Here is a 55,997-nt window from a genome sequence, read left to right as displayed (position 1 = left end):
GACGCGCTTTGGCGGGGCCGGCTCCTCGCTGACGTTTCACCTCCGAAGCCTTCGGTTACCCAGTTGACGGAGGGGTCGATTGTGGCCCCTCCGCGACCTGTTCGAGGCCAGCAGACCGAATGGAGTGGTCAGAGGTGAATCCGAGTCAGCTCAAACTCGTCGCGGCCGGTATCGGTGCCGGCGCCCTCGTTGCGTTGGGCGCGTCCTCCGTGGTGTTCAGCGGCGCACCGGGAAGCATCAGCGAAGGTCCGGAAATCACGCTCGGCGGAACCACTACGTCGACGACGGCGCCTACCACTGTGGAAACCAGCGTCGCGACACCGCCGGTGACCGCGACGCCGCCGTCCGGGTTCGCGACCCCGTAACGGGGCGTTAGTTGTGGCGTATCGGCGCCGAGCCAGTCCCGCCGAGGTCTGGTAAGGGATTGCCGATGTTGGTGACGGTCGCGGTCTGACCGTCGCGTATGGCGTGGATGGCCACCTGGTCGTCCACGGCGAACGGCGCGGCGGCGTTGCCAGCTGTGTTCGGAATGACGTAGGTCTGGCTGAAGCCGTCCTGGCTGCGCACCGTGATCGACGTCGGCGAAATGGCGGTGACCGCGCCAGTCTGGGTCAGTTCAGTTCGATATCCGCCGTTGCCGTCCGCTACAACGAATTCGCCGTGCAGTGACGGCGGTGCGATGTCGCCCTGCCCGGGCCTACCGCCCTGCCGACCGCTCCCGCCAGCTTGCATTCCGCCTGGGGGTCCTGGCGCCTGATGGGACGCGCCGAACGGATGCGACGTCCCCTGGGTCGCGGCGTAGATGGCGGCGCCGCCGAGTGCGGCGATGACGGCTGCAACCGCCGCCGCGGCCGCGCTTTCGCGCCAGCCCCAGCGGCGCGGTTCGGGCTGCGGCGCACCCCACACCTGGTGCTCGGGAACGATCTGATCGGTGCTCATGCCTCGACTCCCGCTCGCTCCGGTCCTCGCTCGCTCCTCGCTGCGATCCTCACTCGCGCTCGTCTTCGGGTGCTCATGCCTCGACTCCCGCTCGCTCCGGTCCTCGCTCGTTCCTCGCTGCGATCCTCACTCGCGCTCGTCTTCGGGTGCTCATGCGACCACAGTGCAAGCTGTTGATGTGAGTCCGCTGTGTGTCTTGTCAGAGCCACGTATGCCTGGACACCTTCACAGCTCACACATAGACAAGGCACAGTCGAGACCTATGGCCGCGACGAATAATGAGCGCGTGTCCAGTCCCAGCGCTTTTACCGCGAACGAGACCGAACCCGCGCGTGTGGTGATGCGGCGCGCGGACGGTAAGCCGATCCAAGTATTGGTGGTCGACGACGAGCCGGTGCTCGCCGAACTCGTGTCGATGGCCTTGCGGTACGAGGGGTGGGAGATCGCGACGGCCGGCGACGGCGCCTCGGCGATCGCGTCGGCCAAGGAGACTCCGCCCGACGTGGTGGTGCTCGACGTGATGCTGCCGGACATGAGCGGGCTGGACGTTCTGCACAAGTTGCGCGAGCAGATTCCCGGCCTGCCGCTGCTGCTGCTGACCGCGAAGGATTCCGTCGAAGACCGCATCGCGGGTCTGACCGCAGGCGGCGACGACTACGTCACCAAACCGTTCAGCCTCGAAGAGGTGGTCTTGCGGCTGCGCGCGCTGCTGCGCCGCACCGGCGTCACCAGCGAGACCGGCGGCGCCAAGGTCGTCGTCGGCGATCTGGTGCTCGACGAGGACAGTCACGAAGTCACCCGCGGCGGCGAGCTCATCTCGCTGACCGCGACGGAGTTCGAGCTGCTGCGATTCATGATGCGCAACGCCAAACGCGTGCTGAGCAAGGCCCAGATCCTGGACCGGGTGTGGAGTTATGACTTCGGAGGTCGGTCCAACATCGTCGAGCTGTACGTGTCGTATCTGCGAAAGAAGATCGACAACGGGCGCGAGCCGATGATTCACACCTTGCGCGGCGCGGGCTATGTCCTCAAGCCCCCGCGCTGACGTGCGGCGTGGTCGGTTCCGCTCGCCGCGGAGCTGGTCGCTGCGGGCCCGCCTGCTGGCTTCTCAGATCGTTCTGCTCGCGTTGGTGTGTGCGGCGATCGGGGTGGTGACCGAGCTTGCGCTGCAACGCTTTTTGATGAATCAGCTCGATGACCGGCTGGCCGAGACCGGCCACCGCTCTGTCGGGCTGTTCGAATTCGGGCCGCCTATGGGGGCGCCCGGGCGGCCGGCGCCGCCAGGGCCGCCCGGGCTGGACCAGATGATGCCTGGACCACCGAGCCTGGACCACATGCCTGGGCCGTCGGGCAGGGACGAGCTGCCTGCCTTCCCGCCGCCAGACTTCCCGCGGCGCATCTTCATTCGGAACGACTTCGGTCCGGGGCCTGCCTTTCTCAACGCCCCTGGGCAGGCCGCCCGCACGGTTGGGGCCATCGTGAAACGCGGCGCCCCGGTCGATGCGGGCATCATCAACGCAGACGGCACACAGTCCGGAATCAGCAGCACCGCAGCGCAACAGCTCGCGACCGTCGTGCCGAACGACAGACCGATCACGATGAGGCTCGACGGGCTGGGTCGCTACCGCGTCGTCGCGATGCACGCACGCGGCCCAGGCGAGACGATCGTGACAGGGTTGCCCACCTCAGAAGTCGACGACACGTTGCTGACGGTGATGGTCATCTTCGGCGTTGTCGGTGCTGTCGCACTTGTCGGCGGTACCACCGCAGGCATCATCATCATTCGCCGCCAACTTGCCCCTCTGTCAAGGGTTTCCGAAGCCGCGCGACAGGTGGCCGATCTCGAACTCGACCGTGGCGAGGTCCGGCTGCCGACGCCGATCGTCAAGGTCGATCCGGCGAGCGCTGACACCGAGATCGGACAGCTCGGCTCGGCGCTGAATCGGATGCTCGACCGTATCGCGGGCGCGCTGTCGGCCCGCCACGCCAGCGAGACGCGCGTCCGCCAGTTCGTCGCCGACGCCAGCCACGAACTGCGCACGCCGCTGGCCGCGATTCGCGGTTATACCGAGCTGGCGCAACGTAAACGGGATGACCTGCCCGACGACGTCGCGCACGCGATGAGTCGGGTCGAATCCGAGACCGAACGGATGACACAGCTCGTAGAGGACATGCTTCTGCTCGCGCGGCTGGATACCGGGCGGCCGTTGGAGCGCGAGCAGGTCGATCTGTCCCGGCTCGTCGTCGACGCGGTCAGCGACGCGCACATCGCCGGGCCCGACCATCAGTGGTCGCTGGACCTACCCGACGAGCCCGTCGTCGTCGTAGGCGATGAAGCCCGGCTTCATCAGGTGCTCGCGAATCTGCTCGCAAACGCCAGGACGCACACGCCTGCCGGCACTACGGTTACGACGTCGCTGTCGCTCGATGATTCCGACGGCGCCGTGCTGATGGTCACCGATGACGGCCCCGGTATTCCGCAATGGCTTCAGCCGGAGATCTTCGAGAGGTTCGCCCGCGGTGATTCGTCGCGCTCCCGGCGTGGCGGAAGCACCGGACTGGGCCTGGCCATCGTCGCCGCCGTCGTGCGGGCCCACGGTGGCATTATCGGCGTGCACAGCGTGCCCGGCAAAACCGAGTTCGTGGTGAAGTTTCCTGGCAATTCACAGGCGAATCACAGCGCGTCCAAAACCGGCGCCTAGCGCGCTCAAGGAAACTCGCCTTGATGACCGCACTCGTTCTTGACGCCGAGCAGACGCAAACTCGCACAAATTCCGCTGCCGGCGTGCGAGTTCGCGTCTGGTCGCGCATCCGGTTGGGTGTGCTGCTCGTCGCGACGGCGGTGCTGTACCTGTGGAACCTCTCCGTGAGCGGGTGGGCCAATGCGTTCTACTCCGCTGCTGCACAGGCCGGCGCCAGCGACTGGACAGCGATGCTGTTCGGATCCGGCGACGCCGCCAACGCCATCACCGTCGACAAGACGCCCGCCGCGCTGTGGATCATCGATGCCTCGGTGCGATTGTTCGGACTGAACCCGTGGAGCGTGCTGGTGCCGCAGGCACTCGAAGGCGTTGCGGCGGTTGCGGTTTTATACGCCGCGGTCCGTCGGGTCAGTGGCGAAGGCGCGGCACTTCTGGCGGGCGCGGTCTTTGCGGTGACGCCCGTCGCCGCATTGATGTTCCGCTTCAACAATCCCGATGCGCTGCTCGTGTTGCTTCTGGTCGCGGCCGCCTACTGCGTGCTGCGCGCATGCGACACGGACAGCAGCACGCAGGCGGGCGAAGCGGGGCGGGCGCAGACGTGGTGGTTGGTCGCGGCGGGTGTTCTCGTCGGCTTCGGATTCTTGGCGAAGATGCTGCAAGCGTTCCTGGTTTTGCCGGGGTTCGGAGCCGCATATCTGGTCGCAGGCGGCCATCGGATGCGAGGCCGCGTCGTCGACCTGCTCGCCGCACTCGCGGCCGTCGTGGTGTCGGGCGGCTGGTACCTGTTGCTTGTGGAGTTGTGGCCGGCGAACGCGCGGCCCTACATCGGCGGCTCGCAGCACAACAGCATCGTCGAATTAGCCTTGGGCTACAACGGTTTGGGCCGGTTGACCGGCGACGAGCCCGGTGGGTTGGGCAACCTCAACTTCGACGTCGGATGGGGTCGGCTGTTCGGCAATGGCATGGGACCGGAGATCGCGTGGCTGCTGCCTGCCGCGGTGATCTGCCTGGGCGCGGGTCTCATCATCACCAGACGCGCACCGCGGACGGACCTGACGCGCGCAGCGCTGATCCTGTGGGGAGGCTGGCTGGCCGTCACCGCGGCGGTGTTCAGCTTCGCCAATGGCATTGTGCATCCCTACTACACCGTGGCGCTCGCGCCGGCGATCGGCGCCGTGATCGGCATCGGGGCAACGCTTTTGTGGCGCAACCGCTCCGACCTTCGCGCCGCAACGGCATTGTCCGGCACGGTCCTGGTCACCACCATCCTGGCGGCGGTGCTGTTATCGCGCGACAGCGAATGGCTGCCGTGGCTGCGGGCCGCGGTCGCCGTCGCGGGCGTGGGCGCCGCAGTGCTGCTGCTGGTCGCGGGGCGCCTGGCCAGTTCAGTCGGCCGGTCGGCGGCGGCCCTCGCCGTGGTGGCGTGTCTCGCGGCGCCCGCCGTGTATTCGGTTGCCACGGCGGCCGCCCCGCACAGCGGCGCGATCCCGTCGGCAGGGCCCGCCAAGCATGGCGTTGGCGGCTTCACCGGTCCCGGCGGCCTGCTCGACTCGCCGACTCCCGGAAAGGAACTGTCGGCGACGCTGTCGGCGAATGCGCACGGCTTCACCTGGGCGGCGGCGACCGTTGGCTCGAACAACGCCGCGGGCTACCAACTAGCCACGGGCGCACCGATCATGGCGATCGGCGGCTTCAACGGCACCGATCCGTCGCCGACGCTGCAGGAGTTTCAACAGTATGTGGCGCACCGACAGATTCACTACTTCATCCGCGGCAGGATGACGATCGGGCACTGGGGCCGCGCGACGGGCAGCAGCGAATCCACCGATATCGCCGAATGGGTGGAGACCCACTACACCCCGGTGACCGTCGACCGCGTGATCCTTTACGACCTGACGCAGCCGTCCGCGATTCATAGCTAGCGCATAGCTACGGCCCACGAGGGACACACGCTGCTGCTCAACCATGGTTCTCATGACAGACATCGCCCTTGAACCGCTCACTGGTCTGGGTCACCACTTCGAATCGCGGCCGAACGCCGCCAGGGCCGCCCGCGCCGCCGGCGTGCCGGTGCTCGACGTCGTGGTCCCGGTGTACAACGAGCAAGCCGCCCTTGCCGACTCGGTGCACCGGCTGCACCGCTTTCTGCGTGAGAACCTTCCGTTCGAAACGCGCATCACGATCGCCGACAACGCCAGCATCGACGACACACCCCGCATCGCGGCCGAACTCGCCGACGAGCTGTCCGATGTCCGCGTCGTCCGGCTCGAACAGAAGGGACGCGGCCGGGCACTGCACGCGGTGTGGTCGACCTCCGACGCGCCGGTGCTGGCCTACATGGATGTCGACCTGTCCACGGACCTCGCCGCGCTGGCCCCGTTGGTCGCCCCGCTCATCTCCGGCCACTCGGACCTAGCGATCGGGACGCGGCTGGGCCGCGGTGCACGTGTCGTGCGCGGCCCGAAGCGCGAGATCATTTCACGCTGCTACAACCTGATCCTGAAATCGACACTGGCCGCGGGTTTTTCGGATGCGCAATGCGGTTTCAAAGCCATCCGCGCCGACGTCGCCGAGCGCCTTCTGCCTCACGTCTCCGACACCGGCTGGTTCTTCGACACCGAGCTCTTGGTGCTCGCGGAGCGCAGCGGTCTGCGGATCCATGAAGTACCCGTCGACTGGGTGGACGACCCAGATAGCCGCGTCGACATCGTCGCCACCGCGACCGCCGACCTCAAGGGCATCGGGCGAATGCTGCGAGGCTTCGCCGACGGTTCGATCCCGGTGAATACCATTGCCGCACAACTGGGATCATCGCGGAAATCGGCCGCACCAGGCTCCCTGTTTCGCCAGGTGGTTCGGTTCGGCGCCATCGGTGTCGCGTCGACCGCGGCCTACGTGCTGCTGTTCATGCTGATGCAGGGCTGGGCCGGCGCACAGGCGGCGAACCTGATTGCCTTGCTGCTCACGGCGATTGGCAACACCGCTGCCAACCGACGTTTCACGTTCGGGGTCGGCGGCGCCATCAACGCGACGCGTCACCACATCGAGGGTCTTGTCGTGTTCGGCATCGCGCTGATGATCACCAGCGGGTCGTTGGCCGCGCTGCATGCCGTCGTCGCACAACCGCATCACCTATTCGAACTCGCTGTGCTGGTGCTCGCTAACCTGGTCGCCACCGCGGTGCGCTTCGTTCTCCTGCGCGGGTGGGTCTTTCACCCACGCCGATCGAACTGACTCTTACCGACACACGAAGGAAATCGATTTCATGACGATCACCGAAGCGCTGGCCCAGACGGCGGTGGCATCAGAGGGCCCGCCGCGTCGCAACCCGCGCTGGGTCCGCCCCGCGGTGCTGGCACTGCTTGCGACGACCGCCGTGCTCTATCTCTGGGGGCTCGGGTCCTCCGGCTGGGCCAACAACTACTACGCCGCCGCGGCGCAGGCCGCAACGCAGGACTGGAAAGCCTGGCTGTTCGGCTCGCTGGATGCGGGCAACGCGATCACCGTCGACAAGCCACCGGCCGCGCTGTGGGTGATGGGCTTGTTCGGCAGGCTGTTCGCGTTCAGCGCGTTCACGATGCTGCTGCCCGAAACGCTGATGGGCGTCGGCGCGGTCGGACTGCTGTACCTGGCGGTGCGGCGCGCCAGCGGACCTGCCGCGGGCCTCATTGCAGGCGCTGGGCTCGCGTTGACTCCGGTCGCGGTGCTGATGTTTCGGTTCAACAACCCCGACGCGCTGCTCGTCCTGTTGCTGGTGGCCGCCGCATATTGCATGGTGCGCGCCATTGAGACGGCGAGCACCCGTTGGATTGCGTTGGTGGGCATCGTTATTGGGTTCGCGTTCCTGACCAAGATGCTGCAGGCTTTCCTGATCGTGCCCGGTCTCGCGCTGGCGTTCCTCGTCGCCGCGCCCGTCGGCACGTGGAAGCGCATCGGCAAGCTACTCGTCGGCGCTGCGACGATGGTGGTGTCCGGTGGCTGGTACGTCGCGTTGGTCAGCCTGTGGCCCGCAGACTCGCGGCCGTACATCGGCGGCTCAACCGACAACAGCCTGCTGCAGCTTGCACTGGGCTACAACGGGATCCAACGCATCGCGGGCGGCGAAGGCGGCCCGGGCGGTGGTCCTGGCGGTGGTGGCGGGCCAAAGGGCGCCAACCTCTTCTTCGGCGGCGAGCCGGGTATCGGCAGGTTGTTCGGGCCGTCGATGGGAGTCGAAGCGTCCTGGCTGTTGCCCGCCGCATTGATCGGGCTGGCTGCCGGTATCTGGTTCACTCGCCGCACGGCACGAACCGGATCGGTCCGCGCAGGCCTGCTGTTGTGGGGTGGCTGGCTGCTGGTGACGGGCGCCGTGTTCAGCTTCATGAACGGCACCGTGCACCCGTACTACACGGTGGCACTGGCGCCGGCGGTCGCGGCGCTCGTCGGGATCTCCGCGGTCGAGTTGTGGCGTGGCAGGGAATTCGTGATGCCGCGGGTCGTGCTTGCGGTCATGGTCGCGGCCACCGGAGTCTGGGCGTTCATCTTGTTGGACCGCACACCTGATTGGTCGCCTGCATTACGGTGGATCGTGGTGGCAGGGTCGGTGGTCGTCGCGGCCGTCCTCGCAGTGGGCGCGCACCGGCTCGGTCGTGCCGCGGTCGTACTGGTCACCGCCGCGGCGCTTCTCGGGCTCGCTGCGCCGACGGCGTTCTCCATCTACAACGTCACACACGCACACAGCGGCCCGGGCACGATGTCCGGACCCATCCGCGAGGCGGGATTCGGAGGTGGTGGCCCCGGCGGACGCGGCGGACTGTTCGGCGGACGTGGCCCCGGTGGCGGCAACGAGGACAACGCGGCGCTGGCGCAGCTCCTCGAGGGTGCCGATAATCGTTGGGCGGCAGCCAGTATCGGGTCGATGGGAGTGAGCGGCCTCGAACTCAAGACCGGCGCGTCGCTGATGGCGATCGGTGGGTTCACCGGTTCGGACAACTCGCCGACGCTGGCGCAGTTCCAGAGCTATGTCGCCGACCACGAGGTGCGGTACTTCATCGGCAGCGACAACCACGGCGGCCCCGGCCGTGGCCGCTCGGGCCCGGCGCAACAGATCACCACATGGGTGCAGCAGAACTTCACCCCGATCGACGTCGGCGGCGCCACCGTCTACGACCTGAGCCAGTCCAAGGCCTGACGGCTCCCGATCTGACGGCCGCCCTGCGACCCCCGGCAGGGCGGCCGTCGCCGTCGATACCGCGGTGATTTTTACCCGTGGCACCAGGCCGCCGCGGGGTTATGGTCGCGTCGAGATCATCGAGGAGGTCCCATGTCCGTGACCGACGAATATCTGAAGAACAACGAGGCGTACGCGAGCACGTTCACCGGCCCGCTGCCACTGCCGCCGAGCAAGCACGTCGCGGTGGTGGCATGCATGGACGCCCGGCTCGATGTCTACCGGATCCTCGGGCTCGGCGACGGCGAGGCGCATGTCATTCGTAATGCCGGCGGCGTCATCACCGACGACGAGATTCGCTCGCTGGCGATCAGCCAGCGGCTGCTCGGCACCAAAGAGATCATCCTGATCCACCACACCGATTGCGGCATGCTGACCTTCACCGACGACGGATTCAAGCAGCAGATCCAGGACGAGACGGGTATCAAGCCCGAATGGGCCGCGGAGGCGTTCGTCGACCTCGAAGAGGACGTGCGTCAGTCGTTGCGCCGCATCGAGGCCAGCCCGTTCGTGACCAAACACGAATCGCTGCGCGGATTCATCTTCGACGTCGCGACCGGTCGACTGAACGAAGTGACGCTCTAACAACCTGCTGGCAATGTTCGTGCTAGAGCCCAGATTGCACTGAGGGTTGCGGTAAAAGATCGACAATCCTCAGTGCAATCTCGGCCATGGGAAGCCAAGACGCGGGTCGGGTTGGCTAGCCGACTTTGTACGTCGCGATTGCCTTCGCGACCGCCTCGCCCTCCGGCGTGACGACGTCGACGTCGCAATTCACCAATGTCTTGCCGCGCCGCAGCACTCGCCCGACCGCGATCAGGTCGGTGGCGCGCGCGGGCGCCAGAAACTGCATCGACATCGCCACGGTCACGCCGCGCAGCGAGTCCGGCACCTCCGCACCGGCCCACGCCGCAGCCATCACCGCGACATCGGCCAGTGCCGCGATCGCGCCGCCGTGCACCATGTTCGCGACGGTGACGTTGGTCGGGTCCCACGGCAGGCGCAGCCGCACCTCGTCGGCGTCGAGTTTGTCGGCGACGATGCCGAGCTTGGCGACGAACGGCGACGACGGAATGAACTGCGCCATGACGTCCGCGCCGGTCTGGCGCTGGGTCGGAGTAGACATGAAACCAGTATGTGCGCCTGCTCAACTACCTCTGAAGTAAGCGAACCGAGGAGAGTCGATGACAGCGATCCGGTCGGCCGCCCTGACCGTGTTGATCGCCCTGCTGACAAGCTGCGGCTCGACGGCCACGCCGCCGACAACGATGCAACGGGCGGGCGGACTGCCCGGGATCGCACAGCGCGGCGCGGTCCGCGTCTGCAGTACCGGCGATTACCGCCCATTCACTTATCATGACCCGCAAGGCAATTGGAGTGGACTCGACATCGAGATGGCTCACGATATGGCTGATAGGCTTGCCGCCCGATTGGACGTGGTGCCGACCACATGGGCGAATCTGATCACCGACCTGAACAACAAGTGTGACGTCGCGATGGGCGGAATCTCGATCACGCTCAACCGCGCCAAGCAGGCCCTCTATAGCGCCCCCTACCTGCGCGATGGAAAAGCCGCCATCGTCCGGTGTGCGGATGCCGCGAACTATCAGACGTTGGACGACATCGATCGCCCCGGTGTTCGCGTCGTCGTCAACCCCGGCGGCACCAACGCCGACTTCGACAAGGATCATCTGCGCAATGCGCAGGTCGTGACGTATCCCGACAACAACACGATCTTCGAGCAACTGACCAACAACGCCGCGGACGTAATGATTACCGACGCAAGCGAAATCCGTTGGGAGGAAAATCAAGAACCGCAACTGTGTGGCGTGAGCCTTGATCACCCATTCACGTTCGAGCAGAAGGGTTATCTCGTCGCGCAGTCGGCGACCGACCTGCAGCAGTGGATCGACCAGTGGCTCAACATCGCGCAAAACGACGGAACCTACGCCGCGCTGAGCCGTAAGTATCTTGGCGCGGTCATCGGTCCGTGACGGCGAGCAGACGCAAAAGCGCACGACACGTCGGGCGGTTCAGCCGGCGACACGCACTTCTGCGTCTGCTCGCACTCTCTAGGTGGCGTTGACAGCGCAGGCCTGAGCTGGTTTCATATCGGGTTATGCAGATAATTCTGGTCATCTCTACCAACTTTACGAGGATGACATGACTGCCACCCAGGAACTCAACGCGGGCCGCTACGAGCTGAGTCACCTGCGCTCGCTCGAGGCCGAGGCCATCCACATCATTCGGGAGGTGGCCGCGGAGTTCGAGCGGCCGGTGCTGCTGTTCTCCGGCGGCAAGGACTCCATTGTCATGCTGCATCTGGCGATCAAGGCGTTCCGGCCGGGCCGGCTGCCGTTTCCGGTGATGCACGTCGACACCGGGCACAACTTCGATGAGGTGCTTCAGACCCGCGACGAACTCGTCGCCGAGTCCGGCGTACGCCTGGTCGTGGCCAAGGTGCAGGACGACATCGATGCCGGACGGGTGGTCGAGACGATCCCGTCGCGCAACCCGATGCAGACCTTCACGCTGCTGCGCGCCATCCGCGAGAACAAGTACGACGCGGCATTCGGCGGCGCTCGCCGCGACGAGGAGAAGGCCCGCGCCAAGGAGCGCGTGTTCTCCTTCCGCGACGAGTTCGGCCAGTGGGATCCCAAGGCGCAGCGGCCCGAGCTGTGGAACATCTACAACGGCCGCCATCACAAGGGTGAGCACATCCGCGTGTTCCCGTTGTCCAACTGGACCGAGTTCGACATCTGGTCCTACATCGGTGCCGAGAAGATCAAGCTGCCGTCGATCTACTACGCGCACGAGCGCCAGGTTTTCGAGCGCGACGGCATGCTGCTGGCCGTGCACAAGTACATGCAGCCCCGCAAGGACGAGGAGGTCATCACCAAGACCGTTCGCTTCCGCACCGTCGGTGACGTCACCTGCACCGGCTGCGTCGAGTCGTTGGCGGGCACGGTGTCCGAGGTGATCGCCGAGACCGCGGTGTCGCGGCTGACGGAGCGCGGTGCCACCCGCGCCGACGACCGGATCTCCGAAGCCGGCATGGAAGACCGCAAGCGAGAGGGCTACTTCTGATGACGACGCTGCTTCGCATCGCGACCGCCGGCTCGGTGGACGACGGAAAGTCGACACTGATTGGCAGGTTGCTGTTCGACTCCAAGGCCGTGATGGAGGACCAACTCGCCGCTGTCGAGCGCACCTCCAAGGAACGCGGACATGACTACACCGATCTGGCTCTGGTCACCGACGGCCTGCGCGCCGAGCGTGAGCAAGGCATCACGATCGACGTCGCGTACCGCTACTTCGCCACGGCCAAGCGGAAATTCATCATCGCCGACACCCCCGGTCACATCCAGTACACGCGCAACATGGTCACCGGCACGTCGACCGCGCAGCTGGCGATCGTGTTGGTCGACGCCCGGCACGGGCTGTTGGAGCAGTCGCGCAGGCATGCGTTCCTGGCGTCGCTGCTCGGCATCCGGCACATCGTGCTCGCGGTCAACAAGATGGACCTGATCGGTTGGGACCGTGAACAATTCGAGAAGATCCGCGACGACTTCCACGAGTTCGCTGCCCGCCTCGACATCCACGACGTGACGACCATTCCGTTGTCAGCATTGCAGGGCGACAACGTCGTCACCAAGTCCGACAACACGCCCTGGTACGACGGGCCGTCACTGCTGTCGCATCTTGAAGAGGTGTACATCGCCGGCGATCGCAACCTCGTCGACGTGCGGTTCCCGGTGCAGTACGTGATCCGGCCGCAATCGCTTGACCACCACGATCACCGCAGCTACGCGGGCACCGTCGCGAGCGGTGTCATGCGTCCCGGCGACGAGGTGGTCGTCCTGCCCAGCGGAAAGTCAAGCCGCATCACCGCGATCGAGGGTCCGAGCGGACCTGTGCAGGAAGCCTTTCCGCCGATGGCGGTGTCGATCAGCCTCGCCGACGACATCGACATCTCGCGGGGCGACCTGATCGCGCGGCCGAACAATCAGCCGCGGGTGGCGCAGGACTTTGACGCCACCGTGTGCTGGATGGCCGACGAAACCGCGCTGGAGCCCGGTCGCGACTACATCATCAAGCACACCACCCGCAGCACTCGGGTGAAGGTGACCGCGCTCGACTACCGGCTAGACGTCAACACGCTGCACCGCGACAAGTCGGCGACCGCACTGAAACTCAATGAGCTGGGTCGCATCTCGCTGCGCACGCAGGTGCCGCTGCTGCTTGACGAGTACAGCCGCAACGCGGCAACGGGTTCGTTCATCCTGATCGACCCGAACACCAACGGCACGGTTGCAGCGGGCATGATCCTGCCCTACGTCACCGCGCGCACCGCGAGCCCCAACACGGTGCGCCACCAATCGCTGTGCACCTCCGAGGACCGGTTGTCGAAGGGCCGCACGGTGTGGTTCACCGGTCTCTCCGGGTCGGGCAAGTCGTCGGTGGCGATGCTGGTCGAGCAGAAGCTGCTCGAAAAGGGCTGCCCCGCCTATGTTCTCGACGGAGACAACCTGCGGCACGGCCTGAACGCGGACCTGGGCTTCTCGATGGCCGACCGCGCCGAGAATCAGCGCAGGCTGGCCCACATCGCGGCCATCCTCGCCGACTCCGGTCAGGTCGTGCTCGTCCCTGCGATCAGCCCGCTGGAGGAGCACCGTGCGCTGGCGCGCAAGGTCACCACCGATGCGGGTCTCGACTTCTTCGAGGTGTTCTGCGACACCCCGCTCGAAGACTGTGAGCGCCGTGACCCGAAGGGGTTGTACGCCAAGGCGCGTGCTGGCGAGATCACCCATTTCACCGGCATCGACAGCCCCTATCAGCGGCCGAAGAATCCGGATATTCGGCTCACGCCGGACCGCTCGACCGAGGAACTCGCCGACATGGTGATCGAGCTGCTGGAAACCAGGCGGTGACCGACCACGACGTCGCCGCGCGACTGGCGACCGAGGCGGGCAAGCTGCTGCTCGATGTGCGATCCGAGCTGGCGGATGCCACCGAGGCAGAGCGGAAAGCCGCGGGGGACAAGCGATCCCATGACTTCTTGATGGAGGCGCTGACCGCGCAGCGCCCCGGCGATGCGGTGCTGTCCGAGGAGGGCGCCGACAATCCGGTACGCCTGAGCGCTGAGCGGGTGTGGATCGTCGACCCGCTCGACGGCACGCGGGAGTTCTCCGAACTGGGCCGCGACGACTGGGCCGTGCATGTGGCGTTGTGGCAAGCCGGCGAGCTGGTGGTCGGTGCGGTCGCCCTTCCGGCGCAAGGCATTACGCTCGCGACACCGACGGTCGTACCGCCGCCCGCCACCGTGGACAAGCCGCGGATTGTGGTGTCGCGTACCAGGCCGCCTGCGGTTGCGCTCGCCGTGCGTGATGCGCTGGACGGCACGCTGGTCGAAATGGGCTCGGCGGGCGCCAAGGTCGCGTCCGTCGTGCAGGGCATCTCCGACATCTACGTGCATGCGGGCGGCCAGTACGAGTGGGACTCCGCGGCGCCCGTCGCAGTGGCCCGCGCGGCCGGGCTGCACACTTCGCGCATCGACGGCTCGTCGCTGGCCTATAACCAGCCCGATCCGCGATTGCCCGACCTCATCGTGTGTCGGCCTGAATTCGCCGATGCGGTGCTGGCCGTCACCAGGTGAGTACGCCCAGTAATGTCTGGCGCGTGAGCAACCCGACCCTGCGCGTCCTCGCCGATCTGCCGCAACAGCCGGTCAGTCTGGCCGAATCGACCCTGATCCTGATCGACTGTCAGAACACCTACACGCGCGGAATCATGGAGCTCGAGGGTGTGCAAGCTGCGCTCGACGAGGCTGCCGCACTGCTCGACCGTGCGCGCTCGGCCGGCATCCCGGTCATCCACATCCAGCACGACGACGGCCCCGGCTCGCTATACGACATCGAAGCAGAGAGTGGCGCAATCGTCTCGCGGGTGGCCCCGCACAACGGCGAGCCCGTAGTGGTGAAGAACTATCCAAACTCGTTCGTGCAGACGGACCTCGATGAGGTGCTGAAGACCTCCAATGCCACCAACCTCGTGCTGGCGGGCTTCATGACGCACATGTGCGTGAACTCGACGGCCCGCGGGGCGTTCAACCTCGGCTACACGCCGACGGTCGTCGCATCGGCGACGGCCACCCGCGCCCTGCCCGGATTGGGTGACGAGACGGTGTCCGCGGAGGCCATGCAGGCCGCCAGCCTCGCCGCGATGGGGGACCTGTTCGCCGTCGTGGTTCCCAGCGCTCACGACATTCCCGACTAGCCTGACCAACATGCGGATGTCGGCCAAGGCGGAGTATGCCGTCCGGGCCATGGTGCAGCTGGCCACCATCGACGAGGGCGTCCTGGCCAAGACCGACGACCTGGCTAAAGCCCAGGGCATTCCGCCGCAGTTTCTGGTCGACATCCTGTCGGATCTGCGCACCGACCGGCTGGTGCGCAGCCATCGCGGCCGCGACGGCGGTTACGAGCTGGCCCGTCCCGCCGTCGAGATCAGCATCGCCGACGTTTTGCGCTGCATCGACGGCCCGCTGGCCAGCGTGCGCGACATCGGGCTCGGCGACCTGCCGTACTCGGGGCCGACGGCCGCATTGACCGACGTCTGGCGCGCGCTGCGGGCCAGCATGCGTTCGGTGCTCGAGAAGACCAGCCTCGCCGACGTCGCATCCGGTGCACTGCCCAAACACGTTGCGAAGATGGCCGACGACTACCGCGGTCAAGAGGAGCAGCGCGGCCACTCAGTGGGCTAGCTCAATACCCAACTGCGCGTGCCGAATCCGTTCGTGTCCGCCTACCGCAACAGTCGCGGGTTACGGCTAGTGGCCACCGCCGCAGGCTGGCGACATGGTCTAGGGCCGCTTGTCCGGGGCGGTGTGGCCGAGTTGGTATCTGTGCTGGGCAACCGCCCTGAGATGCTGACCCGTCTCGACGGCGATGGTCGACGTACTGGGGTCGCGGCTCTCGATGATGGATACACAGACGAAACACGAGTGATATGGATGGGAAATGACGGCTTCCTAGCTTGGCCGCAGACCTCCACAGGAGATCTGCGCCTAGGGTTCCGCTCGTTTCGAGGCCTGGACCGAGGGGCGCACCGGCAGCACTGGAATGTCGGCACACCAGGGGACAAAAGCCCGGTAGGACATCGGAGCAGCGTTATGTTCCGGGTATTTGGAGCGTCGCGATGCAGTGGGGATATTCGACCTCGACCGCGTTGGGCCAGGCGAATCTTGCCGCCTATGTCGGATTGGTGCCAGTCGGCGCAACCGAGCAGCACGGTCCGCACCTACCGACCGACACAGACACGCGTATCGCCGCAGCGCTCTGCGACGCCGTGGCGAGCACCGTCGAAAACACGATTGTGTTGCCCCCGATCGCCATCGGGTGCAGCCTCGGCCACGGGACGACATTCCCTGGAACCATTTCGCTGTTTCCCGAGGAGCTTGCCTGCCTTCTACAACGGTATGCGGAGTGGTCGGCCTACAGCGGGTTGACGAAGCTGATCTTCGTCAACGCGCACATGGGCAACGTGGGGTCGTTGTCCACCGCCACCGATCGGTTGAGGTTCCTGCGTCCAGACCTGCAATCCGCATGGGTGGACTGGTGGCACGCAAGCGATGCGGTCCATACAGCGGTCTGCGTAGATGGTGAGGACATTCACGCCAACTGCGCCGAAACGTCGATCATGCTGCATATCGCTCCGGAAGCGGTAGACGTCGAGGCGATGCTGCACGCCGACGATGTCGACCGCACCACCGGGTTGACCTTTCGGTACACAGCAAAGGTGTTGTCGCGCAACGGTGTTACCGGACGTCCGTCGGAAGCGACAGCCGAGCTCGGGCAAACGTTGTTTGACGCAGTCGTCGACGTCATTGCCGCCAAAGCGCGGGCCGGACACACGGAACGCCCACCCCTGTAAAAGGAGAACGACCATGGACACCATTCACTCGATTCAACAGACGCACCGCGAAACCGCCGAATCGCTTGCACGCGCAGGGGTCAAATATGCCCTCGGCTCATGGATCGACATACATGGCCGCCCGAAATCGAAAGTAGTTCCGATCGACCACCTTCCAAATCTGGTCGCCGGGTCGGAGCGCTACACACCGCGTGGCGTCACTGGATTCGGCGCGATGTTGCCGCACGAGGAGGAGTGCGTCGCGATGCCGGACATCACGACGCTGCGCCGCATGCCGTGGGATGACCGGTTCGTGTGGATGGCGGCAGATCTCCTTCTCGACGGCGCTGAGCCTTTCGACCAGTGCCCAAGAAGCATCCTGAAGGCTCAGCTGGAGCGCGCACGCGGTATGGGGTACTCGATGAACCTCGGCATCGAAACCGAACTTTTCGTCTTTGAACCCAACGACTCGGCCCGCCGCGGCGGCTACCTGACACCGATGGCCCCCAGCGGCGGTCTGCACCCCTGCCCGGCGTATGACGCGGAGGCTACGCTGGATGCGGCCCCATTTCTCGATGAAGTCGTTACTGCCATGCAGGACAGCGGATTCGGTGTCTACAGCTTCGATCACGAGGGTGGTGACGGGCAGTACGAGTTTGATTTCGCCTTCGACGAAGCGCTAGCGATGGCCGACAAGATGTCCTTTTTCCGGCTCATGGTCCGCCAGATCGCCAAGCGCCACGGCCTCGCGGCGACCTTCATGCCCAAGCCGTATACGGAGTCCTGGGGGTCCGGCCATCACTACAACATCAGCCTGGTTTCGGCCACCTCGGGTGAGAATCTGATGCGGGACAGTAACGATGTCCGCGGTATGGGGTGGAGCAGCCTGGCATATTCCTTCATCGCCGGCATCATGAAACATGCCGACGCGTTGGCGGCGATACTCACTCCGACTGTGAATTCGTACAAGCGGCTCAATCCGCGGTTGGCCGACGGTACGGCGTCGTGGGCGCCGGTGTGGTCGGCATACGGTCAGCAGAATCGGTCATGCATGCTGCGGCTGCCGAAGAACCGACCGGCCGTTGAGAACCGTGCGGTGGACTCTTCGGCGAACACCTATCTCGCGGCTGCCTTCCTACTCGCCGCAGGGCTCGACGGCATCGAAGGTGACCTCGATCCGGGTCACCCAGTCGACACCGAGTTGACCGACGTGCGGCCTGACCCGTCGGTCAACGCGGTGCGCCTGCCGCGCAACCTGCTCGAAGCCACCGATGCCTTCGCCGAAAGCAAGTTGGCAGCCCAGGTGTTCCCGTCTCAGTTCATCGAGGAGTACGTCGACATGAAATACACCGAATGGCACTCATATCACTGCGTCGTCACTGATTGGGAGCGCGATCGATACCTGACTAATCTATGACGACCGTTTCGGGGTCACGTCAGCCGTCGACGCGCGCAGCGCACCGACGTCGGGCGTCGATTCGTGCGTCGGCAGCCGTACTGCGCAGACGCGGATTCGATGCGGTGACGTATCGCTCCGTCGCGGACGAGGCCGGACTTCCGGAGGCGACGCTTCGCGCCTTCTTCGACACTCGCGACGAATTGCGGGCATTGGGACTGGAATTCATGCTCAACGGATGGGTACAGCAGGCGGAGGAATTCATCAGCCGACTACCGCAACAGCTCAGCCTGAACGAGACCGCGCGCCTGATCGTCGAGATCGCAACGGTTCATGACGCCGAGAATTGGACCTTCACCCGCGCCACCATCTCTGGTATCTACGAACGATACCTCCAGGCAGGCAAGCATCCCGAATTGCGCACTGTAATAACGAATTACAACAGCGTCTTAGCTGATCTCGTCGCACGTGTGCTGACGCTGAACGGCTGGGCAGCGACTGCGCAGGGCGTGAAGTCGGTCCTCGCAGTCGTGGACGGTGCGGTTGTGTATCAGTTGGCGGCTGGACAGCCCCCGGTGCCGCACGCGATTTCGCTACTCGAGTTCGCGATCCCGCGACTCTGCGACGCTACCGGCACCTGATCCGTAGGGCCGGGTGATGATTTCGAGGTAATGGCCGCCGGGATCCTGGAAGTACACGCCGCGGCCGCCGTCGTTGTGGTTGATTTCGCCGGGCCTGCTGCCGCGCGGATCAGCCCAGTGCGGCAGACCGCGTGCCTGGATGCGGCCATAGATCTCGGTGAACTCGTCCTCGGACACCAGGAACGCGTAGTGCTGCGGTCGGATGTCCTCGTCCTCGGCGACCTGCGCGTAGTCGAGGCTGGCGCCATGGTCGATCTCTACCGCCAGGAAGGGGCCGAATTCCTTGGCCGGTGGCAGGCCGAACAGATGGGTGAAGAAGTCGGCCGATTCCTGCCGGTCTTTCGCTGCGACGATGGTGTGGTTGAACGTGATTGCCATATCAACCCAGGATAGAACTCATGTCGGACATGGAGACGCTGACCGGGTCACGGGTCACGTTGCGCGCGCCAACCATCGACGACGCCGAGCTGCTGTTCGAGCGCATCGCATCCGATCCGGAGGTGGGGCAAGGGCATCATGTCCGAGGTGCTGGCACTGCTGCTCGGCAAGGCCGAGCATGACCCGTCCGTCTACCGCGTGACGGCGCATTGCCACGTCGACAACGCCGGCTCGGCTGCGGTGCTGGAGCGCAGCGGGCTGGCCTGTGAGGGTCGGATGGCTCGATATGCCGTATTGCCGAACATCTCCACCGAGCCGCAGGACTGCTTGCTGTTCGGCAAGGCTCTCAGATAGCGCTTGTGCACCGGGTGGTACTAAGGATCGATGGCGTTCGACTTCCGCGATCTTTCAGTGCCGATCATCGTCGCGCCCATGGCAGGTGGACCGTCGACGCCCGAACTCGCGGCCGCAGGCACTAACGCCGGCGGGCTCGGCTTCGTCGCCGCGGGTTACCTGACAGCCGAGGCGTTCGGGGAACGGCTTAGCGCCGCACGTGGGCTGACTGCGGGTCCGCTGGGCGCGAATCTGTTTGTGCCACAGCCAAGTGCGGGCACCCGCGAAGACATCGAGCTCTACGCCAAGTCGCTCGCGCCCGAGGCCGAGCGATACGGAGCCCAGTTGGGTGAGCCGCGGTTCGACGACGACCATTGGGCGGCCAAGATCGAAGTGCTGCTCGACGTGCGGCCCGAGGTGGCTTCGTTCACGTTCGGCGTGCCGAGTGCAGAGGAGTGCCGCCGGTTGCGAGAAGTCGGCGTCACCGTCGTCGGCACCGTGACGACCCTGGCCGAGGCGCACACGGCGGTTACGCGTGGCGTTGATGCGGTAGCGGTGCAGGGCCCGTCGGCCGGTGGTCACCGCGGCACGTTCGATCCCGCCGTGCAGCCTGCGCGTCAACCGCTCGATGAACTGCTGGCCGACGTCGCGTCCGCCGTCGACATGCCGGTCGTCGCCGCGGGCGGGTTGATGACAGCTGACGATGTCGGGCGGGTGTTGGCGGCCGGAGCGGTCGCGGCGCAGCTCGGCACGGCGTTCCTGCTGTCGGCCGAGTCGGGCAGCAGCCCAGTACACCGCGCCGCACTACAGGACCCGCAGTTCACGGAAACCGTTGTGACGCGGGCGTTCTCCGGCCGCTACGCGCGTGGCTTGCGCAATCGTTTCATCGACGAACATGAAGCCGAGGCGACGTTCGGTTATCCGGAGATCCACTGGCTGACCAGCCCGCTGCGGCAGGCGTCGGTGCGGGCCGGCGATCCGCACGCCGTCAACGTCTGGGCGGGTACCGGCTATCGGCTGGCAAGGTCGGCCACGGTCGCCGAAATCATGCGGTCACTGACTTAGCTCCCGGCGAACGTTCCCTACCGCTCGAAAAATCGTCGGAATTTCGAGCGGTACGGAACGTTCGGCAGATAACGCGATCAGGGACGCGCTTCGAGGACGAGATTGAACGGTGTCTCTGTGGCACGGCGGAACCTGGTGAAGCCGCCGGCGTCCACGACTACTTCGCGCAGCCGCTGCTCGCCCGCCTGAGCGCCCAGCGCCGGACCGTTGCGCGCCAAGGACACCGGCACACAGATCTGCGCCGACGCCCCGTACATCACGCGGCCAACCGGGTTGAGGTTGTCCTGAACGCGATCGTTGGCGTACGGCTCGACGATCATTGCTATCCCGTCACTCGCCAATGCGTCTCGTGCGTGTCGCGCGGCGCCGACCGGATCACCCATATCGTGCAGACAGTCGAAGAACGCGATCAGGTCGAGGTCCTTGCCGGAGTAGTTCACCGCATCCGCGACCTCGAACCTCGCGTTCTCCACGCCGGCCGCCTTGGCCCGCTCGTTCGCGACCAGAACCGAATCGGGGTGATAGTCGTAACCGATGAACGTCGAGTTCGGATAGGCCTGCGCCATCAGCACGGTGCTTGCGCCGTGACCGCAGCCCACGTCCGCGACCGTCGCCCCGGCCTGCAAGCGCTCCACCGCACCGTCGAGTGCGGGCAACCACGACTCGAGCAGGTTCGCGTTGTAGCCGGCGCGGAAGAAGCGTTCGGTGCCGACGAACAGGCAGGGGTGGTGCTCGCCCCATTCCATGCCTTCGCCACTCTTGAAGTGATCAACCGTGCGACCGAGCGCGTGGAACATCGCCTCGACGATGTTGTAGGCACCGGGCATGTCCACCGGACCGTTCGGATCGGCCAGGCAGGCCGCCTGTTCCGGCGACATCGACCACTTGCCTGTGTCCGGGTCGAATTGGACGTAGCCGGCAGCGCCCTGGTTGCCGAGCCATTCCCGGACATACCGCTCGTTGGTGCCGGTCTTGGCGGCCAACTCCTCCGACGTCAGCGACTCGGCGGCCAGCGCCCGGTACAGCCCTAGCCGATCGCCGACCAGGACCAGCGTGGCGCTGACTGCAGCGCCAAGGTCGCCGACAGCCTTGCCGACAAACTCATTCAGCTTTGCTTCGTTAATTGCCATTGCAATCACGCCCCCGCGTCCCGACAACACCACGAGTTTAGGCCGCCCAAAGGCTCACCGATTCTTTTTCGCGGTTCCATGGGTCTATACCGGCATGGACATAACGCTCAACCAGCTTGCGCGCGAGGTGCTCGACGGACCGCACATCGCGGCGATCGCCACCTCGAACGCCGATGGACGCCCGCAGTCGTCGGTGATATTCGTCAAACGCGACGGTGACACAGTGGTGTTCAGCACCATCAAGGGTCGGCTGAAGACGCGCAATATGGCTCGCGACCCGCGCGTCAGCTTGCTGGTCGCCGACAAGCGCCAGCCGCGCTATCTGGAGATCCGTGGCACGGTGGAGATCACTGAGGACCCGCAGAAGCGATTGCTCTACGAAATGTATGACCGATACATGGGCGGTGCGCAGCCGCCGCCCGAGCCGGAGGCCGAACGGCTGATCGTGCGCATTACACCGGACAAGCTCTACCAATTTCCGCCGGCGGCCACATGAGTGAATTCGTCCGCGACACCGAACCGTATCGCCGCGAGTTGATCGCGCACTGTTATCGCATGCTCGGGTCGGCGCACGACGCCGAGGACGTCGTGCAGGAGACCTATCTGCGGGCGTGGCGCGGATACCGGAATTTCGAGAACCGGTCGTCGGTGCGGACGTGGTTGTACCGCATCGCAACCAACACGTGCTTGTCGACGCTGGCGCACAGCGGTAGGCGGGTGTTGCCGTCGGGCCTGACGGGGCCCGCCGACGACCCGCACGCCGAAGCCGTGCCAGCGCCGAATGTGGCGTGGGTGGAGGCCATTCCGGATTCCCGGGTCGACGATCCGGCCGCGGTCGTGACGTCGCGCGAGAGTCTGCGGCTGGCGCTGATCGCGAGCCTTCAGCACCTCCCGGCGCAGCAGCGCGCGGTGCTTCTGCTCCGTGACGTGTTGGCCTTCCCGGCCGCGGATGTCGCCGCGATGCTCGACCTCAGCGTCACCGCCGTGAAGAGTGCGTTGCAGCGGGCCCGCGCCCGGATGCGGGACATCGCGCCGAACGCCGACGAGGTCATCGAGCCGACCGAACCGCAAGCGCGCGAGCTGCTCGAGAAGTACATGTCCGCGTTCGAGAACGCCGACACCACTTTGCTCGCCGACGCGCTGCGTCACGACGCCGCGCTGGAGATGGTCGGATCGCGGACGTGGTTCTCGGGGCGGGCGACGTGTCTGCCCTACCTCGCCGGAGTGGTTGGCGTGCAGGGCGATTGGCGCATGGTAGAGATCGGAGCCAACGGCCAGCCCGCGGTGGCCGCCTATCGTCGCGATGACGACGGCGTGCTGCGTGCATTCGGTATCGCGGTGCTCGACGTGACCGCGTCCGGGATCGCCCGCATCGTGGTGTTCGGGGATCCGCGGCTGGTCACGCTGTTCGGGCTGCCGCTGATACACGAAGCGTTCGAAGTCGGCGCGATATTGCACACAGGGTCGTGATTTCGCGAACTCCACAGCCCTGAGTGCAATCTCGGCGCTAGCGCCCCGCCCGTCATCGCAGGTCGTCGATGACGACGTCGCCGTTTTCCGAGCGCGCGGTAACCACGGCCGCGGCGTCCTCGCGGTTCGCGGTCTGCGGCACCCGTACCGCCGTCGAGCCGTTTTCGGTATTGGCGTTGACGACGTAGGGCCCGCGCACCGGCAGCGCCACGACGACGTCACCGTTCTGACTGGACACATCGACAGTACGCGGTGCGGTGTCAGCGAAATCGACCTTGATGTCACCGTTTTCGGTGGTGGCGCTGAACGATTCGGTCACCCGGATCGGATCGCGCGTCACCACCTCACCGTCGACGTTGTGGATCTCGACGCGCCGCGCCGCCCCGCTCAGCACCACCGCACCGGCGCCGGTTTGGGCGATCAGCTGGTCGAGATCGGCCTGCGCCAGCACCACGCCGGCGTCCTGCTTTGCAGTGACCGTCAGCTTGCGGCCGAGGTCGGGCGGCAGCACCAGGTTGATCTCGCCCGCGCGGCCGAAGTCCAGGAACGCTGAAGACTCACCGTTGATCGTGACCCGCGTACCCGCTGGATCGGTGTTGACCAGCAACGGATTTGCATCCGCACGAATGGAGTTGACCATCCGAAGATCGGCCCGCGGCTCACGTGCCTGCCGGTCGGTGGTGATGCGAATCGCGATGGGTACAGAGCCGGTGTCGACGATCACCGACCGCATGCCCGCGGGATTGTCAAGGGAATCCAGAACCACACCACCGCGATCGCGGCGCCAATCAGCAACGAGGCGGTCGGCACCACGCCGAGGTTGCGCGGGGCTGCGGCGACGGGCTCGTCGGCGGCAGCGGGTGCCGGTGCCGGGTTGCTGTCGGGGCTCGTTTCGGTGACTGCGACCATGCCTTCAACCTATGGACACCGGCCGACCTGCGACACGGCGTTTCCCCGAGAACCTGCCGGGGGAAATCCCCCGCAGGCGCGATGATGGCCGCATGACGATGACCGACCGGCAGCAGCGACTGGGCTTTTTGGGTCCGAATTGGTTCGCCTCGGTCATGGGCACCGGCATAGTCGCCACGGCGGGCGCGCCGCTGCCGCTGCATGTCCCCGGTCTGCGCGCGTTCGCCGAGGTCGTGTGGGTGGCGAGCACGGTATGGCTGGTGATGCTCATCGTCGCGGTGGCCGCGCACTGGGTACGCCACCCGACGGTGGCCCGCAGTCATGCCTACAACCCGCAGATGGGCCATTTCTACGGCGCGGCACCTATGGCTTTGCTCACCGTCGGCGCCGGGGCGACCCTCGTCGGCAGGGATCTGATCGGTGAACGGGCCGCCATCGATCTCGACTGGGTGCTGTGGAGCGCGGGCACGCTCGGGGGGCTGTTCACCGCGATCAGCATCCCGTATCTGATGTTCACGCAGTACCGCGTCGAACCCGACGCTGCATTCGGCGGTTGGCTGATGCCGGTGGTGCCGCCGATGGTGTCCGCGGCCACGGGCGCGCTGCTGATCCCGCACTTGGCGCCGGGCACCGGCAGGCAAACCATGCTCTACGGCTGCTACGCGATGTTCGGACTTTCGCTCGTCGCGTCGCTCATCATCATCACGATGGTGTGGAGTCGCCTTGCGCACTTCGGCACCTCGGGCACCGCGCGGGTTCCGACGCTGTGGATCGTGCTCGGTCCACTCGGCCAATCGATCACGGCCGCAGGGCTTCTCGGGACCAACGCGGCGCTGGCCGTTGAGCCGCGGCTAGCCGACGGCATGGGCGTCTTCGCGATTCTGTACGGCGTTCCAGTGTGGGGGTTCGCGGTGTTGTGGATCGCACTGGCGACGGCATTGACCATCCGCACGCTTCGGCGCGGGATGCCGTTCGCGCTGACGTGGTGGAGCCTGACCTTTCCTGTCGGCACGTTCGTCACGGGCACCACGCAGCTGGCCGTCCACAGCGGGCTACCGGCATTCCGCGTCGCCGCGGCCATCGCCTATGTGGGGCTGTTGAGTACCTGGTGCCTGGTGGCGGTGCGGACGTTCCGAGGGGGCGTGCGCGGCAACATCTTTGCGCCGCCATCGGCGGATCCGATCAAGGCCAAGAAGGATGCGCCTGCCTAGCGTGGAAGACTCGTAGCGTGGCGACAGAACCTCTGATTTCCCATGTTTCGGACACCGCACGCTGGGTCGCGACGTACCGGGCGGTCGAATCTGAGCGTCCCGATGCGTTGTTCCACGATCACCTCGCCGACCGGCTCGCTGGCGAGCGCGGCCGCGCCATCGTTGCCGCGGCACCCCGCGCGATTCGCAACGGCTGGTGGCTGGCGGCGCGCACCAAGGTCATCGACGACATCATCCTCGAGGCCATCGCCGACGGTTGCGACAAGGTGCTGAACCTGGCCGCGGGCCTTGATGCCCGGCCGTACCGGTTAGATCTGCCGCAGGACTTCACGTGGGTCGAGGCCGATCTGCCGGACCTGCTGACCGAGAAGGCGCACGCCCTCGCCGATCAGACGCCGCGGTGCCGGTTGACGCGGCATGTCGTCGACCTCGCCGATCCGCGGGCCCGCGACGAGTTCTTGACCGACGAGTTGGCAGGCGTCACCAAGGCACTCGTGCTGACCGAGGGCCTGCTGATGTACCTCCAAGAGCGCGACGTCCGAGGGTTGTCGACCGCATTCACCCGCCCAGAGATCGCCTGGTGGGTGCTCGACTTTTTCGGCCCGGGCCTGCAGAAGCGGATGAACAAGCGCACTCGCGGCCTGCTGGACAGTGCGCCGTTCATCTTCGCGCCCGAGAACGGCGTCGGCTATTTCGAGGACCTGGGCTGGCGTGTGGTTGAGATGGATTCGGTCTTCACCGCGGCGCACCGCTTCGGCCGGCTGCCACTGTGGATGCGTCCCCTGGCCTGGCTGCCGCAGCCAGATCCGCATAAACCCGGCAACAACACCTACAGCGGGATTGTCCGCCTTACCCGGTGACTACTTGGGAGCCGTCAGCTCCAGCGCGATGTTGTCCGGGTCGCGGAACTCCAGAATGTAGGACGGCCCGATGTCCTTGATGGGCTCGTATTCGACTCCGAGCTCGTCGAGATGCGCTGCGGCGTCATCCAATTCCGCCTTGGTGGCCACGCGGAAGGCCAGGTGGTCCAGGCCGCAGCGGTCCTCGTGGAACCTGTCGGACGCGACGGGCCGAAGGCCGACCAGCGTGCCGCCGAGGTCGTAGATGACCCCGCCGAACAGAAAGCTCAGCGCCTCTTGGGTGGCCGCGTCGGCGCTCTCGGGCGTCTCGATCAACACCGGCCAGCCGAACACGCTCTCGTAGAACTGCCGCGACCGCTCGATGTCGGTGACAGTGAGTCGCACGTGTGCGATGGAACTGGTGCTGATCGTCATGACCTCATGCTGCCAGTCGCGACACATGCCAGAATCACCGACGTGCAGATCGGGATGACCATGCCGGTGATGGAGCCGAATTTGGACGCGGCGACGCTGCGGGCGTGGGCCAGTCTCATCGACGCCGGCCCGTTCTCGTCGCTGTGCTGGGGTGAGCGCATCGCCTTCGACAATCCCGAATCCCTGACGTTGATGGGAGCGCTCGCCGCGTGGACAGACCGGGTGCAGTTGGTGACGACGGTCGTGGTGCCGCAGCTGCACGACCCCGTCATGCTGGCCAAACAGTTGTCCACCGGCGACGTGCTCAGCGGCGGCCGGCTGACGGTCGGCCTCGGCGTCGGCGGTCGCCACGAGGACTATCACGCCGTAGGCGCCGACCCCGCGACGCAGACGATCCGCGGGCTGGCCGAGACCGTCGACGTAATGAAGCGGATCTGGGCCGGTGAAAAGATCACGGACTCCGTTGTGCCTGTGGGACCCCCGCCGGCGCAGGCCGGCGGACCGAAGCTGCTGGTCGGCACGATGGGCCCGAAAACCGTTCGAAGCGCTGCAGTTTGGGCCGACGGGGTGGCCGGCACCACGCTTGATCTGAACGTCGACAACCAAAACGAGCTGTTCGATGTCGCGCGCCAGGCGTGGGCACAGGCCGGTAAGCCCAAGCCGCATTTGGCGACGTCCTTCTGGTTCGCCATCGGCGACGACCGGCGGGAGGCCAGGGCCCAGATTCACCGCCACCTGCTGCGCTACATGAACTGGATTCCGGCCGACGTAGTGGACGCGATCGCACCCACCACCGGATGGGCGGGCAACGAGGATGACTTGACCGCCGTGCTGCGTAAGTTCTCCGACATCGGCACCGATGAGGTTCACCTCATCCCGACGAATTCGAACGTCGACCAGGTGCGGCGCGTTGCCGAGGTGATAAACGACTTCGGTCAGCAGTTCGCTGCTACGAATTAGCTACAGCGTCAATATCCCAAGAATGGGCCATTAGTGTCCGACCTGAGATTGGCGCCTACTAACACGGCCGCGACGGATCCGGAGGTAATCGTGGCCATCGCCGCGCAATTCAAATGCCTTTGCCTCAAAGGGGCGCGCGATTAGCGGTCAAATCGGCCTTATCCGAATATTCCCGGTTACCATTCCTTCACCATGTCGCACAGCACTGAACCGGAAGCGGAGGAGCCATCTCGGTCGACAGGAAAGCGGCGGGCGGCCCATTCAGGCGGCAAGCCGGCGCATCAGCCGGTCCTTTCGAGGTGGGGCGCGGCCGCTGCCGCATTGATCGCGATCGTCGCGTTGGCGCTGGCGATATGGGCGCTGTTGCGACCTCAGGCCAGTAGCGTCCCGTCGCCGACCGCACAGCAGACCGCCGAGGCCAAGGGACGTGCATGTTCCGCGTACAGCACGGTGCGGACGGGGATATCGCTACAGACCCACGCGGACGTCGGTGCCGATCCGATAGCGAAGCAGGCGGTGGCGGCCAACGCTCGCCTGGCCATGTCTGCCGGCGGCCGCTACCTCACTGACCATGTGGATCCCGCTGTTCCGCACGAGCTAGCGGACGTGATGCGGTCGCTCGCCGGCGATCTGCAAGATCTCACAATCTATGCGCTGGCTGGGGTGCCCGATGACGACCCCGGCCAGGTCGGACGGCTCCACGAGGTGGAGGCCAAGAGCGCGAGGATCGTCGAGCTCTGCAAGTGAGATGCGCTTAGCCTCGGCTAGCCAGTCCCGCCTGTGCTACCGCCACTGCCGGTGTTTGCCCCGCCGGAGGGCGGGTTGTTGCCGGTCGTGCTAGGTGTCCCCGTGCTAGGTGTCCCGGTGGTGGTGCCGGTGAACGCGGCAAACCCCTGCTGGAACATGTCGGTGAACGGGCTGAACGGGTCGGTCGTACCGGTTGAGGTCCCCGGTTTCGGGGTGCGGGGCGCGAGCGGAGCGCCGTTGACACCAGGTATCACGGGCTTCGGGGTACTGGCCGTGCTGACCGTCCGGGATGTCTGCGTGTCCGGGGCGTCGCCGACCGGGCCCGCCGTCGGCGGGTCGCTGGCGATGGAAGCGGCCGCGGGCGCCGGAGCGCTGGCGGCGAAGGGGAACGGGGCACCCATCGGTGGCGTGTAGTTGGCGAACGGGGTGTTGGCGGTGGTCAGGTCGGGCGCTGTCGAGAAGGAGAAGCCTCCTGGGTTGCTGGCGCTGATGGCAGGTAGGAAGTTGAAGTCAAACACCATCGGACCGATTTGGGTGGTGGTGTGCAGGCCGCCGACCCAGCCCGTGGTGGTGGGGCCGGGATCCCCCTGGCACTGGCAACTCGCCGCCCCGCCGAAATCGGCGGTGTTGACAAAGCCCGTAGTGCCGGTGTTGTAGATGAGTCCTGGTATTCCGGCTTGCCAGCGGCCGATGTCCACGGCGCTGAAGTTGTCCGGCTGTCGCCCGGTCAGGGTCGTGCCGTTTGTTGCCTGGCTGAAGCTGATGGCCTTGAGGACGTTGAGGTTGAAGACGGCCGGGCCGACTTGATTGGCGGTTTGCAGGGTGCCGGCATAATTCGCGAAGCCGCCGGTGTTGCCGAAGGCGCTGTTGGCCTCCCAACCCAGTAGGCCGGTACTGCTGGCCAAACCCGCCGCTCCGACCATCCACCGGTCGAAATCGGCGACTGCGAGATTGATCGGCTGGCCCCCCGGCGGCGTGGCGCCGGGGGCTGCCTGACTGGCGCTGAACGACCTGACCGAATCGAGGTTGAAGGCGAACGGACCCAATAGATTGGCCGTCTGCAGCGCGCCGTCAGCACCGACGGCATTCCCGCCAGCGCCTGACGCGTTGAGAACGTTCCAGCTCACGTTGCCGGCGCTGCCATTGCCGCCACCCAGCCCGATCAGCCATGGATAGATGTCGCCGAAGTTCGTGACCGCGGCTGGGCGCACCTCCGGGACTGTGAACGGCTGGTTGGTAGCAGTGCGTTCCCCCGGAAAGGCAAGCAGCAACAACGTGGCGCCCAAGGACGCGACCCCCGCACTGACAGATAGATATCCGGTCTTGAACATGAATCCCCTCGCAAAACCGTGACGTGGCGTCGAATGTATGGGACCAATTTACCTCGTGGCATCTAGAAATCAACTATTTCAGCAAATAACGGCACCGATGATTCTCTGTTTGCTGCTTGAATCGACGGCCCGCGGAAGAGCGCAGTCTTATCGCCGAGTTTTGGATTAGCCACATCGATCGACTCGAAGTCGGCTGCAATTGGCGGGACACGTTCGGCGAAGTTCGAGCGCATGCAGAGCCCAGCTCCCGACGTGACCTCGATCGTCGAACGTGGGCATCGATGTCGGTAGGTGCGGGAACCAAAAGCCAAGCGGCACAAGCGGTCACAGTGTTAATGCGGGACGCGACGAGGGTCCCCGGTGCCCGGCTGATAAGGAAGTTCTGCTATGAGGCCAAAGAGGTTTATGTGGGAACAGAGGCCACCGGGATCAACCATTCGCTCGACGGGTCCCTCTCGTCTTTGCGACGTAGCGAGACACCGATCACCGGGTGATTCAGCCGAGCTTGGTGTGACGCCGGGCCCTGCGAGGAAGATGGGGGCCTGGCCTCACAGGCGCCGGGGCGGATTCGGCACCGAACCCGCGGCGATCAGCGGTCGGCGCGTGCCCTAGTGGCCATCGTCAGTCGCGCGGGTCGCGCGTTCATCCCCGATGTCGAGTTTGGCGACGCCCTGCGGCATCAGTTTCAAGGCGGTCGTAGCGTCACCGCGAGCAGCCCCTCACGCTGTTGGAGGTCTGCTCCCAGTCGCCGTGTACGGCGCTACCGTCGATTCGCGGTGAGGCCGTCAGAGTCATGTAGCCGTCAGACGCCAGCCCGCCAGCGACGTGCGCTACTGGATGCGTGTCGAATGTTGGCTGAGAACAAGTCTTTTCGGGGCCGGTACACCAATTTTAGTCAGAAGGGGGGCGGCGGCAACGGAATTGACGGCGGGGACGGCAAAGGCACCTGCGGAGGGGGCGGCAGCTGTGGGGGCGGCAGTTGCGGACCGGGCAGCCCGAGCGGAATCGCGGGCAGGCCCAACGACACCCCGACTGGGACTGTCACCTGTATGGGTGGCGGAATGTCCAACGGCGGGGGAGGCGGAACGTCGAACGGTGCCGGCGGAAGATCGAGCGAATTCAATGGCCACGGCAACCCGTTGTCATGCACAGGCTGGGCCTGCTGCTCGTCCCGTTGACTGTCGCGGTCAGGAGTGGCCGGTTCGGACGCCGACGCCTGTTCCGCGACCTGTTCAGGAACCGCGGGATCGGCGCACGCACTACCGGTGCCGACGAACAGCACGCCCAGGCTCACCGCGCCTCCGACAACTGTTCCGGACACGACAAGCTTCAAATTCAAGATCGCTCCTAGGGTCGACTGCCCACAATAAGTGCTCACCAGCCGAACGTCGCTGCGAGCTGAGCGATTCGGCTTCTCCAGCCCGGGCAATTGGGCCACCAAGGTTCCGCGAGCAACGCCAGGTCGGCCGCCACCGACGACGCCGACCATACCTCTGCGGCCGCTCCGCGCAGATTGGCAAATTGGCCAAGGCTTACTGAAATGTCGCGGCCTGTACAAGAAGATCGGATGGAAATCATGATCAAGTTCGACGGTGAACATCACCTAGCATGTACGTTGCCCAAAGATCAATGGCTGGCGACGGACCGACCGCATTCGTGATCAAGAGTGCGACCGGAATTGCTTCCATTCGCAAGTACGCGAAGCTTCAAAGCGATGAGCTCCCCCACGGCGCGCTCGAACGATTCACCGGCAGACCTGCGGGCCTCCGCGAAAGTCACTGGTAGAAGGCCGTGGGGAGAGAGCCCGGAGGCCGGCCGGGATCCCGAGGCTTCCCATCGCCGCGGTGTCGGGCTCGTACCAGGCGCTGTCGATAGCTGCAAAATGAATCAGATTGTTCGCAAAGCAATCGCTTGCTTTCCCTACCGAAATGGAATAAGAGAAGGTGAGCAAAGTTTGCCGTAGCGTCAACCAAGGTTGGCTGCTCACGTATCGTAACGAGAACCCCGCATTTATTGACGATGACGACAGTCGAGGTGAGCTTGTGGATAAGAACAAATGTCTGCCGCGGGTGGGGGGATTGGCGTTCGGGTTGGGGTTAGGCATTGCGGTTGCCGCAAACGGCGGAGTGGCGACGGCCGATACGACGGACACCGCGTCACCGACCAATTCGACCTCCTCGACGGGCTCGACACCTGGATCACCATCGACCCCGTCTGAAGGCGGTCCGACGGGTGCATCCCCAGCAGTGCCGCCCGCCGGCGGCTCGCAAGACGCCGGGGAACGCAATCCGCGCCGTCCGTACCGCGGTTCTTCGTCGGACAAGAACGAGCCTGATTCCCGTCCCGGGGGCTCACCGCGTGAACCTGCAGCTGAAAAGGGCGCTGAACCGGCACCCGGGACCGACCCGGTCACTGCAGATCCGGATGTCGAGAATCCGCAAAACAAACTGGATCCCGCCGCGACGCCGGTCGAGGTGAAGCCGCGCGGTTCGGTCAACAAGCCCGACTCGAAAGGGCCGTCGTCGCGGCGGACCCCGCTGGGCGAGACACCCAAGACTGCGAGTGCTGAGCAGGACGAAGGCAAGACCGCGTCGCGGGATGACAGTCACGTCGTGACGGACGTCAAGGTTGTGGAACCTGTTGCGGCCAAACCAGAGACCAACACCGACAAGCCAGCGGTGCGTTCCTCTGTCCTGACCTCCTCAGGGACGGAACAACCGAAGGCCGCATCGCTGGGCATCGACGCCGCTGTGCTCTCCCCGCCACCAACCTCGACCAACTTCGTGACAACGGCGTTCTCAACAATTTTGCAGATGGTCGGCTTTAACCCGGCGCTGTCCAACACGCCCAGTAATCCACTCAATTCGGCGATGTCGTTGGCGGCGCTGGCGTGGGCCAGTCGCCGGGAATTCCAGAATTCGGTGGACAGCAGCACGCCAACCGTCGCACTACAGACCACGAGCAGTGCACCGCTGACCGCTGCCCCAACAGCCGCGGTCAGCAATTCACCACTGACCGCGGCCGCGACAGCCGCGGCGACGACCACTACGACTATCCCTGTCGGAGTCACCCCGTACGGCATCGCGATCAGTCGCGATGGCACTCGTATCTACGTTTCCAATCTCAACAATGCTTCCGTGTCGGTCATCAACACCGCCACGAACGCCGTCATTGCCACGACTCCGGTCGGTGACGGCCCCTCGGGCGTCGTCGTGAGCCCCGACGGCAGCCGTGCCTACACGTCCAACTACACCGCGAGCACGGTGTCGGTGATCAACACCGCTACGAACACCGTCATAGCCACCGTTCCCGTCGGGGCGAATCCATACTCGGTGGCGATCAGCCCCGACGGCGCCAAGGTGTACGCGATGAGCGTCTCGACCAACACGGTGACCGTCATCAATACGGCCACCAACACCGCGGCAGCCACCATCCCCGTCGGGACCGTCCCAGTTTCGGCGGCGTTCAGCCCCAATGGAACTCGCGCCTATGTCACCAACGCTTACGATGACACGGTCACCGTGATCAACACCGCCACCAGCACCGTGGTCGGTTCCCCGATCCCGGTCGGTGATTACCCGGTCGGGGCGGCGGTTACCCCGGACGGAACCCGCCTCTACGTCACCAACACGCGCGGAAACTCGGTCACGATCATCAACACGTCGACCAACACAGTCGTGGGAACCATCGCCGGCGTCGGCGATCATCCGATCATGGTGGCCGTCAGTCCGAACGGCCAGTTTGCCTATGTGCCAAGCGAATTCGATGACACGCTCAATGTGATCTCCACCTCGACCAACACTGTTGTCAACCGGATCGCTGTCGGCGACGCTCCGTTCGGAGTGGCGGTGAGCCCGGACGGCAACCGCATCTATGTCACCAACCGCGGAACCAACAACGTCACGGTGATCACCCTGGGCAGCAGCGGAAACTCCGGCCCGGTCGTCAACGGTCCGCCAACGGTCGGCGCGCCGAACGCCGCCGGTGTGGTCACCGGCACCCTGAATGTCACCGATCCCAACGGCGACCCGCTGACGTACACGGTCACGAGCGGCCCGACCAGCGGCCAGGTCACGATCACCGCGGCGACCGGCGCCTTCACGTATACCCCAACACAGGCCGGCCAGCTGCGGGCGGGGTTGACCTCCAGCGTCGATCAAGACACCTTCACTGTCTCGGTAAGCGACGGAATCAATGCACCGGTAGCGGTGCCGGTCACCGTGACCGTGTCTCCGACGAAGACCACCGTCGGCCCTAACATGATCGCCGGCGGCGGCCCGATCGACGTCGCATTCAGCCCCGACGGCACTCGCGCGTATGTGCTCAGCGCCAACAACGGCGGAATACTCGCGGCGTACAACACCGCGAACAATTCGTTCATCGGCATGGTCCAGTTCGGTTCGGCTTACCCGACACGACTCGCCCTGAGCCCAGATGGCACTCGGGCCTACATCAGCGATGCCGCCCGCGGCATCGTTTCGGTGGTCAACACCACCAACGGGGCAATCACGGCCAACATACCGGTGGGCAGCGGTCCGCTGGGTATTACGTTGAGCCCCAACGGGACCCGCGCGTACGTAGTGAATCAGACCGGGAACACGGTGCAGGTCATCAACACCTCAACCAACACCGTCATCGGCACGATCACTGTGGGCAACCAGCCGATCGGCGTCGCGTTCAGTCCCGATGGCACCCGTGCGTACGCGATTTCACGTGGATTCCCCGTCAACGGTGTTTACGCCCCGGGCACGGTGTCGGTGATCAACACCTCTACCAACACCGTCATCGGCACGATCACCGTCGGCCGCGGTCCGGAAGACGTCGCGGTGAGTCGCGACGGCGCTCGACTGTACGTGGTCAATGCCGAAGAGAACACGGTGTCAGTGGTCAATACCGCGACAGGTGCGGTGACGAACACCATCACCGTGGGCTCCTTCCCCGCCTCGATCGCGTTGAGCCCCGACAGCAGCCTCGCCTACGTCACCGACTCGGGAGACGGCACGGTCACGGTGATTGACACCAGGACCAATACTGTGTTGACGAAGATCAACGCCACACCGTCCGGCCCGGCCGGAGGATTCATTTACGGCATCGCCGTGAGTCCGGACGGTAGCCGCATCTATGTCACCAACTTCAACAGCAACACGGTTACACCGATCACGATCGGGCCGGGATCCGCTGCGGTCAGCACACTGGCGTGAGGTGATGAATTCGGGCTGGGCGGCGCCGCTGGCCCGCTCGCACACTTGACGCTGTTTTGCGCCCACCGATGACGGCCGACAGAAAGTTGCGAACACTGTCCAGGAAGTCCGGGGCTGCTGGGACCATCGCCGGTGCGCTGGCTTTGGCCGTCGCCGCATACGCACTGATCGTGCGCTATGTACCGCTCACGCTCCAAGTCCTCGCGGTGACCGCAGCACTGTATCCGTTCTTTATCTGCGGCGCGGTTCTGGCGATGGTTCTATTTGCAGTCCAGCGACGATGGCTTGTCACGATCGTGGCTGCGGTGCTGGCCGCCGCGATGGTCCTCGTGGAGTTGCCGTGGTACATCGGCTCGACCATCCCGGCGGCCGAAACCGTTCACGTGCGGGTGATGTCGTCGAATCTCCGTCTGGGGACGGCGATTCCGGCGTCGCTGGCGTCCACCGCGCAGCAATACGCCGATGTGCTGGCAGTCCAGGAGCTCACGCCCGAGCTTGCGAACAAGCTTCACGGGCTTGACGCCACGTTTCCGTACCACACGCTCGCCCCGCGCAAGCTCTCAGCCGGCGTCGGTATCTGGAGTCGGTATCCGCTCGAGCACCCCCAGCAGTTTGTTGACGGTGAAATGGCCGTCGTCAGCGCTGGGTTGCGAGTTCCGGGGATGAGGGTTGCCCCGTTAATCGTGACGGTGCACTTGCCGGGGCCTTTCCCAAAGCCGGTCGCGGACTGGCGCCGCAGCATCGGTCAGCTATCGGAACGATTGCGCGACTTCGCGGGTGGACCGCAAGAGCGAGCGGTCATTGTCGCCGGTGATCTGAATGCGACGAACGACATGAGAGAGTTCCGTGGGCTACTGCGCGGCGGCTATCGCGACGCGGCCGAACAGTCTGGCGCGGGTGTCCAGTTCACGTTCCCATCGGATTCTGCGGTGCCGCCGATCGTCGCGATCGACCACATCCTGACTTTCAAGGCGACCGCGGCATCGGTACATACGGCGCGGGTGCCGATCTCCGACCACCTCGCACTGATCGCCGACATCGCACTTACTCCCGGCTAGCTACCGAAATGTGGCGGTGTCACCACCATCCCAAAATGCGGCCGAGCACAAAGACGAAGTTCTGTTGGGGCGACGGCGCGGGCGGGGGAGTGGTGGTGGTTGGCGGTGGAGCGGTCGTAGGTGTAGTGGTCGTAGGCGTGGTGGTTGTCGGCGGAGTCTGTCCGCCGCCCGAGGCGTACTGCTGAATTGCATACGCGGCCTGCTTGGGATTGCCGTCGGACTTGAAGACGCCGTAGTTGGCGTCGGGATTACTCGTGTCCGTATTCAAATCCCGCACGGTGAACACGAATAGCGGCGCGAGGTAGGGCGTCGCGGCTGCGGTCTGCAGCGCCTCAACCAATCTCGATGCTTGCTTGGCTTCCGTGGAGGCGTATGCGGACGTGCCCGTAGGCAGTCCCCATTCCGTCACCCAGATCTTCTTCGCAGCATCGCCGTTGTTTGTCATCGTGGTGCGTGCGATGGCGAGGTTGTTCCAGACATGTTTCGGGTCGTCGCTGATGCCGTACGGGATGGTGTACGGATGCATGCCGATCCCGTCTAGGAACGGCTTGGCGCCGTTGCTGTAGAGCTGATCGACGAAACTGGTGTCCGAAATCGTCGCCGCGGGAGTGGATGTCACACCGCCCGTCACGACGACGGCATTGGGCTGGACGGCGTGAATCGACTGATACGCAGCCTTGAGAAGCTGGACGTACCGCGGAACATTCGGCGACTGGAAGAATGTGGGGTCGTTCGGCTCGTTCCAGATCTCCCATGTACTCGCGTAATCCTTGTAGCGGTTGGCCGCGGCCGCGGCGAAGGCCCCGAATGTCGCGGGGTCGGCCGGTGTCCCCGCGCCGCTTAGCGGATTTCCGAGCAGAGCCTGCGCCCAGTAGGGCGCAGGCCCGGTGAGCAACAGCAGAATCTTGGTGCCGTTCGCCCGCGCAGCCAACACCGCGGGATCGACGGTGGCCCAGTTGTATGTTCCTCGGTTCGCCTCGACGTTGTTCCAAGGCACAACAAGTCGAACCCAGCTCGCCCCGACATTCTTGACCTGCGCCGCATAGGCGTTGTGGTCGCTGGCGGACGTGCTGGCGAGGGTGGCCAAGGAGGCGAATCCGAATTCGGGGACGGGCTGCGCGCTGGCGGTACTGGGATCGGACGCGACGATATAAGTGCCGCAGAGCAGTGCCGCGAATGCAGCAACGACGCCCTTACGCAACCTCATCCTGGTGTGTCCTTTGCTCGGGTGCGCCGTGTAGTCCCTCGACTACCGCATACATCGTTAGCCACATCCGTCTCATTGTCATCAGCAGTCACTCAGCCTTTATCGGGCCTTTATCTGACGGTGTGTGGAATCGAGACCTTGTGGGCGCGGCATGTGGAACCGAAACCGCTGCATATTTGCGTTTTTTTCGCGAGAGGGAGCCAATCGTGCGTATCCGTGGTCGCGCAGCGGTACATCACGCACCGGTGTCAGGTTGCTGGGTTCGCATCGCGGTGACGAGTGTCCGCCGGGCGCCCTTTTGCCGAGACATCCGATCCCGCGCGCCGGGCCCGGACTCGGCCAGCCGCACTCGTCGCACGTTGAGCCCCTCGTCGAGATACCCGCCGACATCGTCGATTACGACCCGCGTCGGCAGTACGGGGTGGCCGAGCAGCGCGATACTTTGGCGATCGTTTTGCGCGAGCGCTCCTTCGCGGCAGGCGTGAAGGTGGCACCGGCGAAGTCGGTGGTGCGAGTCTTTGCGAGGTCTGGTGTTGGCAGCGTTGGGCTTTCGGTTGTGGTGGCGCGAACGGGCCTGGCTGACGATGAGGTCCCAGATTTTCCGGTCATGCCGCGACCCAGGACGAAGACGAAGTTCGGTCGGGCCTGCCGCGTCACTCTAATCCGACTTCACGCACATGGGATCGGCTAAAGCCTTGAGCCGCAAAGCGATCTCTAGCGCAGCGTCGTCGTCAACCGGACCGGCCGCGACTGGCGCACAGCAGACCGCGCGGAGATGTCGACCATCGGCAAGCACCGCGTCACCACCGGACACCTCGTCGGTGAAGTAATGGCGACGGCATCACTGCTCGCATCGATTTTCGCACTGGCCCGGGCCGAGCAACTTTGTCGGCGTCTGCCAAAAAGTCATTGCTGAGCTGCTATTGGATGGATGCCCCGATAATGGTGTCGCACAACTGATTTAGCTGTTCCAGCATTTACTCAACGTCTGCAGTTTGTCGAGTGGCTCGCATCGCCAGATCAACGTCGAGAGCTAGTAGACCGGTGAGCGAAAGAACTATGCCAAAGCGAACTCAGCAATACGGCTCGGGGTGTTCAACTGGAGGGCGTGGTAGGTGCAGTGATTGTCGGCGTGCCACCACCGGTAGCGTAGCCGTGAATGGCTAGAGCGGACTCTTTTGGTGAGCCGTCATACCTGAACACACCGAAGTTGTGGTCCACATTGCCCGCGTCGGGACTCAGATCCCGCACAGTGAAGAGGAACAGCGGGGCCAAGTACGGGGTTGCGGCAGCGGTCCGTAAGCCATCGAGCAACCTGGCGGCTTGTTGAGTTTCGGTGGAAGCAGCCGCGGATGTGCCTGTGGGAATGCCCCATTCGGTGATCCAGATCTTCTTGGCCGAATCACCGTTGTTCACCATCGTGGTACGAGCGGCCGCGACATCGTTCCACACATGGTTGGGATCGTCGCTGATTCCGTACGGGATCGAGTATGGGTGCATGCCGATGCCATCCAGATAGGGCTGTGCACCACTGAGGTAAAGCTGGTCGATGAAACTGGTCATCGATATCGACGCTGACGGGTTCGAAGTCACCCCCCCGGTAACGACGACAGCACCGGGCCGGACACTATGGATCGATTCGTGGGCGGCCCTGAGAAGCTGGACGTAGCGGGGAACATCTGGTGCCTGGAAGTACGTGGGATCATTGGGCTCGTTCCAGATTTCCCAGGTGCTCACGTAATCTCCGTATCTGGTGGCGGCTGCCGCGGCGAACTGCCCGAATGTCGCAGGATCAGCCGGCGTCGCCGATCGACTGAGATCTGGAACCGGACCCTGCGCCCACACGGGCGCCGGCCCGACCAGCGCCAGCAGAACCTTCGTGCCGCTCGCACGAGCCGCCGAGACTGCGAGGTCGACATTGCCCCAGTTGAAAGCCCCGGGCTCTGGCTCGACAAGGTTCCATGCGACGAATTCGCGCACCCAGCTCGCGCCGGTATTTTTCACTTGCGCCGCATACGCGTCATGGTCCGCAATCGACGTGGCGGCGAGGCTGCTCAGAGACGCAAAACCGAATTCGGCCACAGCCTGCGCCTTCGCGGTTCCGGTTTCCGGTCCGACGACGGATGAGCCAACGAGCAGAGCCGCTACCGCCGCGATGACGCATTTACGCAACCTCATCCGGTCTGCCCTCCGTTGTGATGCCGTTAGTCGATTAACAAGATCCACATCGTTAGCCACATTCGCCTCTTTGTCACCGTCTGCCGCTTACGTTCAGCCCTTGAGGAGTTGTGGCATCGATACCCTTCTTAGAGGTCTGCCACACCCAGACCATCGCTTTGAAGCGTTCGCCAATCACCAAGCAAGGCGGAATATCACCAATTTCTGGCACCAACTCCGGTGATTTTTTGCGTCTGCGCGCCCTGTGAGTCACTTGGTGCCCCCGGCAGGATTCGAACCTGCGGCCTTCTGCTCCGGAGGCAGACGCTCTATCCCCTGAGCTACGGGGGCGCATATAGAAGAGGCATGCGCCATTGGGCAATGACAAGCAGGGCACAGCCTAACGCATCGCCGCGAGCGGAAACGGATTCGGGGCCTGACCACCTCAGACCATAGGATGGACCCTCGTGACCCCCGCCGACCTTGCCGAACTGCTCAAGGCCACCGCCGCCGCGGTGCTCGCCGAGCATGGCCTCGACACCTCAGCACTGCCGGCGACCGTCACCGTCGAACGTCCGCGTAACCCCGGACACGGCGATTACGCCACCAATATTGCCCTTCAGCTGGGCAAAAAGGTCGGTGCCAACCCCCGTGAACTGGCCGGCTGGCTCGCGACGGCTCTCGCCGAACAAGGTGGCATCTCGGCCGCAGACGTCGCCGGTCCCGGCTTCGTCAACCTGCGCCTCAACGCCTCCGCCCAGAACGTCATCGTCCAGAACGTCATCGACGCGGGCCCCAACTACGGCAACTCCGACGCGCTCAAGGGCGAACACATCAACCTCGAGTTCGTCTCCGCCAACCCGACCGGGCCCATCCACATCGGGGGCACCCGCTGGGCCGCCGTCGGCGACGCCCTCGGCCGGCTGCTATCCACCCAGGGCGCCCAGGTCGTGCGCGAGTACTACTTCAACGACCACGGCGCCCAGATCGACCGCTTCACCAACTCCCTGATCGCCGCCGCCAAGGGCGAGCCGACCCCGGACGACGGCTACGCGGGCGACTACATCAAAGACATCGCAGCCCAGGTGCTCGCCAAGGACGCTGACGCACTGAGCCTGCCCGACGCCGAGATGCGCGAGACCTTCCGCGCCATCGGCGTAGACCTGATGTTCACCCACATCAAGCAGTCGCTGCACGACTTCGGCACCGACTTCGACGTCTACACCCACGAAGACTCGATGCACACCTCCGGCCGGGTCGGCGAGGCGATCGCCAAGCTCAAAGAGGCCGGCAGCATCTACGAGAAGGACGGCGCAGTTTGGCTGCGCACCACCGACTTTGGCGACGACAAGGACCGCGTCGTCATCAAGAGCGACGGCAATCCGGCGTACGTGGCCGCCGACATCGCCTATTACCTCGACAAGCGTCAGCGCGGATTCGACCTGTGCATCTACATGCTCGGCGCCGACCACCACGGATACATCGCGCGGCTCAAGGCCGTCGCCGCCTCGCTCGGTGAAGACCCTGCCACCGTCGAGGTGCTCATTGGCCAGATGGTCAACCTGGTCCGCGACGGCCAGCCCGTCAGGATGAGCAAGCGCGCAGGCACCGTCATCACCCTCGACGACCTCGTCGAGGCCATCGGCGTCGACGCCGCCCGGTACTCATTGATCCGCTCCTCGGTCGACAGTCCGATCGACATCGATCTTGCGCTGTGGTCGTCGGCGTCCAACGAAAACCCGGTTTACTACGTGCAATACGCGCACGCCCGGCTCTCGGCGCTGGCCCGCAACGCCGCCGAACTCGGCCTGAGCCCCGGCACTGAGCACCTCGACCTCCTCACGCACGATAAGGAAGGCACGCTGATTCGCAACCTCGGCGAGTTTCCTCGTGTGCTGAAAACCGCTGCGGCCCTTCGGGAACCGCACCGCGTGTCGCGCTATCTCGAGGATCTGGCCGGTGACTACCACCGGTTCTACGACTCCTGCCGCGTGCTGCCGCAAGGCGACGAGGCGCCCAACGATCTGCATGCCGCACGGTTGGCGCTTTGCCAGGCCACCCGCCAGGTCATCGCCAACGGCCTTGGCATCCTCGGCGTTAGCGCTCCGGAGCGGATGTGATCGCTCACCCCGCCGGGCCCCGGCACGCTGACGAAATGCAGCATGGCGGCGCGCCGCCCCGCCCGCAGTCCGCAGCCGATGTCCTGACGCTCGCCCCGAATGTGTGGCCGCGCAGCACCGTTCGCGGCGACGACGGTGTCGTGTCAATCGCCGGCGTTCCCGTCACCGACATCGCCGCCGAGTTCGGCACTCCCGCCTTCGTGATCGACGAAGACGACTTCCGATCACGCTGCCGCGAGATCGCCGCGGCGTTCGGCGGTGGCGACAACGTCCACTACGCCGCCAAGGCCTTCCTGTGCACCGAGGTGGCACGCTGGGTCGAGCAGGAGGGTCTGTCCCTCGACGTGGCGACCGGCGGCGAGCTCGCCGTTGCACTGCATGCCACCTTTCCTCCCGATCGAATCACGTTGCACGGCAACAACAAATCCGTCGACGAGCTGACGACGGCCGTCAAGGCCGGCATCGGTCACGTCGTGCTCGACTCGATGACCGAGATCGAACGCCTCGACGAGATCGCCGGTGCGGCCGGCGCCGTGCAGGACGTCCTGGTCCGCGTTACCGTCGGTGTGGAGGCCCACACCCACGAATTCATCTCCACCGCCCACGAGGACCAGAAGTTCGGCCTGTCACTGGCCAGCGGTGCGGCGATGGACGCAATCAGGCGCGTCTTCGCCACCGACAACCTGCGTCTCGTCGGCCTGCACAGCCACATCGGCTCGCAGATCTTCGACGTCGACGGATTCGAGTTGGCCGCCCACCGGGTGATCGGACTGCTGCGCGACGTCGTCGCCGAGTTCGGTGTGGATAAGACCAGCCAACTCGAGACCGTCGACCTCGGCGGCGGACTGGGTATTTCCTATCTGCCGCAGGATGATCCGCCACCGATCACAGACCTGGCCGCCAAGCTCAGCGCCATCGTCCGCAACGAATCCGCCGCCGTTGGCCTGCCCGCGCCGCGACTCGTCGTGGAGCCCGGCCGCGCCATCGCGGGGCCCGGCACCATCACGCTGTACCAGGTCGGCACCGTCAAAGACGTCGACATCGCGACCGATAAGAATCGCCGCTACATCAGCGTCGACGGTGGCATGAGCGACAACATCCGCACGTCGCTCTACGGTGCCGAATACGATGTACGTCTGGTTTCGCGCGTCAGTGAAATGCCGGCGATGCTGTCGCGTGTTGTCGGAAAGCATTGCGAGAGCGGCGATATCGTCGTCAAAGACGCGTGGCTGTCCGACGACGTCGCGCCCGGGGACCTGCTGGGCGTCGCCGCCACGGGCGCCTACTGTTATTCCATGTCGAGCCGTTACAACCTGATCGGCCGCCCCGCGGTGGTGGCCGTGCGCAACGGGCAAGCCCGCCTGGTTCTGCGCCGGGAGACGGTCGACGATCTGCTGAGTTTGGAGGTAACGAAATGACCAACCACGAAAAGTCCATCGGCGTAGCCGTATTGGGGCTCGGCAACGTCGGCAGTGAGGTCGTCCGCATCATCGAGGAGGACGCGAAGGACCTGACCGCCCGCATCGGCGCCCCGCTCGAGCTGCGCGGCATCGGGGTGCGTCGGGTCGCCGACGACCGCGGTGTGCCCATCGACCTGCTCACCGACAACATCGAAGAGCTGGTGTCCCGCGACGATGTCGACATCGTCGTCGAACTGATGGGCCCCGTCGAACCCGCCCGCAAGGCCATTCTCAGCGCGCTGGAACAGCGTAAGTCCGTCGTGACCGCCAACAAGGCGCTGATGTCGGTGTCCACCGGCGAGCTCGCCCAGGCCGCCGAGCACGCCCACGTCGACCTTTACTTCGAAGCCGCCGTCGCCGGCGCCATCCCTGTTATCCGCCCGCTGACCCAATCTCTGGCGGGCGACCGGGTGCTGCGCGTCGCTGGAATCGTCAACGGCACCACCAACTACATCCTTTCGGAGATGGACAGCACCGGCGCCGACTACACCAGCGCGCTCGCCGATGCCAGCGCGCTCGGCTACGCGGAAGCGGATCCGACCGCCGACGTCGAGGGCTACGACGCCGCGGCCAAGGCCGCGATCCTCGCCTCGATCGCGTTCCACACCCGGGTCACGGCCGACGACGTCTACCGCGAGGGCATCACCAAAGTGACGGCCGCCGACTTCGAGTCGGCGCGCGCATTGGGCTGCACCATCAAGTTGCTGGCTATCTGCGAGCGGCTCACCAACGATGAAGGGCAGGAGCGGGTTTCGGCGCGCGTCTACCCGGCGCTGGTGCCGCTCGACCACCCGCTGGCTGCGGTCAACGGTGCGTTCAACGCGGTCGTGGTGGAAGCCGAGGCCGCAGGCCGGCTGATGTTCTATGGCCAGGGCGCAGGCGGCGCACCAACCGCCTCCGCGGTGATGGGCGATGTCGTCATGGCCGCCCGCAACCGCGTTCAGGGTGGCCGCGGGCCGCGCGAGTCGAAGTACGCCAAGCTGCCGATCGCGCCGATCGGATTCATCCCCACCCGCTACTACGTGAGCATGAACGTCGCCGACCGGCCCGGCGTGTTGTCTGCCGTCGCAGCGGAATTCAGCAAGCGTGAGGTCAGCATCGCCGAGGTGCGGCAAGAGGGCATGGTCGACGAGGGCGGTCAGCGGTGCGGTGCGCGCATCGTGGTCGTCACGCACCGGGCCACCGATGCAGCGCAGTCGGAAACCGTTGCGGCGCTGGCAGACCTCGACGTTGTGCAGAGCATCAACAGCGTGCTGCGCATGGAAGGAACCACGGAATGACCGCACCCAGGACCGCGGTGCACCAGCCCTGGCCGGGTCTGATCGCCGCCTACCGCGACCGGCTGCCCGTCGAGGACAGCTGGACCGCGATCACGCTTCTCGAGGGCGGCACCCCGTTGGTGTCCGCGCCGCGGCTATCCGAATATACCGGCTGCACAGTGCATCTCAAGGTGGAGGGGCTCAACCCGACCGGCTCGTTCAAGGACCGCGGCATGACCATGGCCGTCACCGAGGCCGTGGCCCGTGGGCAGAAGGCCGTGCTGTGCGCGTCGACGGGCAACACGTCGGCCTCGGCGGCCGCCTACGCCGCACGGGCTGGCATCACGTGTGCGGTGCTGATTCCGCAGGGCAAGATCGCGATGGGCAAGCTCGCGCAGGCGGTCATGCACGGCGCGAAGATCATTCAGGTCGACGGCAACTTCGACGACTGCCTCGAGCTGGCCCGCAAGCTCACCGCCGACTATCCGACGGTCTCGCTGGTCAACTCCGTCAACCCGTACCGCATCGAGGGACAGAAGACCGCTGCGTTCGAGATCGTCGACGCGCTTGGCACCGCGCCTGATGTGCACTCACTGCCCGTCGGCAACGCGGGCAACATCACCGCGTATTGGAAGGGCTACACGGAATACCACCGCGACGGGGTGTCCGACCGGCTGCCCCGCATGCTGGGCACGCAGGCAGCGGGAGCGGCGCCGCTGGTGCTGGGGGAGCCGGTGAGCCACCCCGAGACCATCGCCACCGCGATCCGGATCGGCTCGCCCGCGTCGTGGGCCACCGCGGTCGAGGCGCAGCAGCAGTCCAACGGCCGATTCCTGGCCGCCACCGACGAGGAGATCCTCGCCGCGTATCACCTGGTGGCGCGCACCGAAGGCGTGTTCGTCGAGCCGGCATCGGCGGCCAGCATCGCGGGCCTGCTCAAGTCGATCGAGGACGGCTGGGTGACGAAGGGGTCGACCGTGGTGTGCACGGTGACCGGCAACGGGCTCAAGGATCCCGACACCGCGCTCAAGGGCATGCCGTCCGTCACGCCGGTGCCGGTCGATCCCACGGCTGTCGTCGAGAAACTGGGTTTGGTCTAAAGGTGCCAACCACTCTGCCGGCCGGGTTGACGGCCAGCTCCGTCGTGGCGGCCTCGAGCGCCAATCTGGGTCCCGGCTTCGACAGCCTGGGCCTTGCGCTGAGCCTTTACGACGAAATCATCGTCGAGACAACCGAATCCGGCCTCACGATCGAGGTCGAAGGTGAAGGCGCTGGCCAGGTGCCCCTCGATGCGACACACTTGGTGGTGCGCGCCATCGAACATGGGCTCCAGGCGGCCGGTGTCACCGCCAAAGGCCTTAAAGTGTTTTGCCGCAACGAGATCCCGCACTCCCGCGGCTTGGGCTCGTCGGCCGCAGCCGTTGTCGGTGGCCTCGCCGTGGTCAACGGCCTTGTGACGCAAGCGGACTCGACGTCGCTGACCGAAACCGAGTTGATCCAGCTGTCGTCGGAGTTCGAGGGGCATCCCGACAACGCGTCGGCAGCGGTCCTCGGTGGCGCGGTGGTGTCGTGGACTGAGCACGAGGGCGTGCTGCCGCGATACGCGGCCGCGCCGCTGCGGCTGCACCCCGACATCCACCTGTTTCCCGCGATCCCCGAGGTGCGCTCGTCGACGGCAGAGACGCGCGTGCTGCTGCCCGACCACGTCAGCCACACCGACGCCCGCTTCAACCTCAGTCGGGCGGCGCTGCTCGTGTTGGCGCTGACCGAGCGGCCCGACCTGCTGATGGAAGCGACAGAAGACGTCCTGCATCAGCCGCAGCGCGCGGCCGCCATGCCGGCATCGGCGGAATACCTGCAGATACTGCGGCGTTGTGGAGTTGCAGCGGTGTTATCCGGCGCTGGTCCTGCGGTTATCGCGTTGAGTTCCCAGCCAGAATTGCCAGCAGAGGCCTTGGAGTACGGCACCGCCAACGGGTTCACCGTCAGCAAGATGGCGGTGGGCGACGGCGTCCGATGGACGTCCGGCGCAGCCGGTCGGAACTGACTTTGCGGACCACATGAGTCACATGCGAATCAAGGTGTTTCTTGCTTCCGGCTCCGATGCGGGTTATTCTCGCAGCTGTCCAGCAATCGCAGCGTCTCTGCCTGCGCCAACACTAGGACGACCACTTCCCTTTTAGGTGTTCAATCTTGTGGACTGACGGTTCGCCGCACACCGGCGAATCCCGGCGATCACCGTTGCAGAGGCAATGGTGGGACCTCCGCATTCAGCGCATCAGCTGAATGCCCGGACCCCCGCGTCGGCTTGACCAGCGGGGGATCAGAAAGGAAATCCGTGACAGAAACGGACCTCTTCACGGCTGGTGGCAGCAGCGAAAACGCCGAGCTGCCGCAAAACCAAACCGTGACTTCAGACATTTCAACCGCCCCGGACACCTCCGGTGCGGACGCGACGAACGGCACCGCGGAAACCGCGCCGACGGCCGACGTCGCGTCGGGCGATCGCCGTGCGGCGCTGTCGACCATGGTGCTGCCCGAACTGCGTGCGCTCGCCAAGGAGATCGGCGTCGAGGGCGCGTCCGGCATGCGTAAGAGCGAGCTCGTTGCCGCCATCAAGGAGCGTCGTGGCGACTCCAATGGCCGGTCGAAGGCGGAAGACGCGGGCGACGCCCATGGCACCGCGCCGGCCGACACCGCGACCGAGGCTGAACCGTCCGAGCAGCCCGCCGAGCAGCAGGCCCCACCGCGCCGCGAGCGTCGCGGTGCCTCACGCGGCACCGGCTCGCCGAGCGGCTCCGACGACAAGGGCGAGAAGAACGACAAGCAGCAGTCCGCGCAGCCGGACAAGGCCGACGCCGAAGGTCAGCGTGGCCCCAAGCAGGACTCCAAGCCCGACAAGTCCGATAAGTCCTCCGACAACGATCAGCAAGGCGATCAGGGCGGCCAGAACCGCGGCGGCAACGCCGACGACGACGGCGAAGGCCGTGGGGGCCGTCGCGGCCGTCGGTTCCGTGACCGCAGGCGCCGCGAGCGCGGCGAAGGCGGCGGCGGTGGTGACCGCGATACCGAGCTTCGCGAGGACGACGTCGTTCAGCCCGTCGCAGGCATCCTCGACGTGCTCGACAACTACGCGTTCGTCCGCACCTCCGGCTACCTGGCCGGCCCCAACGACGTTTACGTGTCCATGAACATGGTGCGCAAGAACGGCCTGCGCCGCGGCGATGCCATCACCGGAGCGGTCCGGGTGCCCAAGGACGGCGAGCAGCCCAACCAGCGACAGAAGTTCAACCCGCTTGTGCGTCTCGACAGCGTCAACGGCAGGCCCGTCGAAGAGGCCAAGAACCGGCCGGACTTCACCAAGCTCACGCCGCTGTACCCCAACCAGCGGCTGCGGCTGGAGACCACGACCGAGAAGCTGACCACCCGCGTGATCGACCTGATCATGCCGATCGGCAAGGGGCAGCGCGCGCTGATCGTGTCGCCGCCGAAGGCCGGCAAGACCACGATCCTGCAGGACATCGCGAACGGTGTCACCAAGAACAACCCCGAATGCCACCTGATGGTGGTGCTCGTCGACGAACGGCCTGAAGAGGTCACCGACATGCAGCGCTCGGTCAAGGGCGAGGTCATCGCCTCGACCTTCGACCGGCCGCCGTCAGACCACACCCAGGCCGCAGAACTCGCCATCGAGCGGGCCAAGCGCCTCGTCGAGCAGGGCAAGGATGTCGTCGTGCTGCTCGACTCGATCACCCGCCTGGGCCGTGCGTACAACAACGCATCGCCTGCGTCTGGCCGCATCCTGTCCGGTGGTGTCGACTCCACCGCGCTGTATCCGCCCAAGCGGTTCCTCGGAGCTGCCCGCAACATCGAAGACGGCGGCTCGCTGACGATCGTCGCCACCGCCATGGTGGAGACCGGTTCGACCGGTGACACGGTGATCTTCGAGGAGTTCAAGGGCACCGGCAACGCGGAGCTCAAGCTCGACCGCAAGATCTCCGAGCGCCGGGTGTTCCCGGCCGTGGACGTCAACCCGTCGGGCACCCGCAAGGACGAGCTGCTGCTCTCGCCGGATGAGTTCGCGATCGTGCACAAGCTGCGTCGCGTGCTCAGCGGTCTTGACCCGCATCAGGCCATCGACTTGCTGATGAGCCAGTTGCGCAAGACCAAGAACAACTACGAGTTCCTGGTGCAGGTTTCCAAGACCGCACCGGGCCAGGCCGAGGTCGACTAACCCGCGGTTTCGGCGCGCTCACGCCCGCTGAGCGTCCGTTGACGCGCCCAAATCAGACCGCGGGCTCGGCCCGCAGCCCGGGCATGACGTACCGGCGCATGTGCGCCGCCACCGCGTCGGCATCGCTGGGGTCGAGCTTGTCGCCGGGCACAGTCGCGAGCGAAAGCACTACGCGTGCAATCCATTCCGACGCTTCGGCGATGTCGGTGCGCTCGTGGATCTCCCCGCGGTCGCGCGCAGCGATCAGGTAACGCGACCAGAAGTCGGCCAGATCAGGCACCAGACCCTGCACGCCCGCACCGGCGCACGCCGCGAACTCCTCGGGCTCTTCCATGCGCAGCTTCATCAGCAGCGTGCCGGGATCATCGTAGGCACCGCGGGCACGGGCGATGCCAATGCCCATCTGGCGATCCAGGCCCTCGACCTGTTCGAGCACCGCGTGTGCCTCGGACCAGTACGCGTCGTTGAGTCGCACGATCGCGGCGCCCAGCAGCGTCACCTTGTCGGGGAAATGCCGGTACAGCCAGCCGCGCGACACCCCGGCGACGTCGGCCACTTCGGACACCGTCGTCGACCGAATGCCCTTGGCGCGCAGACAGACCTCCGCGGCGTCGATCAGCCGATCGCGGACGTTCTTGGTGGCGGAAGCGCTCGTCACCTCAGCATTGTGTCACCGTGGACACATTTCGGGATGTGGCCACCTCGCAATACCCCCATGCGACGCGAACGTGGTTACCCGCACGCATCACACACTCAAAGTCAAGTGATCAGTGCAACGTCGGGGTTCATGCTGCTGCTTGGGTGATGACTGTGTTGAGGCGGTCGGCGCGAAAGCGTGCGGGTAACCCACGTTCGCGCGAAATAAAGGGTGCCAGCTACGCGTTTAGGCTGCTGGCGGTTGAGCTGGCATAATGGACCGCTGACCCCTCGGTTCCCGGTTCACGCCGAATACCTCCATCACAGGAGGGGCGACCCGGGGCCCACGATTGCAGAGGAAAACCATGAAGACGGGTATTCACCCTGACTACGTCGAGACGACGGTGCACTGCGGCTGCGGCGCGACATTCACCACGCGCAGCACGAAGAAGAGCGGACAGATCCATGTCGAGGTCTGCTCGCAGTGCCACCCGTTCTACACCGGCAAGCAGAAGATCCTCGACAGCGGCGGCCGCGTGGCCCGCTTCGAGAAGCGCTACGGCAAGCGCAAGGCCGGCGCCGACAAGAGCGCTACCGACAACTAGCTGCCTTCCCGACGCCCGATCTGACGCGCATGCGCAGGCCGGGCGTCGGTTTGCGTTTCAGGCCAAATGTTTCAGGCCAAATTCGGAAGGAGGGTCGACATGACGGACACCGCGCCAGCGATCGAGGCGCTGCTGACCGAGCATGCCGACTTGGAGAGGCAGCTCTCGGACCCCAGCCTGCACGCCGACCCCGCAGCCGCCCGCAAGGTGGGACGACGATTCGCGCAGGTTTCGCCGATCGTCGCGACCTACCGCAAGCTGGAAGCCGCCCGCGGCGATCTCGAGGCCGCGAAAGAACTCGCCGCCGACGACGAATCCTTCGCCGCCGAGATCCCCGCCCTCGAGTCCACCGTCGAACAACTCGACACCCACCTCACCGACCTGCTTGCCCCGCGCGACCCGCACGACGCCGACGACATCGTGCTCGAGGTCAAGTCGGGGGAGGGCGGCGAGGAGTCCGCGTTGTTCGCCGCCGATCTGGCCCGCATGTACATCCGCTACGCCGAGCGGCACGGCTGGACCGTCAACATGCTCGACGAGACAACATCGGACCTCGGCGGCTACAAGGACGCGACGCTGTCGATCCGAAGCAAGGGCGACTCCGCCGACGGCGTGTGGTCGCGGCTGAAGTTCGAAGGCGGCGTGCACCGCGTGCAGCGGGTCCCGGTGACCGAGTCGCAGGGCCGCGTGCACACGTCGGCCGCGGGCGTGCTCGTCTACCCCGAACCCGAAGAGGTCGAGGAAGTCCAAATCGACGAGTCCGATCTGCGCATCGATGTTTACCGGTCGTCGGGCAAGGGCGGTCAGGGCGTCAACACCACCGACTCCGCGGTGCGCATCACGCACCTGCCCACGGGCATCGTCGTCACCTGCCAGAACGAGCGCAGCCAGCTGCAGAACAAGGCCCGCGCGCTGCAGGTGCTCGCGGCGCGACTGCAGGCACTGGCCGAGGAGCAGGCGCAGGCCGACGCTTCCGCCGATCGGGCCAGCCAGATCCGCACCGTCGACCGCAGCGAGCGCATCCGCACGTACAACTTCCCGGAGAACCGGATCGCCGATCACCGGATCAACTTCAAGGCGCACAACCTCGATCAGGTTCTCGACGGTGATCTCGACGCGTTGTTCGACGCGCTGGCCGCTGCCGACAAGCAATCCAGGCTGCAGCAGGCATGACCAGGCTCCGCCAGGTGATCGACGCCGCCGAGGTGGCGCTGACCGAGGCGGGAGTCGGGTCGCCGCGCACCGACGCCGAGCTGTTGGCAGCGCACGTCGCGGGCATCGACCGCGGTCGCCTGGCCTTCGCGGAGACCGGACCTGAGTTTCGAGACCGCTACGACGGCCTAATCGCGCAGCGCGCCAAGCGAATTCCGCTGCAACACCTCACCGGCACCGCGGCGTTCGGACCCGTCACGCTAAGCGTCGGCCCCGGGGTGTTCATCCCGCGGCCCGAGACGGAGTTGCTGCTGGAATGGGCTACAACACAACAGCTTTCGGCGACACCGACGATCGTTGACCTCTGCACCGGCTCGGGTGCGCTTGCTCTCGCACTGTCCAACAAATGGCCCGACGCCCGTGTCATCGCCGTCGATGACTCCGACGCAGCGCTGAAATACGCCCGACGCAACTTCGCCGGAACCCCCGTCGAGCTCATCAAGGCCGACGTCACCGCGCCGGGCCTGCTCGCCGAACTCGACGGCCAGGTCGACCTGATAGTGGCCAACCCGCCGTACATTCCCGACGGTGCAGAGCTGGAACCCGAAGTGGCCGAACACGATCCAGCACACGCGCTGTTCGGCGGCCCGGACGGCATGGCGGTCATCGACAGCATCGTCGCCCACGCCGCACTCCTGTTGCGTGACAACGGCCGCTGCGCCGTCGAGCACGACGACACCACCTCCGCGCGTACCGTCGAAGCGTTCACCCGCACAGGCCAATTCGTCGACGTCATCCCGCGACACGATCTGACCGGCCGGCCGCGGTTCGTCACCGCGACACGTGAGAGGCTGACACCGTGACCGACCGACGGCGACCGCGAGTGAGGATCGCAGCGAGGTACGAGCGAGGACCGGAGCGAGCGGGGAGCCGAGCATGACCGAGCAGTTCGACTGCACCGACCCGGCCCAGCGCGAGACCGGCATCGCCTCGGCGATCAGTGCGCTCAAGGGTGGTCGGCTTGTCGTCATGCCCACCGACACCGTCTACGGCATCGGCGCGGACGCTTTCGACAGTGACGCCGTCGCCGCTCTGCTGTCGGCGAAGGGACGCGGCCGCGATATGCCGGTCCCAGTGCTGGTCGGTTCGTGGCATACCATCGACGGCCTGGTGTACTCGGTACCCAACACTGCACGCGAACTCATTGAGGCGTTCTGGCCTGGCGCGCTGAGTCTGGTGGTGCGCCAGGCGCCGTCGCTGCAGTGGGACCTCGGCGAAGCGCACGGCACGGTGATGCTGCGCATGCCGCTGCACCCGGTCGCGATCGAACTGTTGCGCGAGGTCGGCCCGATGGCGGTGTCGAGCGCCAACATCTCCGGCCGTCCGCCGGCCGTCACGGCCAAGCAGGCGCGCGATCAACTCGGCGACCTCGTCGAGGTGTACCTCGACGGCGGACCTTCAGAACAACAGGCGGCGTCGACGATCGTCGACCTCACCGGCGCGCACCCACGAGTATTGCGACAGGGCCCTATCACCATCGAGGCCATCGCGAAGGTGCTCGGCGTCGAGCCCGGGTCGCTCGCGGATTGAACTCAGCGTGCAGCAGTACGGTGCGACGGTGATCTCTGCAGCGGACGGCTTGCTTGCGCTCAACGATCGCGGCGCAGGTGTGCCGCTGCGTGAGCTCGCGCTCGTCGGGCTGACCGCCGCAATCATCACTTACTTCGCGACCGGTTGGGTGCGGGTGCTGGCTCGACGACTCGGCGCCGTCGCCTACCCCCGCGAGCGCGACGTGCACCTGCAGCCGATCCCACGCATGGGCGGGCTGGCGATGTACACCGGCGTGGTCGCAGCGGTCCTGTTGGCATCGCAACTTCCCGCGCTGACGCGTGGCTTCGTGTATTCGTCGGGCATGCCCGCGGTCGTCGTCGCCGGGGGCCTGATCATGTTCGTCGGCCTGATCGACGACCGTTGGGGTCTGGACGCGTTGACGAAGTTCGCCGGCCAGATCACCGCGGCCAGCGTGCTCGTCACGATGGGCGTCGCGTGGAGCGTGCTCTACATCCCGATCGGCGGCGTCGGCACCATCGTCTTGGACCAGGTGTCGTCGATCCTGCTGACGCTGGCGTTGACGGTCGCGATCGTCAATGCGATGAACTTCGTCGACGGCCTCGACGGGTTGGCCGCAGGCCTCGGGCTGATCACCGCGTCGGCCATCTGCATCTTCTCGGTGGGCCTGCTGCGCGACCACGGCGGCGATGTTCTCTTCTATCCGCCGGCGGTGATCTCGGTCGTGCTGGCCGGCGCGTGCCTCGGCTTCCTGCCGCACAACTTTCACCCGGCAAAGATTTTCATGGGCGACTCCGGGTCGATGTTGATCGGGCTGATGCTCGCTGCGGCGTCGACCACCGCGGCCGGCCCCATCTCGCAGACGGCGTACGGGGCGCGAGACGTGTTCGCTCTGCTGTCGCCGTTCCTGTTGGTGGTCGCGGTGATGTTCGTGCCCGCGCTCGACATGCTGCTGGCCGTCATTCGCCGGACCCGTGCCGGTGTGCACTTCTCGACGCCGGACAAGATGCACCTGCATCACCGGTTGCTACAGATCGGTCACTCGCACCGGCGGGTGGTGCTGCTCGTCTATCTATGGGTCGGCATCATCGCGCTCGGCGCGGCGAGCACGATCTTCTTCGATCCCCGCTACACCGGAGCCGTCATGCTGGCCGCGATTCTGGTCGCGATTGTGGTGACCCTGATTCCGCTTCTGCGCCGCCGCGAAGACCCCGTCGGGGAAATGTACGACGAAAAGTAGTAGGCCCTCCTATCTGCCCTTAACCATGTGTTAGGGTTCGATTAGAACCCGAAAAAACCTCGCGGGTTGCCGGCCTCCGGACCGATGGTTTGCCGCCGATCGGAACGGAACAACGACCGACAAAGGGAGCTGCCCCGTGGGTGATTCCAGCGAGTCCGTCGCCCTCCGATACGCTCGGGGCGCCACGCACAGGATTCATCGGGACAGCAACAGTGACCGCGGGATTGAGGTGAAGCAGTGACGACGCCAGCGCAAGACGCGCCGTTGGTGTTTCCGTCGGTCGCTTTCAGGCCGTTGCGCCTGTTTGCAGTGTGCGTCGCGCTGACCGGCCTGGCGATGCTTGCCGCCGGACTGCTCGGCCACATCATGGTCGGCGTCTTCTTTGGCATCGGCCTCGGACTGGGTTTGCTCAATGCGGTGCTCGTGCAGCGGTCGGTGGAATCGATCACCGCCGAGGCGCACCCGCTCAAACGCAAGATGGCGTTGAACTCCGCTACCCGCCTGTTGGTGATGACGGTGATCGGGTTGACGATCGCTTTCATCTTCCGGCCGCAGGGGCTCGGCGTCGTATTCGGAATGGCCCTCTTCCAGGTGGTGCTGGTGCTCGCGACCGCACTGCCGGTGATGAAGAAGATCAAGGCCGGTGCCGCTGATGAAGGACTCGAAGGGGAGGCCACACAGCAATGACCCAATTCAACGTCGCCGACCAAGCGGCTCCGGTGACCTACCAGGCCGCAGGCGCGATCGAGGTCGGCCACCACACGGAGGCCCACTGGTTCGGGCTGACGGTCAACACGGACACCGTGTTGGCGACGGCCATCGCCGCGGTGATCGTGCTCGCGCTGGCTTTCTTCTTGCGCGCCAAGGTCACATCGACGGGCGTCCCCGGTGGCGTGCAGTTGTTCTGGGAAGCCATCACGGTTCAGGTGCGCGACCAGATCGAGGGGGCGATCGGCATGAAGATCGCGCCGTTCGTGCTACCGCTTGCTGTGACGCTGTTCGTGTTCATCCTGGTCGCCAACTGGCTCTCGGTGATCCCGGTGCAATACACCGACGAGCATGGCGCCATTCACGAGCTGCTCAAGCCGCCGGCATCGGACATCAACTTCGTGCTGGCGCTCGCGCTGTTCGTCTTCATCTGCTACCACGCGGCGGGCATTTGGCGTCGCGGCATCATCGGACACCCGGTCAAGCTGCTCAAGGGACACGTCACGCTTCTCGCACCGATCAACCTCGTCGAGGAGCTGGCCAAGCCGATCTCGTTGTCGCTGCGACTCTTTGGCAACATCTTCGCCGGCGGCATCCTGGTCGCGCTGATCGCGCTGTTCCCGCCGTACATCCTGTGGCTGCCGAACGCGATCTGGAAGAGCTTCGACCTGTTCGTCGGCGCGATCCAGGCGTTCATCTTCGCGCTGCTGACGATCTTGTACTTCAGCCAATCGATGGAGCTCGAAGAGGACCATCACTAGCCGACCCGAACAAGCAGGACCCACAACCTGGTAGGACCACTGCCAGTTATCAAGGAGGATAACGGAATGAATCCCACAATCGCTGCCGGCGCACTCATCGGCGGTGGACTGATCATGGCCGGCGGTGCAATCGGCGCCGGTATCGGTGACGGTATTGCGGGTAACGCGCTGATCGCCGGCATCGCCCGTCAGCCGGAGGCGCAGGGCCGACTGTTCACGCCGTTCTTCATCACGGTCGGTCTGGTCGAGGCCGCGTACTTCATCAACCTGGCGTTCATGGCCCTGTTCGTGTTCGCCACGCCGGTTAAGTAGCCCGCCGGCATGGCTGACCCGAACGTCGTCCTTTTGGCGGCCGAGGAAGGCGGGGGAGGTACCAGCAACTTCCTCATCCCCAACGGCACCTTCTTCGTCGTGCTGATCATCTTCTTGATCGTGCTCGGCGTCATCGGCAAGTGGGTCGTCCCGCCTGTCTCCAAGGTGCTGAACGAACGCGACGCCATGGTCAAGAAGACCGTCGAGGACAGCCGCAAGGCAGCAGACCAGTTCACCGCCGCCGACGAGGACTATCAGGCGGAAATGGCGAAGGCGCGCGGCGAGGCCTCGAAGCTTCGTGACGAGGCACGAGCCGAAGGCCGAAAGGTCTTGGAGGACATGCGCGGTCGGGCCTCGGGTGAGGTGTCGTCGACGCTGCAGCAGGCCGACTCGGAATTGAAGGATCAAGCGCTTTCAATTCAGACGGACCTGCATGCGTCGGTCGAGACGTTGTCCACGACCTTGGCCAGCCGGGTGCTCGGCGTCGAAATCAACGCGGCCACATCGGCCTCGGGACGGTAAAGACAATGTCGACATTCATCGGTCAGCTCGTCGGGTTCGCGGTCATCGTGTTCCTGGTGGTGCGCTACGTCGTACCGCCGGTGCGCACGATGATGGCCAACCAGCAGGAAACCGTGCGCAAGCAGTTGGAGGACAGCGCCGACGCCAAAAAGCGGTTGGGCGATGCCGAGAAGGCGCACGAGAAGGCCGT

At 65.4% G+C, this 55,997-nt stretch carries 56 protein-coding genes, 1 tRNA gene and 1 pseudogene (2 of these 58 running past the window's edge); 43 read left to right on the top strand and 15 right to left on the bottom strand.

Annotated elements, in window-relative coordinates; all coding sequences use genetic code 11:
• On the top strand, window positions 1–67 hold the 3' end of the coding sequence (locus MYCSM_RS23020) for a hypothetical protein (RefSeq protein ID WP_041312568.1). 215 nt of this gene lie to the left of the window's left edge; 67 of the gene's 282 nt are visible here — the last part of the coding sequence; its start codon lies beyond the left edge, outside the window; it ends in the stop codon at window positions 65–67.
• 52 nt (window positions 68–119) lie between these two features.
• Window positions 120–365 carry a hypothetical protein gene (locus MYCSM_RS23015; protein WP_015308570.1) on the top strand — a complete coding sequence of 82 codons (246 nt, stop codon included), beginning with the start codon at window positions 120–122 and terminating at the stop codon, window positions 363–365.
• A gap of 7 nt (window positions 366–372) precedes the next feature.
• Here the strand turns inward: MYCSM_RS23015 and MYCSM_RS23010 are convergent, their stop codons facing one another.
• Entirely contained in the window at window positions 373–939 is a 567-nt protein-coding gene (locus tag MYCSM_RS23010; protein WP_015308569.1) for a hypothetical protein, read from the bottom strand.
• Between the two features lie 340 nt (window positions 940–1,279).
• Here MYCSM_RS23010 and MYCSM_RS23005 point away from each other — a divergent pair, with 340 nt between their 5' ends.
• The 6 genes from MYCSM_RS23005 to MYCSM_RS22980 all read left to right on the top strand — a co-directional run bounded on the left by MYCSM_RS23005 (window position 1,280) and on the right by MYCSM_RS22980 (window position 9,435).
• Window positions 1,280–1,984, top strand: a complete 705-nt coding sequence (locus MYCSM_RS23005) for a response regulator transcription factor (protein WP_041314743.1) — start codon at window positions 1,280–1,282, stop codon at window positions 1,982–1,984.
• Complete coding sequence (locus MYCSM_RS23000) at window positions 1,962–3,641, top strand: sensor histidine kinase (protein WP_015308567.1); 1,680 nt, start codon at window positions 1,962–1,964, stop codon at window positions 3,639–3,641. Before MYCSM_RS23005 ends, MYCSM_RS23000 begins: the two co-directional genes overlap by 23 nt.
• Window positions 3,642–3,664: 23 nt before the next feature.
• Window positions 3,665–5,563 (top strand): ArnT family glycosyltransferase, encoded by a 1,899-nt coding sequence (locus MYCSM_RS22995; protein WP_015308566.1) that lies wholly within the window; start codon window positions 3,665–3,667, stop codon window positions 5,561–5,563.
• A 43-nt stretch (window positions 5,564–5,606) separates the two neighbouring features.
• Window positions 5,607–6,875: a bifunctional glycosyltransferase family 2/GtrA family protein gene (locus MYCSM_RS22990; RefSeq protein ID WP_015308565.1), complete on the top strand. Its 1,269-nt coding sequence runs from the start codon at window positions 5,607–5,609 to the stop codon at window positions 6,873–6,875.
• Window positions 6,876–6,906: 31 nt separating this feature from the next.
• Window positions 6,907–8,811 carry an ArnT family glycosyltransferase gene (locus MYCSM_RS22985; RefSeq protein WP_015308564.1) on the top strand — a complete coding sequence of 635 codons (1,905 nt, stop codon included), beginning with the start codon at window positions 6,907–6,909 and terminating at the stop codon, window positions 8,809–8,811.
• 132 nt (window positions 8,812–8,943) lie between these two features.
• Complete coding sequence (locus MYCSM_RS22980) at window positions 8,944–9,435, top strand: beta-class carbonic anhydrase (RefSeq protein WP_015308563.1); 492 nt, start codon at window positions 8,944–8,946, stop codon at window positions 9,433–9,435.
• A 115-nt stretch (window positions 9,436–9,550) separates the two neighbouring features.
• Here MYCSM_RS22980 and MYCSM_RS22975 read toward each other — a convergent pair whose 3' ends face one another.
• Window positions 9,551–9,976, bottom strand: coding sequence for a PaaI family thioesterase (locus tag MYCSM_RS22975; protein ID WP_015308562.1), 426 nt, complete (start codon window positions 9,974–9,976; stop codon window positions 9,551–9,553).
• 58 nt (window positions 9,977–10,034) lie between these two features.
• On the opposite strand from MYCSM_RS22975, the gene MYCSM_RS22970 reads away from it, so the two are divergent.
• From MYCSM_RS22970 to MYCSM_RS22930, 9 genes are all read left to right on the top strand, one after another.
• Entirely contained in the window at window positions 10,035–10,844 is an 810-nt protein-coding gene (locus MYCSM_RS22970; RefSeq protein WP_015308561.1) for a transporter substrate-binding domain-containing protein, read from the top strand.
• 169 nt (window positions 10,845–11,013) lie between these two features.
• Window positions 11,014–11,937 carry a sulfate adenylyltransferase subunit CysD gene (gene cysD, locus MYCSM_RS22965; protein WP_015308560.1) on the top strand — a complete coding sequence of 308 codons (924 nt, stop codon included), beginning with the start codon at window positions 11,014–11,016 and terminating at the stop codon, window positions 11,935–11,937.
• On the top strand, window positions 11,937–13,781 hold the full coding sequence (gene cysN, locus MYCSM_RS22960; protein ID WP_015308559.1) for a sulfate adenylyltransferase subunit CysN: 1,845 nt from the start codon (window positions 11,937–11,939) through the stop codon (window positions 13,779–13,781). Before cysD ends, cysN begins: the two co-directional genes overlap by 1 nt.
• Window positions 13,778–14,506, top strand: a complete 729-nt coding sequence (locus tag MYCSM_RS22955) for a 3'(2'),5'-bisphosphate nucleotidase CysQ (RefSeq protein ID WP_015308558.1) — start codon at window positions 13,778–13,780, stop codon at window positions 14,504–14,506. The genes cysN and MYCSM_RS22955 overlap by 4 nt, the downstream gene beginning before the upstream one ends.
• 23 nt (window positions 14,507–14,529) lie before the next feature.
• Window positions 14,530–15,126 carry a cysteine hydrolase family protein gene (locus MYCSM_RS22950; RefSeq protein ID WP_041312566.1) on the top strand — a complete coding sequence of 199 codons (597 nt, stop codon included), beginning with the start codon at window positions 14,530–14,532 and terminating at the stop codon, window positions 15,124–15,126.
• 10 nt (window positions 15,127–15,136) lie between these two features.
• Window positions 15,137–15,613, top strand: a complete 477-nt coding sequence (locus tag MYCSM_RS22945; protein WP_015308556.1) for an Rrf2 family transcriptional regulator — start codon at window positions 15,137–15,139, stop codon at window positions 15,611–15,613.
• 434 nt (window positions 15,614–16,047) lie between these two features.
• Window positions 16,048–16,782, top strand: coding sequence for a creatininase family protein (locus MYCSM_RS22940; protein ID WP_015308555.1), 735 nt, complete (start codon window positions 16,048–16,050; stop codon window positions 16,780–16,782).
• A gap of 13 nt (window positions 16,783–16,795) precedes the next feature.
• Window positions 16,796–18,178 carry a glutamine synthetase gene (locus MYCSM_RS22935; RefSeq protein WP_015308554.1) on the top strand — a complete coding sequence of 461 codons (1,383 nt, stop codon included), beginning with the start codon at window positions 16,796–16,798 and terminating at the stop codon, window positions 18,176–18,178.
• Window positions 18,175–18,798: a TetR/AcrR family transcriptional regulator gene (locus tag MYCSM_RS22930; RefSeq protein WP_015308553.1), complete on the top strand. Its 624-nt coding sequence runs from the start codon at window positions 18,175–18,177 to the stop codon at window positions 18,796–18,798. The genes MYCSM_RS22935 and MYCSM_RS22930 overlap by 4 nt, the downstream gene beginning before the upstream one ends.
• Here MYCSM_RS22930 and MYCSM_RS22925 read toward each other — a convergent pair.
• The gene (locus MYCSM_RS22925; protein WP_015308552.1) at window positions 18,751–19,176 is read right to left on the bottom strand and encodes a VOC family protein; all 426 of its coding nucleotides are present in this window, start codon (window positions 19,174–19,176) and stop codon (window positions 18,751–18,753) included. The two genes, MYCSM_RS22930 and MYCSM_RS22925, sit on opposite strands and share 48 nt — an antisense overlap.
• Before the next feature lie 138 nt (window positions 19,177–19,314).
• Here MYCSM_RS22925 and MYCSM_RS39125 point away from each other — a divergent pair, with 138 nt between their 5' ends.
• Both MYCSM_RS39125 and MYCSM_RS22915 read left to right on the top strand, forming a co-directional pair.
• Window positions 19,315–19,530 carry a GNAT family N-acetyltransferase gene (locus MYCSM_RS39125; protein WP_051073803.1) on the top strand — a complete coding sequence of 72 codons (216 nt, stop codon included), beginning with the start codon at window positions 19,315–19,317 and terminating at the stop codon, window positions 19,528–19,530.
• Between the two features lie 30 nt (window positions 19,531–19,560).
• On the top strand, window positions 19,561–20,574 hold the full coding sequence (locus tag MYCSM_RS22915) for a nitronate monooxygenase (protein WP_015308551.1): 1,014 nt from the start codon (window positions 19,561–19,563) through the stop codon (window positions 20,572–20,574).
• A 77-nt stretch (window positions 20,575–20,651) separates the two neighbouring features.
• Here MYCSM_RS22915 and MYCSM_RS22910 read toward each other — a convergent pair whose 3' ends face one another.
• Complete coding sequence (locus tag MYCSM_RS22910; RefSeq protein WP_015308550.1) at window positions 20,652–21,704, bottom strand: class I SAM-dependent methyltransferase; 1,053 nt, start codon at window positions 21,702–21,704, stop codon at window positions 20,652–20,654.
• A 94-nt stretch (window positions 21,705–21,798) separates the two neighbouring features.
• Here MYCSM_RS22910 and MYCSM_RS22905 point away from each other — a divergent pair, with 94 nt between their 5' ends.
• The gene (locus tag MYCSM_RS22905; protein WP_015308549.1) at window positions 21,799–22,200 is read left to right on the top strand and encodes a PPOX class F420-dependent oxidoreductase; all 402 of its coding nucleotides are present in this window, start codon (window positions 21,799–21,801) and stop codon (window positions 22,198–22,200) included.
• Complete coding sequence (locus MYCSM_RS22900) at window positions 22,197–23,174, top strand: sigma-70 family RNA polymerase sigma factor (RefSeq protein WP_015308548.1); 978 nt, start codon at window positions 22,197–22,199, stop codon at window positions 23,172–23,174. Before MYCSM_RS22905 ends, MYCSM_RS22900 begins: the two co-directional genes overlap by 4 nt.
• A 52-nt stretch (window positions 23,175–23,226) precedes the next feature.
• On the opposite strand, the gene MYCSM_RS22895 is transcribed toward MYCSM_RS22900, so the two are convergent.
• Entirely contained in the window at window positions 23,227–23,907 is a 681-nt protein-coding gene (locus MYCSM_RS22895; protein ID WP_015308547.1) for a DUF4097 family beta strand repeat-containing protein, read from the bottom strand.
• A complete protein-coding gene (locus MYCSM_RS36165) occupies window positions 23,895–24,083 on the bottom strand; it encodes a hypothetical protein (RefSeq protein ID WP_015308546.1) in 189 nt (62 codons plus the stop codon). Before MYCSM_RS36165 ends, MYCSM_RS22895 begins: the two co-directional genes overlap by 13 nt.
• A 92-nt stretch (window positions 24,084–24,175) precedes the next feature.
• On the opposite strand from MYCSM_RS36165, the gene MYCSM_RS22885 reads away from it, so the two are divergent.
• Together MYCSM_RS22885 and MYCSM_RS22880 are read left to right on the top strand one after the other, a co-directional pair.
• Complete coding sequence (locus MYCSM_RS22885; protein ID WP_015308545.1) at window positions 24,176–25,294, top strand: TDT family transporter; 1,119 nt, start codon at window positions 24,176–24,178, stop codon at window positions 25,292–25,294.
• A gap of 17 nt (window positions 25,295–25,311) precedes the next feature.
• Entirely contained in the window at window positions 25,312–26,154 is an 843-nt protein-coding gene (locus MYCSM_RS22880; RefSeq protein WP_015308544.1) for a class I SAM-dependent methyltransferase, read from the top strand.
• Here MYCSM_RS22880 and MYCSM_RS22875 read toward each other — a convergent pair whose 3' ends face one another.
• Window positions 26,155–26,568 (bottom strand): VOC family protein, encoded by a 414-nt coding sequence (locus MYCSM_RS22875; protein ID WP_015308543.1) that lies wholly within the window; start codon window positions 26,566–26,568, stop codon window positions 26,155–26,157.
• 54 nt (window positions 26,569–26,622) lie between these two features.
• Between MYCSM_RS22875 and MYCSM_RS22870 the strand changes: the two genes are divergently transcribed.
• Together MYCSM_RS22870 and MYCSM_RS22865 are read left to right on the top strand one after the other, a co-directional pair.
• Complete coding sequence (locus MYCSM_RS22870) at window positions 26,623–27,528, top strand: LLM class flavin-dependent oxidoreductase (protein WP_015308542.1); 906 nt, start codon at window positions 26,623–26,625, stop codon at window positions 27,526–27,528.
• Window positions 27,529–27,720: 192 nt separating this feature from the next.
• Window positions 27,721–28,275: a hypothetical protein gene (locus MYCSM_RS22865; RefSeq protein ID WP_015308541.1), complete on the top strand. Its 555-nt coding sequence runs from the start codon at window positions 27,721–27,723 to the stop codon at window positions 28,273–28,275.
• 17 nt (window positions 28,276–28,292) lie between these two features.
• On the opposite strand, the gene MYCSM_RS22860 is transcribed toward MYCSM_RS22865, so the two are convergent.
• From MYCSM_RS22860 to MYCSM_RS35330, 3 genes are all read right to left on the bottom strand, one after another.
• Complete coding sequence (locus MYCSM_RS22860) at window positions 28,293–29,606, bottom strand: hypothetical protein (RefSeq protein WP_015308540.1); 1,314 nt, start codon at window positions 29,604–29,606, stop codon at window positions 28,293–28,295.
• Window positions 29,607–29,668: 62 nt separating this feature from the next.
• Window positions 29,669–29,839 (bottom strand): hypothetical protein, encoded by a 171-nt coding sequence (locus MYCSM_RS37325; RefSeq protein WP_157681382.1) that lies wholly within the window; start codon window positions 29,837–29,839, stop codon window positions 29,669–29,671.
• A 662-nt stretch (window positions 29,840–30,501) separates the two neighbouring features.
• Window positions 30,502–30,945, bottom strand: coding sequence for a hypothetical protein (locus MYCSM_RS35330; protein WP_157681381.1), 444 nt, complete (start codon window positions 30,943–30,945; stop codon window positions 30,502–30,504).
• A gap of 703 nt (window positions 30,946–31,648) precedes the next feature.
• On the opposite strand from MYCSM_RS35330, the gene MYCSM_RS36160 reads away from it, so the two are divergent.
• Together MYCSM_RS36160 and MYCSM_RS22840 are read left to right on the top strand one after the other, a co-directional pair.
• Entirely contained in the window at window positions 31,649–34,807 is a 3,159-nt protein-coding gene (locus MYCSM_RS36160; protein ID WP_015308537.1) for a beta-propeller fold lactonase family protein, read from the top strand.
• Between the two features lie 68 nt (window positions 34,808–34,875).
• Entirely contained in the window at window positions 34,876–35,865 is a 990-nt protein-coding gene (locus MYCSM_RS22840; RefSeq protein ID WP_015308536.1) for an endonuclease/exonuclease/phosphatase family protein, read from the top strand.
• Between the two features lie 19 nt (window positions 35,866–35,884).
• Here MYCSM_RS22840 and MYCSM_RS22835 read toward each other — a convergent pair whose 3' ends face one another.
• From MYCSM_RS22835 to MYCSM_RS22820, 4 genes and pseudogenes are all read right to left on the bottom strand, one after another.
• Window positions 35,885–37,072 carry a cellulase family glycosylhydrolase gene (locus MYCSM_RS22835; protein ID WP_015308535.1) on the bottom strand — a complete coding sequence of 396 codons (1,188 nt, stop codon included), beginning with the start codon at window positions 37,070–37,072 and terminating at the stop codon, window positions 35,885–35,887.
• 667 nt (window positions 37,073–37,739) lie between these two features.
• A pseudogene (locus MYCSM_RS38395) lies at window positions 37,740–37,858 on the bottom strand (Rv2640c family ArsR-like transcriptional regulator); the annotation flags it as partial.
• A gap of 309 nt (window positions 37,859–38,167) precedes the next feature.
• Window positions 38,168–39,250 (bottom strand): beta-galactosidase, encoded by a 1,083-nt coding sequence (locus tag MYCSM_RS22825; protein ID WP_015308534.1) that lies wholly within the window; start codon window positions 39,248–39,250, stop codon window positions 38,168–38,170.
• Between the two features lie 254 nt (window positions 39,251–39,504).
• Window positions 39,505–39,580: transfer RNA gene (locus MYCSM_RS22820), tRNA-Arg, on the bottom strand.
• Between the two features lie 116 nt (window positions 39,581–39,696).
• Here MYCSM_RS22820 and argS point away from each other — a divergent pair.
• From argS to rho, 6 genes are all read left to right on the top strand, one after another.
• Window positions 39,697–41,349, top strand: a complete 1,653-nt coding sequence (gene argS, locus MYCSM_RS22815; protein WP_015308533.1) for an arginine--tRNA ligase — start codon at window positions 39,697–39,699, stop codon at window positions 41,347–41,349.
• A 35-nt stretch (window positions 41,350–41,384) separates the two neighbouring features.
• Window positions 41,385–42,767: a diaminopimelate decarboxylase gene (gene lysA / locus MYCSM_RS22810; protein ID WP_198344965.1), complete on the top strand. Its 1,383-nt coding sequence runs from the start codon at window positions 41,385–41,387 to the stop codon at window positions 42,765–42,767.
• A complete protein-coding gene (locus MYCSM_RS22805) occupies window positions 42,764–44,089 on the top strand; it encodes a homoserine dehydrogenase (protein ID WP_015308531.1) in 1,326 nt (441 codons plus the stop codon). Before lysA ends, MYCSM_RS22805 begins: the two co-directional genes overlap by 4 nt.
• Window positions 44,086–45,168: a threonine synthase gene (gene thrC / locus MYCSM_RS22800; RefSeq protein WP_015308530.1), complete on the top strand. Its 1,083-nt coding sequence runs from the start codon at window positions 44,086–44,088 to the stop codon at window positions 45,166–45,168. Before MYCSM_RS22805 ends, thrC begins: the two co-directional genes overlap by 4 nt.
• Window positions 45,169–45,170: 2 nt before the next feature.
• Window positions 45,171–46,115, top strand: coding sequence for a homoserine kinase (gene thrB, locus MYCSM_RS22795; RefSeq protein ID WP_015308529.1), 945 nt, complete (start codon window positions 45,171–45,173; stop codon window positions 46,113–46,115).
• A 291-nt stretch (window positions 46,116–46,406) separates the two neighbouring features.
• Entirely contained in the window at window positions 46,407–48,302 is a 1,896-nt protein-coding gene (gene rho / locus MYCSM_RS22790) for a transcription termination factor Rho (protein WP_015308528.1), read from the top strand.
• A gap of 52 nt (window positions 48,303–48,354) precedes the next feature.
• On the opposite strand, the gene MYCSM_RS22785 is transcribed toward rho, so the two are convergent.
• Window positions 48,355–48,960 (bottom strand): TetR/AcrR family transcriptional regulator, encoded by a 606-nt coding sequence (locus tag MYCSM_RS22785; protein ID WP_015308527.1) that lies wholly within the window; start codon window positions 48,958–48,960, stop codon window positions 48,355–48,357.
• A gap of 343 nt (window positions 48,961–49,303) precedes the next feature.
• Here MYCSM_RS22785 and rpmE point away from each other — a divergent pair, with 343 nt between their 5' ends.
• The 10 genes from rpmE to MYCSM_RS22735 all read left to right on the top strand — a co-directional run.
• Window positions 49,304–49,543 (top strand): 50S ribosomal protein L31, encoded by a 240-nt coding sequence (gene rpmE / locus MYCSM_RS22780; protein WP_015308526.1) that lies wholly within the window; start codon window positions 49,304–49,306, stop codon window positions 49,541–49,543.
• Window positions 49,544–49,642: 99 nt separating this feature from the next.
• On the top strand, window positions 49,643–50,716 hold the full coding sequence (gene prfA, locus MYCSM_RS22775; RefSeq protein WP_015308525.1) for a peptide chain release factor 1: 1,074 nt from the start codon (window positions 49,643–49,645) through the stop codon (window positions 50,714–50,716).
• A complete protein-coding gene (prmC, locus tag MYCSM_RS22770) occupies window positions 50,713–51,558 on the top strand; it encodes a peptide chain release factor N(5)-glutamine methyltransferase (protein WP_015308524.1) in 846 nt (281 codons plus the stop codon). The genes prfA and prmC overlap by 4 nt, the downstream gene beginning before the upstream one ends.
• Window positions 51,559–51,631: 73 nt before the next feature.
• A complete protein-coding gene (locus MYCSM_RS22765; protein WP_015308523.1) occupies window positions 51,632–52,285 on the top strand; it encodes an L-threonylcarbamoyladenylate synthase in 654 nt (217 codons plus the stop codon).
• Window positions 52,286–52,292: 7 nt separating this feature from the next.
• The gene (locus tag MYCSM_RS22760) at window positions 52,293–53,504 is read left to right on the top strand and encodes a glycosyltransferase family 4 protein (RefSeq protein WP_015308522.1); all 1,212 of its coding nucleotides are present in this window, start codon (window positions 52,293–52,295) and stop codon (window positions 53,502–53,504) included.
• Between the two features lie 237 nt (window positions 53,505–53,741).
• Window positions 53,742–54,191 (top strand): ATP synthase subunit I, encoded by a 450-nt coding sequence (locus tag MYCSM_RS22755; RefSeq protein WP_015308521.1) that lies wholly within the window; start codon window positions 53,742–53,744, stop codon window positions 54,189–54,191.
• Window positions 54,188–54,973, top strand: a complete 786-nt coding sequence (atpB, locus tag MYCSM_RS22750; RefSeq protein WP_015308520.1) for a F0F1 ATP synthase subunit A — start codon at window positions 54,188–54,190, stop codon at window positions 54,971–54,973. Before MYCSM_RS22755 ends, atpB begins: the two co-directional genes overlap by 4 nt.
• A gap of 66 nt (window positions 54,974–55,039) precedes the next feature.
• Window positions 55,040–55,285 carry a F0F1 ATP synthase subunit C gene (locus tag MYCSM_RS22745; protein ID WP_015308519.1) on the top strand — a complete coding sequence of 82 codons (246 nt, stop codon included), beginning with the start codon at window positions 55,040–55,042 and terminating at the stop codon, window positions 55,283–55,285.
• A 9-nt stretch (window positions 55,286–55,294) separates the two neighbouring features.
• Window positions 55,295–55,807, top strand: coding sequence for a F0F1 ATP synthase subunit B (locus MYCSM_RS22740; RefSeq protein ID WP_015308518.1), 513 nt, complete (start codon window positions 55,295–55,297; stop codon window positions 55,805–55,807).
• A gap of 5 nt (window positions 55,808–55,812) precedes the next feature.
• Window positions 55,813–55,997: the beginning of a F0F1 ATP synthase subunit B/delta gene (locus MYCSM_RS22735; protein ID WP_015308517.1), read on the top strand. It continues 1,153 nt past the right edge of the window; the window shows 185 of its 1,338 coding nt (coding positions 1–185); its start codon is at window positions 55,813–55,815; its stop codon lies off the right edge, out of view.

This window comes from Mycobacterium sp. JS623 (assembly GCF_000328565.1).
Classification (GTDB): Bacteria; Actinomycetota; Actinomycetes; order Mycobacteriales; family Mycobacteriaceae; genus Mycobacterium.
Note: the sequence above shows the minus strand (reverse complement) of the source record. Positions and strands in the feature narration are given on the sequence as shown.

What these genes read in the sequence shown, in the direction of transcription:
- MYCSM_RS23015 (WP_015308570.1), top strand. Translation starts at nt 120, where the DNA reads ATGGAGTGGTCAGAGGTGAATCCGAGTCAGCTCAAACTCGTCGCGGCC.
- MYCSM_RS23010 (WP_015308569.1), bottom strand. Translation starts at nt 939, where the DNA reads ATGAGCACCGATCAGATCGTTCCCGAGCACCAGGTGTGGGGTGCGCCG.
- MYCSM_RS23005 (WP_041314743.1), top strand. Translation starts at nt 1,280, where the DNA reads ATGCGGCGCGCGGACGGTAAGCCGATCCAAGTATTGGTGGTCGACGAC.
- MYCSM_RS23000 (WP_015308567.1), top strand. Translation starts at nt 1,962, where the DNA reads ATGTCCTCAAGCCCCCGCGCTGACGTGCGGCGTGGTCGGTTCCGCTCG.
- MYCSM_RS22995 (WP_015308566.1), top strand. Translation starts at nt 3,665, where the DNA reads ATGACCGCACTCGTTCTTGACGCCGAGCAGACGCAAACTCGCACAAAT.
- MYCSM_RS22990 (WP_015308565.1), top strand. Translation starts at nt 5,607, where the DNA reads ATGGTTCTCATGACAGACATCGCCCTTGAACCGCTCACTGGTCTGGGT.
- MYCSM_RS22985 (WP_015308564.1), top strand. Translation starts at nt 6,907, where the DNA reads ATGACGATCACCGAAGCGCTGGCCCAGACGGCGGTGGCATCAGAGGGC.
- MYCSM_RS22980 (WP_015308563.1), top strand. Translation starts at nt 8,944, where the DNA reads ATGTCCGTGACCGACGAATATCTGAAGAACAACGAGGCGTACGCGAGC.
- MYCSM_RS22975 (WP_015308562.1), bottom strand. Translation starts at nt 9,976, where the DNA reads ATGTCTACTCCGACCCAGCGCCAGACCGGCGCGGACGTCATGGCGCAG.
- MYCSM_RS22970 (WP_015308561.1), top strand. Translation starts at nt 10,035, where the DNA reads ATGACAGCGATCCGGTCGGCCGCCCTGACCGTGTTGATCGCCCTGCTG.
- cysD (WP_015308560.1), top strand. Translation starts at nt 11,014, where the DNA reads ATGACTGCCACCCAGGAACTCAACGCGGGCCGCTACGAGCTGAGTCAC.
- cysN (WP_015308559.1), top strand. Translation starts at nt 11,937, where the DNA reads ATGACGACGCTGCTTCGCATCGCGACCGCCGGCTCGGTGGACGACGGA.
- MYCSM_RS22945 (WP_015308556.1), top strand. Translation starts at nt 15,137, where the DNA reads ATGCGGATGTCGGCCAAGGCGGAGTATGCCGTCCGGGCCATGGTGCAG.
- MYCSM_RS22940 (WP_015308555.1), top strand. Translation starts at nt 16,048, where the DNA reads ATGCAGTGGGGATATTCGACCTCGACCGCGTTGGGCCAGGCGAATCTT.
- MYCSM_RS22935 (WP_015308554.1), top strand. Translation starts at nt 16,796, where the DNA reads ATGGACACCATTCACTCGATTCAACAGACGCACCGCGAAACCGCCGAA.
- MYCSM_RS22930 (WP_015308553.1), top strand. Translation starts at nt 18,175, where the DNA reads ATGACGACCGTTTCGGGGTCACGTCAGCCGTCGACGCGCGCAGCGCAC.
- MYCSM_RS22925 (WP_015308552.1), bottom strand. Translation starts at nt 19,176, where the DNA reads ATGGCAATCACGTTCAACCACACCATCGTCGCAGCGAAAGACCGGCAG.
- MYCSM_RS39125 (WP_051073803.1), top strand. Translation starts at nt 19,315, where the DNA reads ATGTCCGAGGTGCTGGCACTGCTGCTCGGCAAGGCCGAGCATGACCCG.
- MYCSM_RS22915 (WP_015308551.1), top strand. Translation starts at nt 19,561, where the DNA reads ATGGCGTTCGACTTCCGCGATCTTTCAGTGCCGATCATCGTCGCGCCC.
- MYCSM_RS22910 (WP_015308550.1), bottom strand. Translation starts at nt 21,704, where the DNA reads ATGGCAATTAACGAAGCAAAGCTGAATGAGTTTGTCGGCAAGGCTGTC.
- MYCSM_RS22905 (WP_015308549.1), top strand. Translation starts at nt 21,799, where the DNA reads ATGGACATAACGCTCAACCAGCTTGCGCGCGAGGTGCTCGACGGACCG.
- MYCSM_RS22900 (WP_015308548.1), top strand. Translation starts at nt 22,197, where the DNA reads ATGAGTGAATTCGTCCGCGACACCGAACCGTATCGCCGCGAGTTGATC.
- MYCSM_RS22895 (WP_015308547.1), bottom strand. Translation starts at nt 23,907, where the DNA reads ATGCGGTCGGTGATCGTCGACACCGGCTCTGTACCCATCGCGATTCGC.
- MYCSM_RS36165 (WP_015308546.1), bottom strand. Translation starts at nt 24,083, where the DNA reads ATGGTCGCAGTCACCGAAACGAGCCCCGACAGCAACCCGGCACCGGCA.
- MYCSM_RS22885 (WP_015308545.1), top strand. Translation starts at nt 24,176, where the DNA reads ATGACGATGACCGACCGGCAGCAGCGACTGGGCTTTTTGGGTCCGAAT.
- MYCSM_RS22875 (WP_015308543.1), bottom strand. Translation starts at nt 26,568, where the DNA reads ATGACGATCAGCACCAGTTCCATCGCACACGTGCGACTCACTGTCACC.
- MYCSM_RS22870 (WP_015308542.1), top strand. Translation starts at nt 26,623, where the DNA reads ATGACCATGCCGGTGATGGAGCCGAATTTGGACGCGGCGACGCTGCGG.
- MYCSM_RS22865 (WP_015308541.1), top strand. Translation starts at nt 27,721, where the DNA reads ATGTCGCACAGCACTGAACCGGAAGCGGAGGAGCCATCTCGGTCGACA.
- MYCSM_RS22860 (WP_015308540.1), bottom strand. Translation starts at nt 29,606, where the DNA reads ATGTTCAAGACCGGATATCTATCTGTCAGTGCGGGGGTCGCGTCCTTG.
- MYCSM_RS37325 (WP_157681382.1), bottom strand. Translation starts at nt 29,839, where the DNA reads ATGCGCTCGAACTTCGCCGAACGTGTCCCGCCAATTGCAGCCGACTTC.
- MYCSM_RS22840 (WP_015308536.1), top strand. Translation starts at nt 34,876, where the DNA reads ATGACGGCCGACAGAAAGTTGCGAACACTGTCCAGGAAGTCCGGGGCT.
- MYCSM_RS22835 (WP_015308535.1), bottom strand. Translation starts at nt 37,072, where the DNA reads ATGAGGTTGCGTAAGGGCGTCGTTGCTGCATTCGCGGCACTGCTCTGC.
- MYCSM_RS22825 (WP_015308534.1), bottom strand. Translation starts at nt 39,250, where the DNA reads ATGAGGTTGCGTAAATGCGTCATCGCGGCGGTAGCGGCTCTGCTCGTT.
- lysA (WP_198344965.1), top strand. Translation starts at nt 41,385, where the DNA reads ATGCAGCATGGCGGCGCGCCGCCCCGCCCGCAGTCCGCAGCCGATGTC.
- MYCSM_RS22805 (WP_015308531.1), top strand. Translation starts at nt 42,764, where the DNA reads ATGACCAACCACGAAAAGTCCATCGGCGTAGCCGTATTGGGGCTCGGC.
- thrC (WP_015308530.1), top strand. Translation starts at nt 44,086, where the DNA reads ATGACCGCACCCAGGACCGCGGTGCACCAGCCCTGGCCGGGTCTGATC.
- rpmE (WP_015308526.1), top strand. Translation starts at nt 49,304, where the DNA reads ATGAAGACGGGTATTCACCCTGACTACGTCGAGACGACGGTGCACTGC.
- prfA (WP_015308525.1), top strand. Translation starts at nt 49,643, where the DNA reads ATGACGGACACCGCGCCAGCGATCGAGGCGCTGCTGACCGAGCATGCC.
- prmC (WP_015308524.1), top strand. Translation starts at nt 50,713, where the DNA reads ATGACCAGGCTCCGCCAGGTGATCGACGCCGCCGAGGTGGCGCTGACC.
- MYCSM_RS22765 (WP_015308523.1), top strand. Translation starts at nt 51,632, where the DNA reads ATGACCGAGCAGTTCGACTGCACCGACCCGGCCCAGCGCGAGACCGGC.
- atpB (WP_015308520.1), top strand. Translation starts at nt 54,188, where the DNA reads ATGACCCAATTCAACGTCGCCGACCAAGCGGCTCCGGTGACCTACCAG.
- MYCSM_RS22745 (WP_015308519.1), top strand. Translation starts at nt 55,040, where the DNA reads ATGAATCCCACAATCGCTGCCGGCGCACTCATCGGCGGTGGACTGATC.
- MYCSM_RS22740 (WP_015308518.1), top strand. Translation starts at nt 55,295, where the DNA reads ATGGCTGACCCGAACGTCGTCCTTTTGGCGGCCGAGGAAGGCGGGGGA.